Source organism: Micromonospora echinaurantiaca (genome assembly GCF_900090235.1).
GTDB classification, from domain to species: domain Bacteria; phylum Actinomycetota; class Actinomycetes; order Mycobacteriales; family Micromonosporaceae; genus Micromonospora; species Micromonospora echinaurantiaca.
The window spans coordinates 1-56,748 of record NZ_LT607750.1; the positions used below are offsets into that span (position 1 = coordinate 1).

General features: G+C 73.2%; 50 protein-coding genes, 10 pseudogenes and 1 riboswitch (1 of these 61 only partly in view). Of the genes and pseudogenes, 47 read left to right on the forward strand and 13 right to left on the reverse strand.

Annotation, left to right across the window (positions count from 1 at the left end; all coding sequences use genetic code 11):
* Window positions 1-59 precede the first annotated feature (59 nt).
* From rpmC to truA, 26 genes and pseudogenes are all read left to right on the forward strand, one after another.
* Complete coding sequence (rpmC, locus tag GA0070609_RS00005) at window positions 60-296, forward strand: 50S ribosomal protein L29 (RefSeq protein ID WP_088991888.1); 237 nt, start codon at window positions 60-62, stop codon at window positions 294-296.
* On the forward strand, window positions 293-568 hold the full coding sequence (gene rpsQ, locus GA0070609_RS00010) for a 30S ribosomal protein S17 (protein WP_088991889.1): 276 nt from the start codon (window positions 293-295) through the stop codon (window positions 566-568). Before rpmC ends, rpsQ begins: the two co-directional genes overlap by 4 nt.
* Window positions 569-666: 98 nt before the next feature.
* Complete coding sequence (gene rplN / locus GA0070609_RS00015; protein ID WP_007073026.1) at window positions 667-1,035, forward strand: 50S ribosomal protein L14; 369 nt, start codon at window positions 667-669, stop codon at window positions 1,033-1,035.
* A complete protein-coding gene (rplX, locus tag GA0070609_RS00020) occupies window positions 1,032-1,352 on the forward strand; it encodes a 50S ribosomal protein L24 (RefSeq protein ID WP_172896341.1) in 321 nt (106 codons plus the stop codon). Before rplN ends, rplX begins: the two co-directional genes overlap by 4 nt.
* Window positions 1,352-1,921, forward strand: a pseudogene (gene rplE, locus GA0070609_RS00025) (50S ribosomal protein L5). The gene rplX and the pseudogene rplE overlap by 1 nt, the downstream one beginning before the upstream one ends.
* Window position 1,922: 1 nt before the next feature.
* A pseudogene (locus GA0070609_RS00030) lies at window positions 1,923-2,110 on the forward strand (type Z 30S ribosomal protein S14).
* A 95-nt stretch (window positions 2,111-2,205) separates the two neighbouring features.
* Window positions 2,206-2,614: pseudogene (rpsH, locus tag GA0070609_RS00035) on the forward strand (30S ribosomal protein S8).
* A 16-nt stretch (window positions 2,615-2,630) separates the two neighbouring features.
* Entirely contained in the window at window positions 2,631-3,173 is a 543-nt protein-coding gene (gene rplF / locus GA0070609_RS00040) for a 50S ribosomal protein L6 (RefSeq protein WP_088991890.1), read from the forward strand.
* Complete coding sequence (rplR, locus tag GA0070609_RS00045) at window positions 3,170-3,559, forward strand: 50S ribosomal protein L18 (RefSeq protein ID WP_073834923.1); 390 nt, start codon at window positions 3,170-3,172, stop codon at window positions 3,557-3,559. The genes rplF and rplR overlap by 4 nt, the downstream gene beginning before the upstream one ends.
* 33 nt (window positions 3,560-3,592) lie before the next feature.
* Window positions 3,593-4,192: pseudogene (gene rpsE, locus GA0070609_RS00050) on the forward strand (30S ribosomal protein S5); the annotation flags it as partial.
* A gap of 13 nt (window positions 4,193-4,205) precedes the next feature.
* Complete coding sequence (rpmD, locus tag GA0070609_RS00055; protein ID WP_012015110.1) at window positions 4,206-4,388, forward strand: 50S ribosomal protein L30; 183 nt, start codon at window positions 4,206-4,208, stop codon at window positions 4,386-4,388.
* A complete protein-coding gene (gene rplO, locus GA0070609_RS00060; RefSeq protein ID WP_088991891.1) occupies window positions 4,388-4,831 on the forward strand; it encodes a 50S ribosomal protein L15 in 444 nt (147 codons plus the stop codon). Before rpmD ends, rplO begins: the two co-directional genes overlap by 1 nt.
* A gap of 236 nt (window positions 4,832-5,067) precedes the next feature.
* Window positions 5,068-5,622: pseudogene (locus GA0070609_RS35115) on the forward strand (preprotein translocase subunit SecY); the annotation flags it as partial.
* A gap of 54 nt (window positions 5,623-5,676) precedes the next feature.
* Window positions 5,677-6,226: pseudogene (locus GA0070609_RS35120) on the forward strand (preprotein translocase subunit SecY); the annotation flags it as partial.
* A pseudogene (locus tag GA0070609_RS00070) lies at window positions 6,227-6,876 on the forward strand (adenylate kinase).
* A gap of 83 nt (window positions 6,877-6,959) precedes the next feature.
* Window positions 6,960-7,803 (forward strand): annotated as a pseudogene (map, locus tag GA0070609_RS00075) (type I methionyl aminopeptidase).
* Between the two features lie 525 nt (window positions 7,804-8,328).
* A pseudogene (locus GA0070609_RS35125) lies at window positions 8,329-8,427 on the forward strand (DUF1707 domain-containing protein); the annotation flags it as partial.
* 10 nt (window positions 8,428-8,437) lie between these two features.
* Entirely contained in the window at window positions 8,438-8,836 is a 399-nt protein-coding gene (locus GA0070609_RS00080; RefSeq protein WP_231928948.1) for a hypothetical protein, read from the forward strand.
* Between the two features lie 366 nt (window positions 8,837-9,202).
* Window positions 9,203-9,424, forward strand: coding sequence for a translation initiation factor IF-1 (gene infA / locus GA0070609_RS00085; RefSeq protein ID WP_007073013.1), 222 nt, complete (start codon window positions 9,203-9,205; stop codon window positions 9,422-9,424).
* Window positions 9,425-9,512: 88 nt separating this feature from the next.
* Window positions 9,513-9,626 (forward strand): 50S ribosomal protein L36, encoded by a 114-nt coding sequence (gene rpmJ / locus GA0070609_RS00090; protein ID WP_012184307.1) that lies wholly within the window; start codon window positions 9,513-9,515, stop codon window positions 9,624-9,626.
* A 263-nt stretch (window positions 9,627-9,889) separates the two neighbouring features.
* Window positions 9,890-10,271 (forward strand): annotated as a pseudogene (gene rpsM / locus GA0070609_RS00095) (30S ribosomal protein S13).
* Window positions 10,272-10,289: 18 nt separating this feature from the next.
* On the forward strand, window positions 10,290-10,697 hold the full coding sequence (rpsK, locus tag GA0070609_RS00100; protein ID WP_007073011.1) for a 30S ribosomal protein S11: 408 nt from the start codon (window positions 10,290-10,292) through the stop codon (window positions 10,695-10,697).
* Between the two features lie 13 nt (window positions 10,698-10,710).
* A complete protein-coding gene (gene rpsD / locus GA0070609_RS00105) occupies window positions 10,711-11,337 on the forward strand; it encodes a 30S ribosomal protein S4 (RefSeq protein ID WP_088991892.1) in 627 nt (208 codons plus the stop codon).
* Window positions 11,338-11,435: 98 nt separating this feature from the next.
* On the forward strand, window positions 11,436-12,458 hold the full coding sequence (locus GA0070609_RS00110; protein ID WP_088991893.1) for a DNA-directed RNA polymerase subunit alpha: 1,023 nt from the start codon (window positions 11,436-11,438) through the stop codon (window positions 12,456-12,458).
* 34 nt (window positions 12,459-12,492) lie between these two features.
* Window positions 12,493-13,050, forward strand: a complete 558-nt coding sequence (gene rplQ / locus GA0070609_RS00115; RefSeq protein WP_088991894.1) for a 50S ribosomal protein L17 — start codon at window positions 12,493-12,495, stop codon at window positions 13,048-13,050.
* Between the two features lie 68 nt (window positions 13,051-13,118).
* The gene (gene truA, locus GA0070609_RS00120; RefSeq protein ID WP_088991895.1) at window positions 13,119-13,949 is read left to right on the forward strand and encodes a tRNA pseudouridine(38-40) synthase TruA; all 831 of its coding nucleotides are present in this window, start codon (window positions 13,119-13,121) and stop codon (window positions 13,947-13,949) included.
* Between the two features lie 79 nt (window positions 13,950-14,028).
* On the opposite strand, the gene GA0070609_RS33770 is transcribed toward truA, so the two are convergent.
* Window positions 14,029-15,306 carry a hypothetical protein gene (locus tag GA0070609_RS33770; protein WP_197700203.1) on the reverse strand — a complete coding sequence of 426 codons (1,278 nt, stop codon included), beginning with the start codon at window positions 15,304-15,306 and terminating at the stop codon, window positions 14,029-14,031.
* A 139-nt stretch (window positions 15,307-15,445) separates the two neighbouring features.
* Here GA0070609_RS33770 and GA0070609_RS00130 point away from each other — a divergent pair, with 139 nt between their 5' ends.
* From GA0070609_RS00130 to GA0070609_RS00140, 3 genes are read left to right on the forward strand one after another with little or no spacing between them, the layout of a single operon-like run.
* Window positions 15,446-16,051 (forward strand): class I SAM-dependent methyltransferase, encoded by a 606-nt coding sequence (locus GA0070609_RS00130; protein ID WP_088991896.1) that lies wholly within the window; start codon window positions 15,446-15,448, stop codon window positions 16,049-16,051.
* 41 nt (window positions 16,052-16,092) lie between these two features.
* Window positions 16,093-17,772, forward strand: a complete 1,680-nt coding sequence (locus GA0070609_RS00135; RefSeq protein ID WP_088991897.1) for an ATP-binding cassette domain-containing protein — start codon at window positions 16,093-16,095, stop codon at window positions 17,770-17,772.
* A 56-nt stretch (window positions 17,773-17,828) separates the two neighbouring features.
* Window positions 17,829-18,773: an aldo/keto reductase gene (locus GA0070609_RS00140; protein ID WP_088991898.1), complete on the forward strand. Its 945-nt coding sequence runs from the start codon at window positions 17,829-17,831 to the stop codon at window positions 18,771-18,773.
* Between the two features lie 145 nt (window positions 18,774-18,918).
* Here the strand turns inward: GA0070609_RS00140 and GA0070609_RS00145 are convergent, their stop codons facing one another.
* Both GA0070609_RS00145 and GA0070609_RS00150 read right to left on the reverse strand, forming a co-directional pair.
* Complete coding sequence (locus GA0070609_RS00145) at window positions 18,919-19,449, reverse strand: hypothetical protein (RefSeq protein ID WP_088991899.1); 531 nt, start codon at window positions 19,447-19,449, stop codon at window positions 18,919-18,921.
* 70 nt (window positions 19,450-19,519) lie between these two features.
* Window positions 19,520-25,375 (reverse strand): ThuA domain-containing protein, encoded by a 5,856-nt coding sequence (locus GA0070609_RS00150; protein WP_088991900.1) that lies wholly within the window; start codon window positions 25,373-25,375, stop codon window positions 19,520-19,522.
* Window positions 25,376-25,696: 321 nt separating this feature from the next.
* Window positions 25,697-25,806, forward strand: a riboswitch (TPP riboswitch).
* Here GA0070609_RS00150 and thiE point away from each other — a divergent pair.
* The 7 genes from thiE to thiC all read left to right on the forward strand — a co-directional run bounded on the left by thiE (window position 25,801) and on the right by thiC (window position 31,716).
* Window positions 25,801-26,427 (forward strand): thiamine phosphate synthase, encoded by a 627-nt coding sequence (gene thiE / locus GA0070609_RS00155; RefSeq protein WP_088991901.1) that lies wholly within the window; start codon window positions 25,801-25,803, stop codon window positions 26,425-26,427. (Overlaps the previous riboswitch by 6 nt.)
* Complete coding sequence (thiO, locus tag GA0070609_RS00160; protein WP_172899260.1) at window positions 26,421-27,611, forward strand: glycine oxidase ThiO; 1,191 nt, start codon at window positions 26,421-26,423, stop codon at window positions 27,609-27,611. The genes thiE and thiO overlap by 7 nt, the downstream gene beginning before the upstream one ends.
* Window positions 27,602-27,802, forward strand: coding sequence for a sulfur carrier protein ThiS (gene thiS, locus GA0070609_RS00165; RefSeq protein ID WP_088991902.1), 201 nt, complete (start codon window positions 27,602-27,604; stop codon window positions 27,800-27,802). Before thiO ends, thiS begins: the two co-directional genes overlap by 10 nt.
* Entirely contained in the window at window positions 27,799-28,578 is a 780-nt protein-coding gene (locus tag GA0070609_RS00170; protein WP_088991903.1) for a thiazole synthase, read from the forward strand. The genes thiS and GA0070609_RS00170 overlap by 4 nt, the downstream gene beginning before the upstream one ends.
* 71 nt (window positions 28,579-28,649) lie before the next feature.
* A complete protein-coding gene (locus GA0070609_RS00175) occupies window positions 28,650-29,321 on the forward strand; it encodes a thiamine phosphate synthase (RefSeq protein ID WP_088997387.1) in 672 nt (223 codons plus the stop codon).
* Window positions 29,318-30,106, forward strand: coding sequence for a bifunctional hydroxymethylpyrimidine kinase/phosphomethylpyrimidine kinase (gene thiD, locus GA0070609_RS00180; RefSeq protein ID WP_088991904.1), 789 nt, complete (start codon window positions 29,318-29,320; stop codon window positions 30,104-30,106). The genes GA0070609_RS00175 and thiD overlap by 4 nt, the downstream gene beginning before the upstream one ends.
* A gap of 17 nt (window positions 30,107-30,123) precedes the next feature.
* On the forward strand, window positions 30,124-31,716 hold the full coding sequence (gene thiC / locus GA0070609_RS00185; protein WP_088991905.1) for a phosphomethylpyrimidine synthase ThiC: 1,593 nt from the start codon (window positions 30,124-30,126) through the stop codon (window positions 31,714-31,716).
* Window positions 31,717-31,837: 121 nt separating this feature from the next.
* On the opposite strand, the gene GA0070609_RS00190 is transcribed toward thiC, so the two are convergent.
* The 4 genes from GA0070609_RS00190 to GA0070609_RS00205 form a co-directional block, all read right to left on the reverse strand.
* Window positions 31,838-34,750, reverse strand: a complete 2,913-nt coding sequence (locus GA0070609_RS00190) for a hypothetical protein (protein WP_088997388.1) — start codon at window positions 34,748-34,750, stop codon at window positions 31,838-31,840.
* Window positions 34,751-34,827: 77 nt separating this feature from the next.
* On the reverse strand, window positions 34,828-35,136 hold the full coding sequence (locus tag GA0070609_RS00195) for a cupin domain-containing protein (protein ID WP_088991906.1): 309 nt from the start codon (window positions 35,134-35,136) through the stop codon (window positions 34,828-34,830).
* Window positions 35,133-36,083 carry an LLM class F420-dependent oxidoreductase gene (locus tag GA0070609_RS00200; protein WP_088991907.1) on the reverse strand — a complete coding sequence of 317 codons (951 nt, stop codon included), beginning with the start codon at window positions 36,081-36,083 and terminating at the stop codon, window positions 35,133-35,135. The genes GA0070609_RS00195 and GA0070609_RS00200 overlap by 4 nt, the downstream gene beginning before the upstream one ends.
* An 82-nt stretch (window positions 36,084-36,165) precedes the next feature.
* A complete protein-coding gene (locus GA0070609_RS00205) occupies window positions 36,166-36,951 on the reverse strand; it encodes an ABC transporter ATP-binding protein (protein ID WP_088991908.1) in 786 nt (261 codons plus the stop codon).
* 266 nt (window positions 36,952-37,217) lie between these two features.
* Here GA0070609_RS00205 and GA0070609_RS00210 point away from each other — a divergent pair, with 266 nt between their 5' ends.
* The gene (locus tag GA0070609_RS00210) at window positions 37,218-38,249 is read left to right on the forward strand and encodes an ABC transporter substrate-binding protein (RefSeq protein ID WP_088991909.1); all 1,032 of its coding nucleotides are present in this window, start codon (window positions 37,218-37,220) and stop codon (window positions 38,247-38,249) included.
* 98 nt (window positions 38,250-38,347) lie between these two features.
* Window positions 38,348-39,235 carry an ABC transporter permease gene (locus GA0070609_RS00215; RefSeq protein ID WP_088991910.1) on the forward strand — a complete coding sequence of 296 codons (888 nt, stop codon included), beginning with the start codon at window positions 38,348-38,350 and terminating at the stop codon, window positions 39,233-39,235.
* Between the two features lie 217 nt (window positions 39,236-39,452).
* On the opposite strand, the gene GA0070609_RS00220 is transcribed toward GA0070609_RS00215, so the two are convergent.
* The gene (locus GA0070609_RS00220; RefSeq protein ID WP_088991911.1) at window positions 39,453-40,634 is read right to left on the reverse strand and encodes an ABC transporter substrate-binding protein; all 1,182 of its coding nucleotides are present in this window, start codon (window positions 40,632-40,634) and stop codon (window positions 39,453-39,455) included.
* Window positions 40,635-41,085: 451 nt separating this feature from the next.
* On the opposite strand from GA0070609_RS00220, the gene GA0070609_RS00225 reads away from it, so the two are divergent.
* From GA0070609_RS00225 to GA0070609_RS00240, 4 genes are all read left to right on the forward strand, one after another.
* Entirely contained in the window at window positions 41,086-44,310 is a 3,225-nt protein-coding gene (locus GA0070609_RS00225) for a nitrate- and nitrite sensing domain-containing protein (protein WP_088991912.1), read from the forward strand.
* Complete coding sequence (locus tag GA0070609_RS00230; RefSeq protein ID WP_030329975.1) at window positions 44,307-44,714, forward strand: roadblock/LC7 domain-containing protein; 408 nt, start codon at window positions 44,307-44,309, stop codon at window positions 44,712-44,714. The genes GA0070609_RS00225 and GA0070609_RS00230 overlap by 4 nt, the downstream gene beginning before the upstream one ends.
* A gap of 86 nt (window positions 44,715-44,800) precedes the next feature.
* A complete protein-coding gene (locus GA0070609_RS00235) occupies window positions 44,801-45,166 on the forward strand; it encodes a DUF742 domain-containing protein (protein ID WP_088991913.1) in 366 nt (121 codons plus the stop codon).
* Window positions 45,147-45,770, forward strand: coding sequence for a GTP-binding protein (locus tag GA0070609_RS00240; protein WP_088991914.1), 624 nt, complete (start codon window positions 45,147-45,149; stop codon window positions 45,768-45,770). The genes GA0070609_RS00235 and GA0070609_RS00240 overlap by 20 nt, the downstream gene beginning before the upstream one ends.
* 12 nt (window positions 45,771-45,782) lie before the next feature.
* On the opposite strand, the gene GA0070609_RS00245 is transcribed toward GA0070609_RS00240, so the two are convergent.
* From GA0070609_RS00245 to GA0070609_RS00265, 5 genes are all read right to left on the reverse strand, one after another.
* Complete coding sequence (locus GA0070609_RS00245; protein WP_088991915.1) at window positions 45,783-46,871, reverse strand: uroporphyrinogen-III synthase; 1,089 nt, start codon at window positions 46,869-46,871, stop codon at window positions 45,783-45,785.
* Window positions 46,871-47,245 carry a nitrite reductase small subunit NirD gene (nirD, locus tag GA0070609_RS00250; RefSeq protein WP_231928820.1) on the reverse strand — a complete coding sequence of 125 codons (375 nt, stop codon included), beginning with the start codon at window positions 47,243-47,245 and terminating at the stop codon, window positions 46,871-46,873. Before nirD ends, GA0070609_RS00245 begins: the two co-directional genes overlap by 1 nt.
* 43 nt (window positions 47,246-47,288) lie before the next feature.
* Complete coding sequence (gene nirB, locus GA0070609_RS00255) at window positions 47,289-49,808, reverse strand: nitrite reductase large subunit NirB (RefSeq protein ID WP_088997389.1); 2,520 nt, start codon at window positions 49,806-49,808, stop codon at window positions 47,289-47,291.
* A 46-nt stretch (window positions 49,809-49,854) separates the two neighbouring features.
* Entirely contained in the window at window positions 49,855-51,291 is a 1,437-nt protein-coding gene (locus GA0070609_RS00260; protein WP_088991916.1) for an FAD-dependent oxidoreductase, read from the reverse strand.
* Window positions 51,292-51,367: 76 nt separating this feature from the next.
* Complete coding sequence (locus tag GA0070609_RS00265) at window positions 51,368-53,512, reverse strand: molybdopterin oxidoreductase family protein (RefSeq protein ID WP_088991917.1); 2,145 nt, start codon at window positions 53,510-53,512, stop codon at window positions 51,368-51,370.
* A 146-nt stretch (window positions 53,513-53,658) separates the two neighbouring features.
* Between GA0070609_RS00265 and GA0070609_RS00270 the strand changes: the two genes are divergently transcribed.
* From GA0070609_RS00270 to rplM, 5 genes are all read left to right on the forward strand, one after another.
* On the forward strand, window positions 53,659-54,363 hold the full coding sequence (locus GA0070609_RS00270) for a methyltransferase domain-containing protein (protein WP_088991918.1): 705 nt from the start codon (window positions 53,659-53,661) through the stop codon (window positions 54,361-54,363).
* A gap of 42 nt (window positions 54,364-54,405) precedes the next feature.
* Window positions 54,406-54,663, forward strand: a complete 258-nt coding sequence (locus tag GA0070609_RS00275; RefSeq protein WP_088991919.1) for a DUF6364 family protein — start codon at window positions 54,406-54,408, stop codon at window positions 54,661-54,663.
* Entirely contained in the window at window positions 54,653-54,946 is a 294-nt protein-coding gene (locus tag GA0070609_RS00280) for a type II toxin-antitoxin system PemK/MazF family toxin (RefSeq protein ID WP_088991920.1), read from the forward strand. The genes GA0070609_RS00275 and GA0070609_RS00280 overlap by 11 nt, the downstream gene beginning before the upstream one ends.
* Before the next feature lie 123 nt (window positions 54,947-55,069).
* On the forward strand, window positions 55,070-56,455 hold the full coding sequence (locus GA0070609_RS00285; RefSeq protein WP_088991921.1) for an MFS transporter: 1,386 nt from the start codon (window positions 55,070-55,072) through the stop codon (window positions 56,453-56,455).
* Between the two features lie 191 nt (window positions 56,456-56,646).
* Window positions 56,647-56,748, forward strand: partial view of a 50S ribosomal protein L13 gene (gene rplM / locus GA0070609_RS00290; protein ID WP_018720634.1) — the 5' end (the start) only. It continues 342 nt past the right edge of the window; only the first 102 of its 444 coding nucleotides appear in the window; the start codon lies at window positions 56,647-56,649; the stop codon falls past the right edge of the window.

Genomic DNA, 56,748 nt, shown 5'->3' on the forward strand with positions numbered 1-56,748 from the left:
GCGATCCACAAGCTCCCGATGAAGTGCCGCATTGTGACGCGCGAAGTGGGTGAATCCTGATGGCAGCGGGCGTTAAGGCCGCCGAGCTGCGTGAGCTCTCCGAGGAGGAGCTGGTCACGCGGCTGCGCGAGGCCAAGGCGGAGCTGTTCAACCTCCGCGTGCAGGCCGCAACCGGGCAGCTGGACAACAACCGGCGGCTGCAGGTCATCCGTCGGGAGATCGCCCGGATCTACACGATCATGCGTGAGCGCGAGCTGGGGCTCTCGGCCGCGCCGACTGAGGTGACTGCATCATGAGCGAGAACACCACCGCCACCGCGCGGGCCCGCCGCAAGGTGCGTGAGGGCCTCGTGGTCAGCGACAAGATGGAAAAGACCGTCGTGGTCGAGGTCGAGGACCGGGTCAAGCACGCGCTGTACGGCAAGATCATGCGCCGGACCAGCAAGCTGAAGGTGCACGACGAGCAGAACTCGGCCGGCATCGGCGACCGGGTCCTGATCATGGAGACCCGGCCGCTCTCCGCGACCAAGCGGTGGCGGCTCGTGGAGATCCTCGAGAAGGCCAAGTAGCGAAGGCTCGAGCTCGGCCGGTCTCGGTCGGGCGCAGGTTCCGCCAGGCTCCGGCCGCCGCGGTGCGGCCGGAGAACCGGCAGACATAGGAGATAGACGTGATTCAGCAGGAGTCGCGACTGCGCGTCGCCGACAACACGGGTGCCCGGGAGATCCTGTGCATCCGGGTTCTCGGTGGCTCCGGTCGGCGCTACGCGAGCATCGGCGACGTCATCGTGGCCACCGTCAAGGACGCGATCCCGGGTGCCGGTGTGAAGAAGGGCGACGTCGTCAAGGCGGTCGTCGTTCGCACCGCCAAGGAGAAGCGGCGCCCGGACGGCTCGTACATCCGCTTCGACGAGAACGCCGCCGTCATCATCAAGGACGGCGGGGACCCGCGCGGCACCCGTATCTTCGGCCCGGTGGGCCGGGAGCTGCGGGACAAGCGGTTCATGAAGATCATTTCTCTCGCGCCGGAGGTGTTGTGACCGTGAAGGTCAAGAAGGGCGACACGGTCGTCGTCATCGCCGGCAAGGACAAGGGTGCCAAGGGCAAGGTCATCGCGGCCTACCCGCGGCAGGACAAGGTCCTGGTCGAGGGCGTGAACCGGGTCAAGAAGCACACCCGCATCAGCACCACTCAGCGTGGCGCCAAGACCGGTGGCATCGTCACCCAGGAGGCCCCGATCCACGTCTCGAACGTGCAGGTCCTGGACTCCGACGGGAAGCCGACCCGCGTCGGCTACCGGATCGACGAGAACGGCCAGAAGGTCCGCATCGCGCGTAGCACCGGTAAGGACCTGTGATGAGCACGGCTACCGAAACCAAGACCATGCCGCGTCTCAAGGAGCGGTACCGCAACGAGATCGTGGCCCAGCTGCGCGAGCAGTACAACTACGGCAACCCGATGCAGGTGCCGCGGCTGGTCAAGATCGTCGTCAACATGGGTGTCGGCGAGGCCGCCCGGGACGCCAAGCTGATCGACGGCGCCGTCCGACCTGGCCACGATCACCGGTCAGAAGCCGCAGGTGCGGCGGGCGACCAAGTCCATCGCGCAGTTCAAGCTGCGGGAGGGCATGCCGATCGGCGCGAAGGTGACCCTGCGCGGCGACCGGATGTGGGAGTTCCTGGACCGGCTGCTGTCCATCGCGCTGCCGCGTATCCGTGACTTCCGCGCGTCTGGACGGGCGCAAGCTCGACGGGCACGGCAACTACACGTTCGGTCTGACCGAGCAGTCGGTGTTCCACGAGATCGACCAGGACAAGATCGATCGACAGCGGGGCATGGACATCACGGTGGTCACCACCGCCACGACCGACGACGAGGGGCCGGGCGCTGCTCAAGCTCCTGGGCTTCCCGTTCAAGGAGAACTGAGATGGCCAAGAAGGCGCTGATCCTCAAGGCGGCCGCGAAGCCGAAGTTCTCGGTTCGCGCGTACACCCGCTGCCAGCGGTGCGGGGCGTCCGAAGGCGGTCTACCGCAAGTTTCGGTCTCTGCCGGGTGTGCATCCGGGAGATGGCCCACCGCGGTGAGCTGCCCGGCGTGTCCAAGGCTTCCTGGTAATAGCCCGGCGCGCTTCGCGCGTCAGCTGAACTGTCTCTTCGCCGTAGGCCCCGGGCCGTGCCCGGGAACCCCGGCGAGAAAGGTTGACGAATTTCATGACGATGACCGACCCGATCGCAGACATGCTCACGCGTCTGCGTAACGCCAACCAGGCGTACCACGACCGGGTGACGATGCCGTACTCCAAGATCAAGGCGAACATCGCCGAGGTCCTGAAGTCCGAGGGCTACATCTCCACCTGGTCGGTCGAGGAGCCCGAGGAGGGCGCCGTCGGCAAGCGACTGGTCGTCGAGCTGAAGTACGGCCAGAACCGGGAGCGGAGCCTGGCCGGCATCAAGCGTGTGTCCAAGCCCGGTCTCCGGGTGTACGCCAAGTCGGACGGGCTCCCGCGGGTGCTCGGCGGGCTGGGCGTGGCGATCATTTCGACGTCCCAGGGGCTGCTCACCGACCGGCAGGCCCGCAAGCGGAGCGTTGGCGGGGAAAGTCCTCGCCTTCGTCTGGTAACGGGAGACAGGTAGAAATGTCGCGTATTGGACGTAAGTCGATCCCGGTACCGTCCGGTGTCGATATCACCATCGACGGCCAGACCGTCAAGGTCAAGGGCCCGAAGGGCGAGCTGTCGCACACCCTGGCCGAGCCGATCACCATCGAGCGGGCCGAGGACGGGCAGCTGAACGTCAACCGCCCGAACGACGAGCGCAAGGCCAAGGAACTGCACGGCCTGAGCCGGACCCTGGTCGCCAACATGATCGTCGGCGTCACCGAGGGCTACCGTAAGAGCCTGGAGATCGCCGGCACCGGTTACCGGGTCACGGCCAAGGGCAAGGACCTCGAGTTCGCGCTCGGGTTCTCGCACCCGGTCACCGTGCAGGCGCCGGACGGCATCACCTTCACGGTGGAGAAGCCGACCCTGTTCCACGTGGCCGGCATCGACAAGCAGCTGGTCGGCGAGGTCGCCGCCAACATCCGGAAGATCCGTCCGCCGGAGCCCTACAAGGGCAAGGGTGTCAAGTACCAGGGCGAGGTCATCCGCCGCAAGGCTGGAAAGGCAGGTAAGAAGTGAGCGCCACGCTGCTCAAGCGCCGCCGCGGCGTTGCCGCCAAGCGCGCCGTCGGGCGTGCGCGTCGGCACTTCCGGGTCCGCAAGAACATCAGCGGCACCGCCGAGCGTCCCCGCCTCGTGGTCACCCGTTCGCTGCGGCACATCGTCGCCCAGATCGTCGACGACACCAAGGGTCACACCCTGGCGTCGGCCTCGACCCTGGACGCGTCGCTGCGCGGTGCGGAGGGCGACAAGAGCGCCCTGGCCGGCAAGGTCGGTGCCCTGCTCGCCGAGCGGGCCAAGGCCGCCGGTATCTCCAAGGTCGTCTTCGACCGCGGTGGCAACCGGTACGCGGGGCGGGTCGCCGCGCTGGCCGATGCCGCCCGCGAAGCCGGGCTCGAGTTCTAACAACCCCGTCACGAGAGAGAAGGAAGGCTGCTGATGCCAGGTCAACAGCGCCGTGGCGGCGGGTCCGGTGGCAACGAGGGTGGTCGCCGCGACAACCGCCGTGAGGGCGGCCGCGGAAACGCGCCCGTCGAGAAGACCCCGCACCTCGAGCGGGTCGTCGCGATCAACCGCGTCGCCAAGGTCGTGAAGGGTGGTCGTCGCTTCAGCTTCACCGCCCTGGTGATCGTGGGCGACGGCGACGGCACCGTCGGCGTGGGCTACGGAAAGGCCAAGGAGGTGCCCGCGGCGATCGCCAAGGGTGTCGAGGAGGCCAAGAAGCACTTCTTCAAGGTGCCGCGGATCGGTCAGTCGATCCCGCACCCGGTCCAGGGCGAGGACGCCGCCGGCGTCGTGCTGCTCAAGCCGGCCTCCGCCGGTACCGGTGTCATCGCCGGTGGTCCGGTGCGTGCCGTGCTGGAGTGCGCGGGCATCCACGACGTGCTCTCCAAGAGCCTCGGGTCGTCCAACCCGATCAACATCGTGCACGCCACCGTGGCGGCGCTGAAGGGGCTGGAATCCCCCGAGGCGGTCGCGCAGCGTCGTGGCCTGCCGGTGGAGGACGTCGCGCCGGCCGCCATGCTGGCGTCGCGGGCGGGGTGGCTTCCTGATGGCACGTCTCAAGGTCACCCAGGTCCGGTCCGAGATCGGGACCAAGCAGAACCAGCGTGACTCGCTGCGTTCGCTCGGTCTCAAGCGGATCAACGACGTGGTGGTCAAGGAGGACCGGCCCGAGATCCGCGGCATGATCTTCACTGTGAACCACCTCGTGAAGGTCGAGGAGGTCGAGTAATGACGATCAAGGTCCACCACCTGCGTCCGGCGCCGGGGGCCAAGACCGCGAAGACCCGCGTGGGTCGCGGTGAGGGCTCCAAGGGCAAGACCGCCGGTCGCGGTACCAAGGGTTCGAAGGCCCGCAAGAACATCTCGGCGGCGTTCGAGGGTGGGCAGATGCCCATCCACATGCGCCTGCCGAAGATGAAGGGCTTCAAGAACAAGTTCAAGGTGGTCTTCCAGGTGGTCAACCTGGACCGGCTCGCCGAGCTGTTCCCGAACGGTGGCCAGGTCGGCCCGCTGGAGCTGGTCGAGGCCGGCGCGGTCCGCAAGGGCCAGCCGGTCAAGGTGCTCGGAACGGGCGACCTCGGTGGCGTGGCTCTCCAGGTGTCGGCGCACGCGTTCAGCGCGTCGGCCAAGGAGAAGATCACCGCTGCCGGCGGCTCGGTCACCGAGCTGTAAGGACTGCACGACCCGTGGCGTCCGTCCAGTTGCCCGTAACTGGCGGGCGCCACGGTCTACCTGGGCCGTGTGCGCCGGGTAACATCAAACTCGGTTTATGTAGCCGGGCACATCTGCCCGGACCGGGATCGGGCTGTTAGAGTCCCTTCCCAGCTATGGATATCGGGCACTCGCCCGGCACCCACCCCGACCCGCCAGGGATCACCGGCGGCCCGCCTCGCGCAGGGAGGAAGAAGTTGCTGTCCGCCTTTCTCAGTGCGTTCCGTACGCCTGACCTGCGCAAAGCTGCTTTCACAGTAGGCATCATCGCGATCTACCGGCTCGGCGCCACGCTGCCCAGCCCGGGCGTGTCCTACGGCAACGTGCAGAAGTGCCTCGACACCATCCAGGGCGACTCCACGAGCGTCCTGAACCTGCTGAACCTCTTCTCCGGCGGCGCGCTGCTGCAGCTCTCGGTCTTCGCGCTGGGCATCATGCCCTATCACCGCGTCGATCATCCTGCAGCTGCTGACCGTCGTGATCCCGCGGCTGGAGCAGCTCCGCAAGGAGGGCCAGGCCAGGCGAAGATCACCAGTACACCCGTTACCTGACCCTGGCCTCGGTGTCCTGCAGGCCGGGCGTTCGTCGCGCTGGCCTCCCGGGCAGCTGTTCAACAACCAGTGCGACCAGTTCCCGATCATCCCAGGGCACCGGCATCCCGGACTGGCTGACGCTGTCCATCCTGGTGATGACGATGACCGCCGGCACCCGGCCATGTGGCTCGGTGAGCTGATCACCCTTCGGGGCACGGCAGCATGTGTGGGTGGTCCCCCGCTGGTCCCGGCTGGTGGTCATCACCGCGCACAGGCGAGCAGGCGCAGCGCCGGATCCCAGTACGGCGGATCATCGGCAAACCCGCCGGGGGTGGCATCTTCGGCTCGTCGCTGCTCTACCTGCCGCAGCTGGCGCTCCAGTTCTTCGACCAGACCAACCCGGGCAAGACCCAGGCGTGGATCCAGAACAACCTGGTCGACCACCAGCCCGATCTACATCGCGGTCTACTTCCTGCTGATCATCTTCTTCACGTACTTCTACGTCTCGATCACGTTCAACCCGACCGAGGTCGCGGACAACATGAAGAAGTACGGCGGCTTCGTGCCGGGCATCCGCCCCGGCAAGCCGACCGCCGACTACCTGGACTTCATCCTCAGCCGCATCACCCTGCCGGGCTCGCTCTACCTGGGCATCATCTCGATCCTGCCGAACTTCTTCTTCATCTGGCTGGACAAGCAGCAGTACATGAACTTCCCGTTCGGCGGTGTCGCTGTGCTGATCATGGTTGGCGTCGGTCTGGAGACCGCCAAGCAGATCGAGAGCCAACTGATGCAGCGGAACTACGAAGGGTTCCTGCGGTAGATGAGACTCGTTCTGGTGGCCCGCCGGGCGCGGGCAAGGGCACGCAGGCCGAGTTCATCGCCGCGCACCTCTCGGTGCCGAAGATCTCGACCGGGACATCTTCCGGGCCAACGTGTCCCAGGGGACCGAACTCGGCGTCGAGGCGAAGCGCTACATGGACGCCGGCAAGCTGGTGCCGGACGAGGTGACCATCAACATGGTCCGGGACCGGCTCGCCGAGCCGGACGCCAGCGAGGGCTTCCTGCTCGACGGCTTCCCCCGGACGACGCCGCAGGCCGCCGCGCTCGACAAGCTCCTCGCCGACCTGGGCACGCGCTCGACCTGGTGCTGGAACTGGTCGTCGACGACGACGAGGTGATCCGCCGGCTCTCCGGCCGGCGGACCTGCCGGGGCTGCGGCAAGATCTGGCACGTCGAGTTCGACCCGACCACCCGGGACGGCATCTGCGACCGTTGCGGCGCCGAGCTGTTCCAGCGGGACGACGACAAGCCGGAGACCATCGCCGCCGGCTGCGGGAGTACGCGGAGAAGACCGCGCCGCTGGTCGACTACTACGGCGCCCAGGGCAAGCTGGTGGGCATCGACGCCACCGGCCCGGTGGAGGACGTCACCGTCCGGGCCATCGACGCCCTGCGCTCGTACGGCGGCTGACGTCCCGGCCACGGCGGATAGAGTGCGAACAGCGGGGTACGCCCGGCGTGCCCCGCTGTTCGGCAACGAAAGGTAACGGCTCCATGCGTCGTCCCCAGCTGGACATCCAGCTGAAGACCCCCGACCAGATCGAGAAGATGCGCGCCGCCGGTCTGGTGGTCGCCGAGGCGCTGCGCCGGATGCGCGAGGCGGTCGCCCCCGGGGTCAGCACCGCCGACCTGGACGCCGTCGCCGAGTCGACCATCCGCGAGGCCGGCGCCGTCCCTCGTTCAAGGGCTACCACGGCTTCCCCGCCTCGATCTGCTCCTCGGTCAACGAGCAGGTGGTGCACGCGATCCCGGCGTCCGAGCAGGTGCTCCGTGAGGGTGACCTGATTTCGATCGACTGCGGCGCGGTGCTGAACGGCTGGCACGGCGACGCCGCCATCACCGTCGGCGTGGGCGAGGTCGACCCGGCCCTGCTGAAGATGGCCACGGTGGCCGAGGACGCCATGTGGGCCGGTATCGCCGCGGCGGCGCGGGGAGCGGCCAGCGGCAAGGGCCGACTCACCGACATCTCGCACGCGGTGGAGGACGCGGTCCGCCGGGGTGGCCGGTACGGCATCGTCGACGGCTACGGCGGGCACGGCATCGGCACCGAGATGCACCAGGACCCGCACGTGCTCAACCACGGCCGGCCGGGCAAGGGCCCCCGCCTGTGCCCGGCATGGCGCTGGCGATCGAGCCGATGATCACGATGGGTTCGCCGCGCACCGTCGAACTGGCGGACGGCTGGACGGTGGTGACCCGGGACGGGTCGATCGCAGCGCACGTCGAGCACACCATGGCGCTGCTGCCCGACGGGGTCTGGGTGCTGACCGCCGAGGACGGCGGCCGCGCCCGCCTCGGCGAGCTGGTCACCGCCCGCCAACCCGCCCCGACCCCCTGACCCAGCCCTCAACCCACCCAGCGGGCAGCCCTCCCAGCGGGCGGCCCCCACGCAGCCCTGGCCCACCCGGCCCCGGTTCTCCCGGCCCCGGTCCTCCCAGCCCCGGTCCTCCCGGCGGGCGGCTCACCCGGCCGGCAGCCCTATCCGGCAGGCGGTCCCCCCGGCGTCGTCCGGCCCCGGCGGCGGCACTCTTGATCAAGAGCCGTTCGTCATCCAGGGGCCGTATCGTGACGCGAACCACTTGATCACCAGCTCCGGCCGCACCGGTTCCTCTGGCCCCGCGCCCGGGCAGTCGCCCAAGGGTTCGCCTCGCCCAGTGCCCGCCCCCGGGACACCAACCCCATGATCACCTGGCCCCCGGCCGGCGCCGGCGCCTGGAGCCGGGGCGTGATCAAGGGGTTTGCGTCATGAGGGGCGGTGGTCGCTGACGTTAATCCCTTATCACGCAGGAGGGGTGGGTGGTTCGGGGGAGTCGTCGGGGTGGTGGGGTGGTGGCATGCTTGCGGGCATGGAGGGCGGGACGGGATGCGGGCCGCCGATGCCGACCGCGCGGCGGTGGCCGACCGGCTGCGGGCGGCGCTCGACGAGGGCCGGCTGAACCTGTACGAGTACGACGAGCGGTTGCAGCAGGCCTATGCCGCCCGCACGTACGCCGAGCTGGACGCGCTGGTGCGGGATCTGCCCGGCGGTGGCGCCCCCGCCCGCGGCCGCGCTCGCGGAGCCGGTGGAGACCACCCCGGCCCGGCCGGCGACCGCCCGCTGGCTGGCCGAGGTGTGGATGCCGTACCTCCAGGTGGTGCCGATCGTCGTGGCGATCTGGGCGATTTCCTCCCTGTTCGCGCGCGATCTGCTCTATTTCTGGCCGGGCTGGGTGGCCGGGCCGTGGGGCGCGGTGCTGCTGGTGCGTACCGTCACCGGCCTGGCCGGGGGTGAGCCACGGCGGTGGGAGGCCGAGCGGGAGCGCCGCCGGCGGCGGAAGCTGGCGAAGCGGGCCCGCCGGCGGGCGCTGGAAGCCGGCGGCCCGGACGACTAGCGGCCCCTGGCCCCCGTGACCGGGGCGGTTCGGTCACCAGCCGGCGACCGGGCCGAGCGCCGCGTGCGGCGCGGCCGGTGAGCGGAGCGGGCGGCGCCTGGCGGAGCGGGCGCCCGGCGTGCGGGTCGGGGCTGGCCTGATGCCGGATTTGCCCGGTACGGTGAATCCGCTGGTGGCCGGTTTGGCGACGGCGCGCAGGCGCGCGTACACTGACTGATCGGCGCACAGCGTCCACTCCGGCATGCCCACCAAGCGCTTCGGTGGGACTCGGAGCCGCGGCTGGCGCGGGCTTTCTGATCATGGTCAGTCACCCGTGTAAGACGTTGTGGGCCGTCCGGAGCAACCGACGTCAGGACAGCGGAGGACATGCCGAAAAAAGACGGAGCCATCGAGATCGAGGGTCGGGTGATCGAGCCCCTGCCGAACGCCATGTTCCGGGTGGAGCTCGCGAACGGCCACAAGGTGCTGGCTCACATCAGCGGCAAGATGCGGCAGCACTACATCCGCATCCTGCCGGAGGACCGGGTCGTCGTCGAACTCTCGCCGTACGACCTGACCCGCGGGCGCATCGTCTACCGCTACAAGTAAGCCTGACGACGGCCGGGCCGTCCCGTGTCCGTCTTCGACGTCCGGGTCGCACCTCGCGACTCCGGGCCAGATGGGAAGTAAGGCAACCGTGAAGGTCAAGCCGAGCGTCAAGAGGATCTGCAACAAGTGCCGGGTGATCCGCCGGCACGGCCGGGTCATGGTCATCTGCACCGACCCGCGCCACAAGCAGCGCCAGGGCTGAGCCAGTCCCACCGGTCGTGACACGGCCGGTCGGATCGGTCCGGGCCGCAGATCCAGACAACACATCATCGAGCTCGTCCCAGCCGCGAGCGGTACGCAGCGCGTACTCCCTCGTGGTTGACCCCCGGTCGGAGGCCGGGGCCCGCTCGGGCAGCGGCCGATCCCGGTCGCCGGCGCGGAAGGCGCCGGAAGGACGGGACGGTCGGTAGCGGGGTGGGACGGGTCCACACCTCCGCCAGAACACCACGAGGAGTACGCCCGCACATGGCACGTCTAGTCGGCGTCGACCTCCCCCGCGAGAAGCGGATGGAGATCGCGCTCACCTACATCTTCGGCGTGGGTCGCACCCGCGCCCTGGAGACGCTCGCCGCCACCGGCATCTCGCCGGACAAGCGCGCCCGGGACCTCACGGACGAGGAGCTGGTCCAGCTCCGCGACCACATCGAGGCCAACTACAAGGTTGAAGGCGACCTGCGCCGCGAGGTCGCCGCTGACATCCGCCGCAAGGTCGAGATCGGCTGCTACGCCCGGCATCCGGCACCGCCGGGGCCTGCCCGTGCGTGGTCAGCGGACGCGTACCAACGCCCGCACCCGCAAGGGCCCGAAGCGGACCGTCGCCGGCAAGAAGAAGCCCGGCAAGAAGTAACTAGGAGCGCACAGACTTATGCCACCGAAGGCTCGTGCCGGAGCCGCTGTCAAGAAGGTCCGGCGCAAGGAACGCAAGAACGTCGCCCACGGGCAGGCGCACATCAAGAGCACCTTCAACAACACCATCGTGTCCATCACGGACCCGACCGGTGCGGTCATCTCCTGGGCCTCCGCGGGCCAGGTTGGCTTCAAGGGCTCGCGCAAGTCGACCCCGTTCGCCGCGCAGCTGGCCGCCGAGGCCGCCGCGCGCCGGGCGATGGAGCACGGCATGCGCAAGGTCGACGTGTTCGTCAAGGGCCCCGGCTCCGGCCGGGAGACCGCCATCCGTTCGCTGCAGGCCGTGGGCCTGGAGGTCGGTCAGATCTCCGACGTGACCCCGCAGCCGCACAACGGGTGCCGTCCGCCGAAGCGTCGCCGGGTCTGAGAGGTAGAGAGAGATGGCTCGTTACACCGGTGCTGACTGCCGCCGTTGCCGGCGGGAGAAGATGAAGCTGTTCCTCAAGGGCAGCAAGTGCGATGGCCCGAAGTGCCCGTTCGAGTCCCGGCCGTTCCCGCCCGGGCAGCACGGCCGCGGCCGCACCAAGGAGACGGAGTACCTGCTCCAGCTCCGCGAGAAGCAGAAGGCCCGCCGGGTCTACGGCGTGCTGGAGAAGCAGTTCCGCGGTTACTACGAGGAGGCCGTGGCCAAGCAGGCCAAGACCGGTGAGGTCCTCCTGCAGATCCTCGAGTCGCGGCTGGACAACGTGGTCTACCGGGCCGGCTACGCCAAGTCCCGGGACATGGCCCGTCAGCTGGTCAAGCACGGTCACTTCACGGTGAACGGCAAGAAGGTCGACATCCCGTCGTACCGCGTCAAGGAGCACGACATCATCGAGGTGCGGGGCAAGAGCAAGGAGCTCACCCCGTTCCTGGTCGCGCAGGCCGAGGCCGGTTCGCGGAGTGTTCCGGCCTGGCTGGAGGCGATCCCCAGCCAGATGAAGATCCTCGTGCACTCGCTCCCGGCCCGGCAGGTCATCGACACCCAGGTCCAGGAGCAGCTGATCGTCGAGCTCTACTCCAAGTAAGAGCTCGTTGCGGTGGCCCGCCCCAGCCGGGGCGGGCCGCCGGAACGGTTTGTGTCGTGGGCGTCATATGGCGGGCGCCCCGGAAGAGAAGAGAAGACATGCTCATCAGCCAGCGACCGACTCTCTCCGAGGAGTCGATCAACGAGACCCGGTCCCGGTTCACCATCGAGCCGCTGGAGCCGGGCTTCGGCTACACCCTGGGCAACTCGCTGCGGCGCACGCTGCTGTCGTCGATCCCGGGTGCGGCGGTGACCTCGATCAAGATCGACGGTGTGCTGCACGAGTTCACCACGATCCCCGGGGTCAAGGAGGACGTGGTCGAGCTCGTCATGAACATCAAGGAGCTCAACGTCAGCTCCGAGCACGACGAGCCGGTCAGCATGTACCTGCGCAAGCAGGGCCCGGGCGACGTGACCGCTGGTGACATCCAGCCGCCGGCCGGCGTCTCGGTGCACAACCCGGACCTGAAGCTCGCCACCCTGAACGGCAAGGGCCGGCTCGACATGGAGCTGACCGTCGAGCGGGGCCGGGGCTACGTCACGGCGGCGCAGAACAAGCAGGCCGGCGCCGAGATCGGCCGGATCCCGGTCGACTCGATCTACTCGCCGGTGCTCAAGGTCACCTACCGGGTCGAGGCGACCCGGGTCGAGCAGCGGACCGACTTCGACCGGCTGATCATCGACGTCGAGACCAAGCCGTCGATGGGTCCGCGCACCGCGCTGGCCTCCGCCGGTTCGACGCTGGTGGAGCTCTTCGGGCTGGCCCGGGAGCTGGACGAGACCGCCGAGGGCATCGACATCGGGCCGTCCCCGCAGGACGCCCAGCTGGCGGCGGACCTGGCCCTGCCGATCGAGGAGCTGGACCTGACCGTCCGCTCCTACAACTGCCTCAAGCGCGAGGGCATCAACACCGTTGGTGAGCTCATCGGGCGTACCGAGGCCGACCTCCTCGACATCCGCAACTTCGGCCAGAAGTCGATCGACGAGGTCAAGATGAAGCTCGCCGGGATGGGGCTGGGGCTGAAGGACTCGGCTCCGAACTTCGATCCGGCGCACGTCGTGGACGCCTTCGGCGAGGCCGACTACGACACCGACGACTACCGCGAGACCGAGCAGCTCTAGTCCGCGCTGCCGCCACACCTGAGGAGCACCAAGCATGCCCACGCCCACCAAGGGCCCCCGCCTCGGCGGCAGCCCCGCGCACGAGCGGCTGATGCTGGCCAACCTGGCCACCGCGCTGTTCCAGCACGGCAAGATCCAGACCACCGAGACGAAGGCCCGGCGGCTGCGTCCGCTGGCCGAGCAGCTCATCACCAAGGCCAAGCGCGGCGACCTGGCGTCCCGCCGGCGGGTGCTGGGTGTCGTCAAGGACAAGGACGTGGTCTACGCCCTGTTCGACCAGATCGCGCCCCGGTACGCCAACCGCAACGGTGGCTACACCCGGATCGTGAAGACCGGTCCGCGCAAGGGTGACGCCGCGCCGATGGCGATCATCGAGCTGGTCGAGGAGCTGCAGGTCGCCGAGCCGAAGGCGAACAAGAAGACCGCCGCCCGCAAGGCGGCCCAGCAGGACAAGGTCGAGGCGCTCGCCCCGGCGGAGGAGACCCCGAAGTCGAACTCGGGTGACCAGGACGCCGAGCCTCCGGTCTCGGCCAGTGGCGACACCCCCCAGGCGCGCGAGGACGACGACGAGGCCAACGAGAACAAGGCCTGAGCCAGGCCACCATCGGGCCCGGCATCCCTCACGGGGTGCCGGGCCCGACCCATGAGGCGGAGGTACGAGTGGACGAGCGGACCCGGCTGCGGTTGGACGTCGCGTACGACGGCACCGACTTCTCCGGCTGGGCCGCCCAGCCGACCCGGCGCACGGTGGCCGGGGTGCTCGTGCAGACCCTCGACCTGGTGCTCGGCGCGGGCGTCGCGACCGGGCTGACCGTGGCCGGCCGGACCGACGCCGGGGTGCACGCCACCGGCCAGGTCTGCCACCTCGACCTGCCCACCGCGGTCTGGCGGGAGCGGGCGGGGAGGCTGCTGCGCCGGCTGGCCCGGCTGCTCCCCACCGACGTGCGGGTACGGGCGATGACCGAGGTGCCGGCCGACTTCGACGCCCGGTTCTCGGCCACCTTCCGCCGCTACGAGTACCGGGTCACCGACGCCCCGTACGGCGCGGAGCCGCTGCGCCGGCACGAGATCCTGGCCTGGCCGAAGCCGCTCGACCTGGCCGCGCTGAACGCCGCGGCGGCCGGACTGGTCGGCGAGCACGACTTCGCCGCGTACTGCCGGCGGAAGGAGAACGCCACCACGCTGCGCGAGGTGACCCGGCTGGACTGGCGGCGCGACCCGGACGGGGTGCTGGTCGCCACCGTGCAGGCGGACGCGTTCTGCCAGGCGATGGTGCGCAGCCTGGTCGGCGCGATGCTGGTGGCCGGGGACGGCCGCCGGCCGGTGGACTGGCCGGCGGGCCTGCTGACCCGGCGGGCGCGGTCCAGCGAGGTGACCGTCGCGCCGGCGCACGGGCTCACCCTGGTGGCGGTCGGCTACCCCGCCGACCCGGCCGAGTACGCCCACCGCGCCGAACTCACCCGCCGGCTCCGGGTGCCGACCGAATCCTGACCGCTGGCCGCCGCACCATCCCGCACAGGCGACGGGTGCGCGGCCGGTGTGGCCGCGCACCCGTTGCTCGTCGGAGCGGTCAGTTGCCCGAGCCTTCGTCATCCTCCGGGCGGCCGTTGTCGGCGCCGGTGCCGTCGTCGGTCCGGCCCGCCGTCGGCTGGCCGGCCACGCCGCCGTCGGCCCGCCGTTCCAGCACCCCCTGGTTCAGGTGCAGCTCGATCATGTCGAAGAGGATCTCGCGGACTGCGGTGTCACCGGACCTGATGGTCTCGCCGTCGGCCCGGGCGACCACCGCGTAGGCGAGGTAGTGGCCGCGTACCTGCCAGCCCACCCGGGCGGGGGCGGTGGCCATCGCCTCCGTACCGGCGTCGGCGGCCATGCCCCGGAACCGGCCCTGCCGCTCGTCGAGCAGTTGCCGGATCCGGTCCCGGGCCCGCTCGGCGCTGGCCCGGTCGGTCAGGTTGAACAGGCCGGCGGTGACCAGGTGGTCGCGGTCCGGGGTGCGCAGGGTGGCCCGTACCACCTGGCTGCAGCCGAGCCGGACCAGCAGGTCGGCGACCTCGTCGGTGGCCGCCACCGCGCAGCTGGCGCTGGACTGGGTCTTCAGCACCTGGTAGGCGGGCTGCCCGTCGGTGACCGTCAGCTGCTTGCCGGGGAAGACCTCCTTGCCGGTGAGCGGCGCCTGGTCGGTGTCCCGGGAGTCGAGGTAGTCGGCCTCGGGGGCGGCGGACTGGGCGACGCCCGGCTGGGTGGTGGGCTCGGACGTCGTCGGGTTGCCGGTGCGGTCCATCAGCAGGGCGGCGGCGCCGAGACCGCAGAGGGCGAGCAGCACGAGGACGGCTGCGCCGCCGATGAGCACCTGCCACATGCGACCGCCGCCGCGGCGGGGCGGCAGCGGCTCGGCCGGCCCGGCGGTGGCGTAGCCGCCCGGCGACTCGGTCGGCGGTGGGGCGTACCGCTCGGCCCGGGGCGACTCGGCCGGCGGGGCGGCGGAGGTCGTCGCGGGGGACAGCTCCACCGGTGGCGGCGGGGAGTAGGGCTCCGCGATGGACTCCACCGGCGGAGGTGCGGCGTAGGCCGCGGCGCGGGGCGGTTCGCCCGGCGGCACCAGGTCCCGCGGCGGCACCGGGTCCCGTGGCGGCACCGGGTCCCGTGGCGGCGCCGGGTCCCGTGGCGGCGCCGGTTCGTCGGCGGGCGGCAGCGCCACCCGGGTGGCCCGGGGCAACGACGGGGTCGGGAAGCGAGACGGGGAGGGCCCGGCCGGTGGTGGCGGACCGGCGCCGAGCACCGACCGGTCGGACCCGGACCCCGGGTACTCCACGTATGCGTCCTCATCGGACTCGTACCGATACACCATGTCGCCCAGAGTAGGAGTGATTGTCCCTTTAGGGGGTAATAATGGGAAATTGTCGTGCGCGGCGTTTCGTGTCGTGCTGCACCCGCGGCCAGGACGGCCCCGGCCGGCCCCGCCCACCGGCGGTGCGAGAATTGCCGGCGTGACCGGCGACCACTACTTCACCGCTGAACCCGCGACCGCAGCCGCGCCGCGCGAGGTCGAGTTCTCCGTCGCCGGCCGCGACTACACGCTGACCTCCGCCGGCGGCGTCTTCTCCGCCGACCGGCTCGACCCCGGCACCGCCGTGCTGCTGCGCAAGGCCGACCTGCCGGCCCCCGGCACCACCGGTGACCTGCTCGACCTCGGCTGTGGCTTCGGGCCGATCACCTGCGTGCTGGCCGACACGGCGCCGGCGGCGACGGTCTGGGCGGTCGACGTCAACGAGCGGGCCCGGGCGCTCACCGCCGCCAACGCGGCGCGCACCGGCGCCGCCGACCGGGTACGCGTCACCGCTCCGGACGACGTACCCGACTCGGTGACCTTCGCCCAGCTCTGGTCCAACCCGCCGATCCGGATCGGCAAGGACGAGCTGCACCGGCTGCTGCTGCGCTGGCTGCCCCGGCTCGCCCCGGATGGGGTCGCCTGGCTGGTGGTCGCCCGGCACCTGGGCGGCGACTCGCTGCACCGCTGGCTGGTCGAGCAGGGCTGGCAGGTCGAGCGGCGGGCCAGCCAGAAGGGCTACCGGGTGCTGCGCGTCACCCGGTAATTGGTTGGGCCGCCCGGCGGGTGCTCGGGCAGGATGCCGGCGTGGGATACGTGGACGTGGCAGCGGTCGGGCACACCCTCCCCGACGGCCGGGAACTCTTCGCCGACGTGTCGTTCCGGGTCGGCGAGGGCGCCAAGGTCGCGCTGGTCGGGCCGAACGGCGCCGGCAAGACCACCCTGCTGCGGATGGTCGCCGGTGACCTGCCGGTGAAGACCGGCGCGATCGCGCGTACCGGGGGGCTGGGCGTGATGCGCCAGTTCATCGGGATGATCGGCGACGAGTCGACGCTGGCTGACCTGGCGCTCTCGCTCGCCCCGCCGGCGTTGCGCGACGCCGGGCACCGGCTCGCCGCGACCGAGGCGGCCATGCGGGCGGCCGAGGTGCGCGGCAAGTACAGCACCGCCGCCGGCAAGGCCCAGCTGGCGTATGCGGACGCGCTCGCCGCCTGGGGCGAGGCCGGCGGGTACGACGCCGAGGTGCTCTTCGACACCGTCGCCACCATCGTGCTCGACCTGCCCTGGGACGCCGCCCGGGAGCGTCCGGTGCGCACCCTCTCCGGCGGCCAGCAGAAGCGCTTCGCGCTGGAACTGCTGCTGCGCGGCCCGGACGAGGTGCTGCTGCTGGACGAGCCGGACAACTTCCTCGACGTGCCCGGCAAACGCTGGCTGGAGGGGCGGCTGCGCGAGTCCGGCAAGTCGGTGCTCTACGTCTCGCACGACCGGGAACTGCTGGCGCACACCGCCGACCGGGTGGTCGCGGTGGAGGGCGGCAGCGCCTGGGTGCACCCGGGCGGCTTCGCCAGCTGGCACGAGGCTCGAGTGGCGCGGCACGCCCGGCTCGACGAGCTGCGCCGGCGCTGGGACGAGGAGCACCAGAAGCTCAAGGACCTGGTGCTGATGTACAAGCAGAAGGCCGCGTACAACGACGGGATGGCCTCGCGCTACCAGGCCGCGCAGACCCGGCTGCGCAAGTTCGAGGAGGCCGGGCCGCCGCCCGTACCGCCGAAGGACCAGGACATCCGGATGCGGCTGACCGGCGGGCGGACCGGCAAGCGCTCGGTGATCTGCGACAAGCTGGAGCTGGACGGCCTGACCTACCCGTTCGACCTGGAGATCTGGTACGGCGACCGGGTGGCGGTGCTCGGCGCCAACGGCACCGGCAAGTCGCACTTCCTGCGGCTGCTGGCCCGCGGCGGCACCGACCCGGACCCGGCCAACGGCCCGGTCGACGGCGCTGCGGCGCTCGCCCCGGTGGCGCACGACGGGGTGGCCCGCCTCGGCGCCCGGGTGCGGCCCGGCCACTTCTCGCAGACCCACGACCGGCCGGAGCTGATGGCGAAGACCCTCGTGGAGATTCTCTGGCGGGGCGACGACCACCGGGCCGGGATGGACCGGCACGCGGCGATGGCGGCGCTGTCCCGCTACGAGCTGGCCGGGCAGGGCGACCAGCGGTTCGGCACCCTCTCCGGCGGCCAGCAGGCGCGCTTCCTGGTGCTGCTGCTGGAGCTCTCCGGGGCGACCCTGCTGCTGCTCGACGAGCCCACCGACAACCTGGATCTGGCCAGCGCGGAGGCCCTCGAAGCCGGGCTGGCCGCGTTCGAGGGCACGGTGGTCGCGGTGACCCACGACCGGTGGTTCACCCGCTCGTTCGACCGGTTCGTGCTCTTCCGGGGCGACGGCGAGGTGGTGGAGACGCCCGAACCGGTCTGGGACGTCGGCTGAGCCGTCCGCCGGGTGGCGGAACGCCCGGCCGGCATAGGGTTGATCTCGTGACTGAGATGACCTACCGCCGGCTGGGCGACTCCGGGCTCGTGGTGTCCGTGGTCGGCATCGGCTGCAACAACTTCGGCCGGAAGCTCGACCTCGACGGCACCCGGGCGGTGGTCGACGCCGCGCTGGACGCCGGGATCAACTTCTTCGACACCGCCGACATCTACGGCGAGCCGCAGGGCGGCTCGGAGGAACTGCTGGGCCAGGCGCTCAAGGGCCGCCGGGACGACGTGGTGGTGGCCACCAAGTTCGGCATGGACATGCACGGCATGAACGGGCCGGACTTCGGCGCCCGGGGCGCCCGCCGCTACATCGCGCGGGCGGTGGAGGCGTCGCTGCGCCGGCTCGGCACCGACCACATCGACCTGTACCAGATGCACGAGCCGGACCCGGGCACCCCGATCGACGAGACGCTCGCCGCCCTGGACGACCTGGTCCGCGCCGGCAAGGTGCGCTACCTGGGCAACTCCAACTTCGCCGGCTGGCAGATCGCGGACGCCGACTGGGTGGCCTCGTCCGCCGGCCGGACCCGGTTCATCAGCGCGCAGAACCACTACAGCCTGCTGGAGCGCTCCGTCGAGGCCGAGGTCATCCCCGCCTGCGAGCGGTTCGGGCTCGGCATGCTGCCGTTCTTTCCGCTGGCCAACGGGCTGCTCACCGGCAAGTACAAGCGGAACCAGACCCCGCCGCCCGGCAGCCGGCTCTCCGCCGGCGGCCGGTACGCGCAGCGCCTCGCCGCCGCCGACTGGGACACCATCGAGGCGATCGAGGCGTACGCGGGCGAGCGAGGGCTGCCGATGCTCCAGGTGGCCATCGGCGGGCTGGCCGCCCAGCCCGCGGTGACCTCGGTGATCGCCGGCGCCACCACGCCGGAGCAGGTGTTCGCCAACGCCGCCGCCGGCGCCTGGCAGCCCACCGACGAGGACCTCGACGCCCTGCGCGCCATCCTCTGACCGACCGGTGTGGCGGCATCCCCAGCAGCGGGACGCCGCCACATCCGGCGCGGCGGCGAGCCCACCGGCGGCGCCCGGGTGCCGCCGCGGGCGCGGGCTCGACCGGCGTTCCGCCGCCACGTCGACGCGACCCGGGAGCGTGGCGTCAGGCGCGGCGGCGCCGGACGAGCGGCACCGCCACCGCCGCCAGGACGGCGAGCCCGAGACCGGCCAGCGCGAGCGGCCACCAGCCGACACCCCCGTCGCCGGCGGGGTCGCGGGTGCCGGCGGCCGGGGCGACCGGGGCGGGGGCCGGCGGGGGCGACTGGGCATTCCGCGCCTCCACCTCGGCGCTGGCCTCGCCCCGGTGCGGCGCGGGGGCGCTCACCGTGACCTGCCACCGGCCGGGGGAGAGGATCGGGCCGCTGGCGTAGAAGCCCTGCCCCTCGGCGGCCGGTTCCAGTTGCACCGGGCCGACCCGCCGGCCGTCCGGCCCGGTGGCGGTGAGGGTCAGCCGGACCACCTTGTCGAGGCGGTGCCCGTCGGCGTACACGGCCTGCACGGTCACCCCGTCGGCGCCGTCGCCGGCCACGGTGAGTTTCAGTTTCCCGGTGTGTGCGGCGGCCGGGGCGGTGGACAGGAACGCCAGGGCTAGTCCGACGAGCGCGGCGGCGACCGCCTGCCAGGTACGCGTCACGGGCGTCTCCTCAGTGGAATCGCGGGAGGGTCCCTTCCCGCCGCCGGGGCGGCGGGAAGGGACCCGCGGATCAGAGCCGGCGACCGGGGGCGATCCGGGTGGGATCGCCGCCGAGCCGGCCGGCACCGTCGACCGATTCGCCGTCGTTCGCCCGGACGCCGGCCCGGCTGGCCGTGCCGCCGAGCCGGACGATCATGGCGTCGGCGTCCCGGACCAGGGTGTCGCGGATCTCGGCCTCCGGCACCAGGGTGGCGTCGGCCGCGAGCGTCCGGAAGGCGGTCAGCGCCTTGATCGCCTTCTGGTCGTTGCCGGCCGCCTCGGCCTGCCGGGCGTCGCTGAGCTTCGCCGACAGCTGCTTGTGCGCCTTGGCCGACAGTCGGCTCGTCGCCTTGAACCGGTCCAGCAGGTTCTGCATGTCCCGGAACGAGGTGGTGACGAAGAACCGGACCTCAGAGGTGGTGACGTTGCCCGCCTTGTCGGTCGCGGTGACGGTCAGCTCGTGCAGGCCGAGCGGCAGCTCGTACATGGCCTGCAGGGTGCCGCTGGCGTACGGCCGGCCGTCCAGGTCGCCGACCACGGACGCGATGCCCGAGGTCGGGTCGACCGCCTGCCAGGACACCCGGACGTCCTGGCTGTCGCCGTAGAGCTGGCCGTCGGCGATCCCGGAGACCAGCAGCGTCGGCTTGGTGCCGTCGATCCGCAGCACCGCCGACTTGAGCGTCTCGGCGTTGCCCGCGTTGTCGGCGGCCCGGAACAGCAGCTCGTGCTGCCCGTCGCCGGTCACCTCGACCGGCGCCGAGTACGGCGTCCACGCGCCGCCGTCCAGCGACCACTCCACCGTCTTCACCCCGGACCCGGCGTCGGTCGAGGTCAGCACGACCGGGACCGTCCCGTCGTGCCAGCCCTCGTCGTTGGCCGGCGCGAACGTCGCCGAGGTGACCGGCGCGGTGGTGTCGATCCGGACCGGCGCGGTCTTCGTCGACTCCACGTTGCCCGCCCGGTCGGTCGAGCGGAACCGCAGCTCGTGCTCGCCGTCGCCGCTGACCGGCACCGGACCGGTGTACGCGGTCCAGGTGGTCGCCCCGTCCAGCTGGTACTCGGTGCCGGCCAGGCCGCTGCCGCCGTCCTCGTCGGCGGCGCTCAGCGCGACGGTGACCGGGCCGGTGTGCCAGCCCTCGGTCGGCGTGCCGGAGACCGTGGCCGTGGTCACCGGGGCGGTCCGGTCGGCCGCCTCGGTGGTGAGCCGGAAGTAGTCAAACGCGGCGGTCTTCGACGCGGTCTGGTTGGCGCCGAGGGTGAACAGGCCCACCTTCGGCGTCGCCCCGACGGCGCTGCTGGTGAGCGCCGTCAGCGCGGTCCAGGCCGTCCCGTCGGCCGAGTACGACGCGGTGAAGGTGTCACCCGTGCGGGCCAGCCGCAGGTACCACACCGAGGCGGTCAGGTTGCCCGCCTCCGGCTGCGGGTTCTGCACCGCGCCGCCGATTTCGCTGCGGAACTCGATCCGCCGCGTCACCGGCTGCCCGGGCTGGTTGTCCACGATGAAGTCGAACTTCAGGTAGTTGTCGTCGTCGGCGTGCACGATCAGGCCGGCCTGCTGGTACTGCTCGTTCAGCAGGCTGCCGTCGACCTTCGTCTCCAGGGTCCAGTCGCCGGTCGGGGCGTTCTGGAGGATGAAGTTCGCCGGCCCGGAGTTGCCGGAGCCGTAGATGTCGCCGTTCGGCACGTCGATCCGCAGCGCGCCGCCGGTGACCCGGTAGCCCGTCGGGTTCTCCCGCAGGATCGCGTCCCAGCGGCACTTGTCCAGCGTGTCGCCGGTGAACTCGTCCGACGGGTCCACCGGTCCGGCCGGGGCGTCCGGCGAGACCTGGAACCAGTCGAAGGCCGCCTCCACCACCGGCGCGTCGGTGCCGCCGTTGAGCGCGAACAGCCCGATCCGCGGGTTGGTGATGCCGGCCAGCGCGGCGGACCGGCCGACCGGGGTGAAGGTCTGCCCGTCGGCCGAGACGGCCGCGGTCAGGTTCGTCCCGTCGCTGGTGAGCCGCAGGTGCAGGGTGTCACCGGCCGGTGCGGCGGTGCTGTCGGCGGCCTCGTTGCGCGGCGCGCCGGCGGTCTCCCGGATGAACTCCACCCGCCGGCCGCCCGAGTAGAGCAGGTCCAGCTTGGCGTAGTTCTCGTCGTCGCCGTACACCAGCAGGCCGGCCTGCTGGTAGTTGGCGGTCACCGGCAGGGTCAGCCGGGTGGTCGCCTGCCAGGCCCCGGCCGGCGCCGGCTGGAGCACCAGGTTGGTGGCGTCGTTGCGGCCGCCGTAGAGGTCGCCCACCGCGGTGGGCAGCCGGAGCGCCCCGTCGGAGACCGCGTAGAGCTGGTTCTCCCGGACCACGCCCCAGCGGGCCTTGTCGAGGCCGGTGCCGGTGAAGTCGTCCGAGCGCGCCCCGAAGCAGGACGTGTTCGGCGCGTCCACCCGCACCGGGACGGTGGTGTACGACCTCGCGCCCTTGCTGTCGGTCACCGTCAGCGTGGCGGTGAAGGTGCCCGGGCTGGTGTAGGTGTGCGTGGTGTCCAGGGTGGACGCCGTGCCGCCGTCACCGAAGTCCCAGGCGTACGTCAGCGGGGTGTCGCCCTCGGCGTCGGTGGCCGTGCCGTCGAAGGCGACGGTGACCGGCGCGGTGCCGGTGGCCGGGCTGGCGGTGGCGGTGACCACCGGCGGCGCGTTCTCGGTGACGCCCCGGCCGAGGAAGTCCATCCAGTTGACGTTGAACAGCGCGCCCGCGCCGCCGGCCGGGTCCCGGGCGACGAAGTACAACGTGCCGCCCGCCGGGCCGGTCACCGGAGCGGTCACGTCGGCGTACGTTTGCCAGGCGCCGGTGCCCGGCACGGTGGCCGAGGCGACCAGCGGCCCGTCGGGCGCGCCGGCGCGGACCTCGATTCGGCCGCCGCTGCTGGCCGAGGCGGCCCGGAACCGGATCGACGTGATGTTGGTCAGGTCCGCCGGGGCGAGCGACCACCAGTCGCCGTCCTCGATGAACCCGATGTTCTGGCCGCCGCCGGCGGCGTCGCCGGTGGTCTCGCGCTGCACGCCCGGGTCCCCGCCGCCGGTCGCGCCCGGCACCCGGCCGGTGGCGGTGAAGTACTCGGCCTGCTTCCGCTTGGGCTGGAGCTGCTCGATCGCCCGGCCGGTGAGCGGCCCGGCGCCCTCGGCGCCGCCCAGGTCGGTGTAGGTGGCCTCGAAGACGGCGAAGACGTTCGCCTCGGCGCCGTGCCCGGAGGCCAGCGACGTCTGGACCGTGCCGGTGCAGCCGGTGTGCTGCTCCAGCGGGTGGGCGTGCTCGTCGTGGCCGAGCAGCACCTGGAGCCGGACCCGGTCGCAGTCGATCTCCGCGTCCTCGGGGTCGGTGACCGTGACCGTGTAGCGGACCTGGTCGCCCCAGTCGAAGAAGCCGCCGTCCGGTGGGAACTCGATGGTCACCGTCGGCGCGGTGTTGCCGACCGTGACCGGAACGTTGGCCACCGCGGTCCGGCCCTTCGGGTTGGTGACCGTGAGCTGCGCGTTGTACGTCCCGGCGCTGGTGTAGGTGTGCGTCGGGTTCGGCTCGGTGGCGGACTGCCCGTCGCCGAACGTCCAGGCGTAGCTGAGCGTGCCGCCGTCCGGGTCGCGGGAGCCCGCGCTGGAGAAGGCGACGGTCAGCGGCGCCGGGCCGGAGGTCGGCTCGGCGCTGGCCTCCGCGATCGGGGCCCGGTCGCCGGCGATGTAGTCGATCCGGTAGACGCCGGAGTTGTCGTTGTTGCCGCCGAAGCCACTGCCCCACTCGATGAGATAGAGCGCGCCATCCGGACCGAACTCGAAGTCCATCGGCCGGAGCATGGTCATGCCGGTGAGGAGCTGGTTGATGTCGACGAGGCTCTTGCCGTCACCGGTGAGCTGCATCGTGTACATCTTCGACTGGTTCCACTCGCCGAGGAGCGCCTTGCCGTCGTAGTACGCCGGCCACTTGCGGTCCGATTCCAGCTCGGCGTCGTACCGGTAGACCGGGCCGCCCATCGGCGCACCGCCGCCGCCGATCTCGGGGAACCGCGGGTTGCCGCTGTAGTCGTAGTCGACGGTGGCTGGGATCGCCGGCGGCAGGTTGGTGAGGCCGGTGTTGTTGGGCGAGTCGTTCACCGGCGCGGCGCAGTCGAACTTCGGCCCGCTGGGGCCGGACGGGAACGTGTAGTCGTTGTAGGCGTAGTTCGCCCCGGTGCAGTACGGCCAGCCGTAGTTGCCCGGCGTGCCGACGATGTTCCACTCGACGGTGCCCTCGGGACCGCGGTCGGGGTTGGCGGCGCTGGCGTCCGGCCCGTAGTCGGCGACGTAGAGGGTGTCGGTGGCCGGGTCGGTGCCGATCCGGAACGGGTTGCGGAAGCCCATCGCGTAGATCTCGGGCCGGGTCTTCGCGGTCCCCGGCGGGAACAGGTTGCCGCTCGGGACGGTGTACGTCCCGTCGTCCTCCGGGTGGATCCGGAGCACCTTGCCGCGCAGATCGTTGGTGTTGCCGGAGGTGCGCTGCGCGTCGTAGTCCTGCCGTCCCGGCCGCTCGTCGATCGGGGTGAACGCGTTGGACTCGAACGGGTTGGTGTTGTCGCCGGTGGCCAGGTAGAGGTTGCCGGCGCTGTCGAAGGTCATGCTGCCGCCGGCGTGGCAGCAGGTGTTGCGCTGGGTGTCCACCCGCAGCACCTGCTTCTCGCTGGCCGGGTCGATGCTGTCGCCGGTCACCGTGAACCGGGAGAGCAGGTTGCGGGCGATCCCGTCGTTCGGGGCGTAGTAGAGGTAGACCCAGTTGTTGGTGGCGAAGTCCGGGTCGAGCCGGATGCCGATCAGGCCGTCCTCGTTGCCGGTGGACACGTCCAGGTCGAGCGCGGTGACCGTGTTGCCGGTGTCCGGCTTGACGATCTGCACCCGGCCGTCGCGCTCGACGTAGAAGACCCGCCCGTCCGGGGCGACGTCCAGCTCCATCGGGTTGCTGGTGTTGCTGTCCAGGGTCACCTTCTCGAAGCTGGCGGTCAGCGACGCGCCGCAGTCGGCGTCCGCCGCCCCGGCCGCGGAGCGGATGCCGCCGAGCAGGTGGGCGAGGAACTGCGGTTCCGCGTACGACTCCCGGGTGTGCCCGCCGCCGGTGTACCAGGCGCGGCCGCCCTGGAAGTCGTGGCACCAGGCGATCGGGTGGTCGGCGCCCATCGCCCCCGCGCCGGGGGAGTAGCTGGTCTCGTCCAGGCTGGCCAGCACGTGCACGTCGGGGCGCGGGTTGGACTGGTAGTTGTACCACTCGTCGAACCGGGACCAGCGCTCCGGCAGCCCGGCGGTGGCCGGGTGGGCGTGGTCCTCCACCTTGACCGTGGCCTGCTGGTTCGCCGGGTGGCTGGCGAAGTACGCGCCGACCAGGTCGCCGTACCAGGCCCAGCTGTACTCGGTGTCCGAGGCGGCGTGGATGCCGACGTAGCCGCCGCCGGCGCGGATGTAGCGCTCGAAGGCGGCCTGCTGCTCGCCGTCGAGGACGTCGCCGGTGGTGGAGAGCCAGATCACCGCGCGGTACCGGGCGAGGTTGTCGTCGCTGAACGCGGCGCCGTCCTCGGTCGTGTCGACGGTGAACCCGTGCTCGGCGCCGAGCTGCTGGATGGCGGCGATGCCGGTCGGGATGGAATCGTGCCGGAAGCCGGCGGTCTTCGAGAACACCAGCACCGAGAACGGCTCGTCGGCCGCCGGCGCGGCGGGTCCCGTCCGCGGCTGGGTCTGCGGGGCGGGCGCCGTCAGCGGCGCGGCCTGTGCGGCGGGTGCGGTCTGCGCGGGGGGTGCGGCCTGCGCGGCGGGGACGCCGAACAGGGTGGTTGCGGTGAGCGCGAGGGGTAGCAGGGTGGTAAGGACGGGTAAACGGGCACGACGAGATCGGGACACGCCGCCTCCTATGTCGCTGTGGACAGGGATCGCGGGGGCCGGCTCGCCGAAGACCGTCCCGGATGGACCGGAGCGGACACCGTGCCAGGATGTCCGCGCCGGCATTTTGTCGAATCGCTGAACAAATTAATCCCGCTGGATCCGTTGCGGGCAAGATGCCGGCTGATAACGGTTTCGCAACGGCGAGCGACATTCCGAACAGCACCGTACGAAGTGCTCCGTCGCGGGCGGTATCGAGGGCCGTCCACCGCGTCGGCCGGGCGTCATGCGATTGCCGGACCCCGCCTTGGCAGGCCGGCGGATCTGTCGTACGGTGACACGGACGTAACCCACGGGAGCCCGGTGGACCGGGCTGAGAGGGGGGCTTGGAGCCCCCGACCGTCGAACCTGATCCGGGTAATGCCGGCGCAGGGAGGAGTGTTGCCGTGCCGTCCCTTGGGCGACTGCATCTGGTCACCGACACCCGACCCGGGCGGGATCCGCTCACCGTCGTCCGGGCCGCCCTCGCGGTGGCCCGCGCCGAGCTGGTGGTGCAGGTCCGGGTGGCGGACTCCGCGACCGACCGGGAGGCGTACGACCTGGCCCGCCGGGTGGTCGCGCTCTGCGCCGGGTACGACGCGACCTGCCTGGTCAACGACCGGCTGCACGTGGCGCTGGCGGTGGGCGCCGGCGGCGGCCACGTCGGCGCGGACGACCTGCCGGTCGGCGCGGCCCGCCGGGTGCTCGGCTCCGCCGCCGTGCTCGGCGCCACCGCGCGTGACCCGGGCACCGCCACCGAGGCGGTCGCCGCCGGCGCCAGCTACCTCGGCGTCGGCCCCTGCCACCCGACCGGCACCAAGACCGGCCTGCCGGACCCGATCGGCCCCGCCGGGGTGGGCGCGGTGGCCGCCGCGGTGGACGTGCCGGTGATCGCCATCGGCGGGGTCACCGCCGCTACCGTGCCGGCGCTGCGGGCCGCCGGGGCGTACGGGGTGGCGGTGGTCGGCGCGCTCTCCGCCGCCGCCGACCCGGGCCGGGCCACCGCCGAGCTGCTCCGGGCGTTGACGTGCTGACCAGCGGCCGGCCGGACGTGGCGGTGGTCGGCGCGGGGCCGATCGGGTTGGCCGTCGCCTGGCGCTGCGCGGCCCGCGGCCTGCGGGTGGTCGTGCACGACCCGGACCCGGGGTCGGGGGCGTCGGCGGTGGCCGCCGGGATGCTCTCCCCGGTCGCCGAGGCGTACTTCGGCGAACGGGAGCTGACCGGGCTGCTCTGCGCGTCCGCGGCCCGCTGGCCGGCGTTCGCCGCCGGGCTGACCGAGGCCACCGGGCTGCCGCTCGGCTACCGCACCGAGGGCACCCTGATGGTCGGGCTCACCGCCGACGACCTGGCCGAGGCGGGCCGGCTCTGGGCGTACCAGCAGGGGCTGGGGCTGCCGGTGACGCCGCTGCGCCCGACGCAGCTGCGCGACCGCGAGCCGGCGCTGGCGCCCCGGGTGCGCGGGGGCGCGCTGGCCCCCACCGACCACCAGGTCGACCCGCGGCTGCTGGTGCCGGCGCTGCGGGCGGCCGCGACCGCGGCCGGCGCGGTGCTGGTGCCGCAGGCGGTGCGCGAACTGTCCGAGCTGGACGCCCGGGTCACCGTGGTGGCGGCCGGCTGCGGCGCGGCCGCGCTGACCGGGCTGCCGGTCCGGCCGGTGAAGGGGCAGGTGCTCCGGCTGCGCGCGCCCGGCGGCGCGGCGCCGGGCTTCCGGCACGTGATCCGGGGGTACGCCGACGGCGAGCACGTCTACCTGGTGCCCCGCGCGGGCGGCGAGGTGGTGGTCGGGGCGACGGTCGAGGAGCGCACCGACCGGACGGTCACCGCCGGCGCGGTGCTGCGCCTGCTCCGCGCCGCCGTCGACCTGCTTCCCGAGCTGGCCGAGTACGACCTGGTGGAGACGGTGGCCGGGCTGCGTCCCGGCACGCCGGACAACGCCCCGATCCTCGGTCCGCTGCCCGGCCGGCCGGACGTGCTGGCCGCCACCGGCCACCACCGGCACGGCATCGTGCTCACCCCGGTCACCGCCGATCTGATCGCCGACCTGGCCGCCGGCGGCGACCCGGACCCGCTGCTCGCCCCGTTCGCGCCGGACCGCTTCGGGCCGGCCCACCCACCCCGGCAGGCGTCGGTCGGCCCGCCCGAGCAGGCGTTGCCGGGCGAGCCGACCGGGCCGGTCGACGGCGACCGGCAGACGACGGAGGAGGACAGGTGGAACTGACGGTGAACGGCGCCGGGCGGACCGTGCCCGGCGGTGCCACGGTGGCCGACCTGGTCCACGAGGTCACCCCGCAGCGGCGCGGCGTGGCGGTGGCGGTCAACGGCGAGGTGGTGCCGCGCAGCGGCTGGCCGGCGACGGTGCTGCGCGACGGCGACCGGGTCGAGGTGCTCAGCGCCGCCCAGGGCGGGTGAGCGCGGTGACCTTCGAACTGGGCGGCGTCCCCTTCACCTCCCGGTTGATCCTGGGCACCGGCGGCGCGGCCAACCTGCACGTGCTGGAGCAGGCGATCCGGGCGTCCGGCACCGAACTGGTCACCGTGGCGCTGCGCCGGGTGGACACCACCCCCGCCGGGTCGGGCGGGCTGCTGGCGCTGCTCGACCGGTGCGGGGTGCGGCTGCTGCCGAACACCGCCGGCTGCTACACCGCCGGCGAGGCGGTCAAGGTGGCGCACCTGGCCCGGGACGCGTTCGAGACCGACTGGGTCAAGCTGGAGGTGATCGGCGACGAGCGCATCCTGCTGCCGGACGGCGTCGAACTGCTGCGCGCCGCCGAGCAACTGGTCGCCGACGGGTTCACCGTGCTGCCGTACACCAGCGACGACCCGGTGCTGGCGCGGCGGCTGGCCGACGTCGGCTGCGCGGCGGTGATGCCCGCCGGCGCGCCGATCGGCTCCGGGCTGGGGGTGTCCAACCCGCACCACATCCGGCTGATCCGGCAGAGCGTGGACGTGCCGGTGATCCTGGACGCCGGCATCGGCACCGCCTCGGACGCCGCGCTGGCCATGGAACTCGGCTGCGACGCGGTGCTGCTGGCCAGCGCGGTGACCCGGGCCGCCGACCCGGTGGCGATGGCCACCGCGATGCGGTTCGCCGTCGAGGCCGGCCGGTTGGCGTACGGCGCGGGCCGGATCGCCCGCCGCTTCCACGCCCTCGCCTCCACTCCGGACGAGGGAAGGCCCGACCTGTGACCGCGTCCGTACGTCCGGCCGCGCCGGATCTTGGTGCGAACGGCCCCCTGGCGGGGCCGTCTCCCACCAGGATCTCCCGGCGGCCCGCCGGGGTCGTGGTGCTGACTGATCGGTGGCAGGCGCGGGGGACGCTGGTCGACGTGGTCGCGGGGGCGGTGGCCGGGGGAGTGCGTTGGGTGGTGCTGCGGGAGAAGGACCTGCCCCGCGCCGAGCGCGCCGCCCTCGCCACCGACCTGCGGGCCGTCCTCGACGAGGCCGGCGGCACCCTGGTCGTCGCCGGCCCCGACCCGCTCGACGGCGACGCCGTGCACCTGCCGTCCGCCGGCCCGTACCCGCCACCCCGGCTGGGCCTGGTCGGCCGCTCCTGCCACCACCGGGCCGAGCTGGCCAGACTCAGCACAGAGGACTACGCGACCCTCTCGCCGGTCTTCCCCACCAGCAGCAAACCCGGCTACGGCCCGCCCCTGCACCCGGCCGGACTGGCCGAGCTGATCACCGCCAGCCCGGTACCCGTCCTGGCCCTCGGCGGCATCGCCACCCCGGACCACGTCCACGCCTGCATCCGGGCCGGCGCGGCAGGAGTCGCCGTGCTCGGCGCCGTCATGCGCGCCGACGACCCCACCGAAGCCGCCGCCACCCTGACCCGAGCTTTCGAAGAGGCGATCAGCCGGGTGCCGCCAACCAGGCACGTCCCGATGGTCGCCCCCCAGCCCTCATGCGCAACCCCGGAAGAGGAACGATGACCCCCACGGCCGTCCTCACGATCGCCGGCTCCGACTCCGGCGCCGGCGCCGGCATCCAGGCAGACCTCAAGGTCTTCGCCGCCCTCGGCGCGTACGGGACCAGCGTGCTCACCGCGGTCACCGCGCAGAACACCCGGGGCGTCGACGCCGTCCTGCCGCTGCCGCCGCGCACGGTCACCGACCAGTTGGAGAGCGTGCTGGTCGACTTCGACGTACGGGCGGTCAAGACCGGGATGCTCGGCAGCCCGGCGGTCGCCGACGCGGTCGCGGAAGCGGCCCGGGACGGCCGGCTGCCGCACCTGGTCGTCGACCCGGTGCTGGTCGCCACCAGTGGACACGCGCTCGGTGTGGTCGCCGCCGTCGAGCGGCTGCTGCCGTACGCCGAGGTGGCGACGCCGAACTGCGCGGAGGCCGCGGCCATCACCGGACGCCCGGTGACCACGGTCGAGGAGATGGTGGCCGCCGCCGAGGCGCTCGCCGCGGGCGGGCCGGCGCACGTGGTGGTGACCGGCGGCGACGTGGACACCGACGGCGAGGCGGTCGACGTGCTGCACGGCGGCGGGGTGACCACCCTGCTGCGGGCGCCGCGGGTGGCCACCCGGCACAACCACGGCACCGGGTGCTCGTTCTCGGCGGCCATCGCGGTCCGGCTGGCGCTCGGCGACCCCGTGCCGGCGGCGGTGCGGGCGGCGAAGGAGTACGTGACCCGCGGGCTGGCCGGCGCGCGGGACTGGACGTTGGGCGCGGGACGCGGACCGCTGGACCACTTCGGCTGGTCCGCTTGATCACCAGGGAGGCTGTCATGCAGGCACGTCGCAAGGTGTACGTCGAGGGATCCCGGCCGGATGTGCGGGTGCCGTTCGCGGAGGTGGACCTGACCGGGGACAACCCGCCGGTGCGGCTCTACGACACCTCGGGGCCGGGCGCGGACCCGGAGGTGGGGCTGCCGCCGTTGCGCGGCCCGTGGATCGCCGAGCGCGGGGACGTCGCCCCGGTGCGGGGTGCCGGCACCCCGCTGGCCGGGGTGGGCGGGAAGCGGCCGACGCAGCTCGCGTACGCCCGGGCCGGGATCGTCACGCCGGAGATGGAGTTCGTGGCGATCCGGGAGGGGATGACGCCGGACTTCGTCCGGGACGAGATCGCCGCCGGGCGGGCGGTGCTGCCGCTCAACGTCAACCACCCGGAGTGCGAGCCGGCCATCATCGGCAAGGCGTTCCTGGTGAAGGTGAACGCGAACATCGGCACCTCGGCGGTCACCTCGTCGGTAGCCGAGGAGGTGGAGAAGCTGACCTGGGCGACCCGGTGGGGCGCGGACACGGTGATGGACCTGTCGACCGGCAAGCGGATCCACGAGACCCGCGAGGCGATCGTGCGGAACTCGCCGGTGCCGATCGGCACCGTGCCGATCTACCAGGCGCTGGAGAAGGTCGGCGGCGACCCGGTGAAGCTGAGCTGGGAGGTGTTCCGGGACACCGTCGTCGAGCAGGCCGAGCAGGGCGTGGACTACATGACCGTGCACGCCGGGGTGCTGCTGCCGTACGTGCCGATGGCGGTGGACCGGGTGACCGGGATCGTCTCCCGGGGCGGCTCGATCATGGCGGCCTGGTGCCTGGCGCACCACGAGGAGAACTTCCTCTACACCAACTTCCGGGAGCTGTGCGAGATCCTGGCCCGCTACGACGTGACGTTCTCGCTGGGTGACGGGCTCCGCCCCGGGTCCATCGCGGACGCCAACGACGAGGCGCAGTTCGCCGAGCTGAGGACGCTCGGCGAGCTGACCCGGATCGCCTGGGAGTACGACGTGCAGGTGATGATCGAGGGGCCCGGGCACGTGCCGATGCACAAGATCAAGGAGAACGTGGATCTCCAGCAGGAGTGGTGCCACGAGGCGCCGTTCTACACGCTCGGTCCGCTGACCACCGACATCGCGCCCGCGTACGACCACATCACCTCCGCGATCGGCGCGGCGATGATCGGCATGTTCGGCACCGCCATGCTCTGCTACGTGACGCCGAAGGAGCACCTCGGGCTGCCGGACCGGGACGACGTGAAGGCGGGCGTGATCGCGTACAAGATCGCGGCGCACGCGGCCGACCTGGCCAAGGGCCACCCCGGGGCACAGGCCTGGGACGACGCGCTGTCCAAGGCGCGGTTCGAGTTCCGCTGGGAGGACCAGTTCAACCTCTCGCTGGACCCGGAGACCGCACGGTCGTACCACGACGCGACGCTGCCGGCGGAGCCGGCGAAGACCGCGCACTTCTGCTCGATGTGTGGCCCGAAGTTCTGCTCCATGAAGATCACCCAGGAGCTGAAGGAGTACGCGGCCCGCGGCATGAAGGACAAGTCGGCGGAGTTCGTCTCCTCGGGCGGCCGGGTCTACCTGCCGCTGGCCTGATCCCGCGCCGGGCGGGGGCCGGCCGTGGTGGCGCGGGCGGCTCGGAGACCGACGGTGGGTGTGACCGGTCCTGTGGGTGCAGTTGTTGTCGTTCCAGCGACAACAACTGCACCCGGAGACGTCAGTCGCGGTGGTGGCGGCCGGTGGAGCGCAGCGAGCGGCGGCCGCTCTCCTGCTCGGGCTCGTTGTCCGCCAGCGGTCGGCCCAGCCCGGCCACCCAGTCGACGTACTCCTCGTCCTGCTCCGCCAGCGGCTCCGCCTCGGCCTCGCCGGAGCCGCCCTCGTCGGTGGTCCGGGCGCGATTGCGCCGGAACAGCCCGAGCCGGCCGCGGAGCCGCCCGCCGTTCTGCTCGGTCGCGCCGGCCGCCGCGCCATCGGGCGTCCCGTCTTCGCCGTCGGCCGGTCCCTCCGACGCGGCCTCCACGGGCGCCGTCGGGCCGGCGCGCCGGGCGGTGGCAAGGGCCTCCCAGCTCGCGGCCCGCTCCAGGTCGGGCAGGGGAGCGCGGTGCCGGGGCCGGTGTCCGCTGGTTTCCTCGGGTACGGCCGGTCCGGTCGCCTCGTCCCGCGCGGCGGGGGTGGGCCGGGCCGGCGCCGACCACGCCGGTGCGACCGGCCAGGTGGACCGTGGCGCGGCCGGTCGGTCGGCCGTCGGCGTGACGGGAGCCGGCACCGGCTTGAGGACCGGTCGGGCCGGCTCCCGCGTCCCCTCGCGCCGCTTGCCGGCGGCCGGTGCGTCACCGGCGGCCGGGGGCGTGGACGCGGCGGCGGGGTCCGCGGTGCCGGTCGCGGGCTCGGTGGCGCTCGCCCACGCGGCGGTCGGTGCCGGCTCGATGCCGGTGACCCGGGTCCGGCCCGCGTCACTGCCGGACGTGGCGGGGTCGGCCGTGCCCGCGGCCTCGGCAGCCGGCACCGATCCGGCCGACGCGGCGCCGGTCGAAGCGCGGCCGGGTGCAGATCCGGCCGACGTGCTGCCGGGTGTCGATCCGGTCGTCGTGCCGCTGGACGACGGGTCGGTCGAAGCGCTGTCACGTGCCGACGTCGGGGCGGACGGGTCGCCGGTCGTCGCCGGGTCGGCGGTCGGGTCGGTCGGGTCGGCGCGCTTGGTGGTGGCCTTCGACTTGCGGGTCCGGCGGGGCCGGGGGGCGGGCTCGGCGGGCGTCGCGGCGCCGGCGTCTCCGTCGGTCGACTCGGCGGCCGGCGGCTCCTCGGCTTTGGTCGCGCGGCGGGACGACCGGCCGGTGGCCGACGCCGCCGTGGAGCGGGACGACCGTCCCTTCCTCGATCGCCCGGTGCCGCCCGGCTGCTCGGCCGCGTCGTCGGTCGGGACCGGCTCCGGCGGGGCGCCCGCCCCAGCGCTCCGCACCGCTGCGGTGCCGCTCGCGGCGTCTCCCGATGCCGTCGTCGCCGCGTCGCGCGCGGCCGCGGCGTCGGGACCTGTCGAGGTGCTCGACAGGCCGCCCGGTGCCGCGTCCCGGGCGGGCGCGGCGTCGGCCCCTGTCGAGGTGCTCGACAGGTTGCCCGGTGCCGCGTCGGCGGCGGGTGGGGCGCTGGCTGCGGTGCCGCGCGAAGCGCCGCCCGGGGTCGTCGTGGCCGGGTCCGCAGGGCGCGCCGGGTCGGCAGCGTGCACTGGGTCGGCAGCGCGCGTCGGGTGCGACCGCACCGCTCCTCGGTTCGGACCGGCCGGTGCCCCTGGCGCCGCGCCGGGGTCTGCCGGCTCGACGGGCGGCGCGGGGAACGCGTTCGGCGCCGTGGCGGCGGTCGGTTCGACGGCTGGTCGCTCGTGCGTACCGGCCCTCGCCGGCTTGACCGGGTGCGCGGGCCGTGGAGCGGGGGCCGGAGCGCCGGCACCCGCCCGGTCCGCCGTCAGGCCGGCGGTGGTGTCTGGACCGTCGCCGGGAGAGCGGGGCGGGAAGCCGGTCGCGCCGGCCGCCGGCCAGTCCCAGTGCGCCGGAGTGGCCCGGCCCGCGGCTGCGGCGGCGGACACGGTGCCCACCGTGCCCGGGCCGGCAGAGGCGGCCAGGTCGGCACCGGCCACCTCGGCGTCGCCCGGTTCGGCGGCCCGGTCGGTCGGGTCGGTCCGGTCGGCTCCGGACTCGGCCGGCCGCGCGCCGGGCAGGGGCGGCCCGGCCGGCAGCGGCCGCAGGATGTCGGTCGGCTCGATGGCCTGGGGCGCGGCAACCGACCCGCCGGACGGCCGGCGCGCCAGCGCGGCGGCGGCCGAGCCGAGCGCGCCGGCGGCGACCGCGAGCAGGGCGCCGTAGTAGGGCGCGAGCTGGTAGCGGTCGACGGCGTCACCGGGTCCGGCCGTCAGGTAGGCGAACGCCACCAGCACCGGTCCGGCCACTCCGGTCGCCCCGGCCACCAGCGGCGGGTGCCCGCGCCAGCGGGCCAGCGCCCCGCTCACCGCGCCGGCGAGCAGGGCCGTGGTCGGCAGCACCAGCATCGCCAGGCGCTGCGCAGCGTCGGCGTCGAGCCAGGCCGGCTCGAAGACCCCGAGCCGGACCAGCGGCAGCGCCCCGGTGGCCGAGAACGACGGTACGGCCGACAGCAGCGCGAGCAGCCAGAGCGCCCCGGCGACCGCCGCCATGTTCCAGCCGACCGGCGGCTTGAGCAGGACGGCCAGCGCGGCGCCCGCACCCACCACCGCGCCGAGGACGGCGCAGATGCCGACCGCCCAGACCGGGTCGACGGAGATGAGCTCGGCGGCCCGGGCGGGCTGCATGCACAGCGGCGCGACGACGGTGGCGCCGAGCGCGGCGGCGGCCGCGACGGCCAGCTGCCGTCCGGTGCCGGTGAGCGCCGCGTCCCGTCGGGCGACGCGTTCGGTGAGGACGGCACCGACCACGGCGGCGTTCGCCGCGCACCAGCCCACCCAGACGAGCTGGGCCGGCCACTGGTTGACGGTGACGCCAGTGAAGGTGCCGGTGAGCCGCAGGAGGCCGAAGCCGTACGCGAGCCCGAGCTGGCCGGCGCCGGCCAGCAGGCTCACCCCGAGCGCCGTGAGCAGCAGCCTGCTCCAGGTCCGAAAGGCCATGTCCGGCACGTTACGGTCCGGTGCGCCCGATCGCCACCGGCGCGCCGTGCGGCGTGCCGGCCCTGCTCGCGGCGGGTCTACTTGAGTTCGACGAGGCGGGCCAGGTAGGTGGTGTCCCCGACGTTGGTGAGCATGTGGACGGCGCCCGGGTCCCGGTAGACCACGCCGCCGGTCGGCTCGTCGGCGTCGATCCGGGTGCCGTCGATCGTCTGCACCACGTTCTTCGCGCCCTGGATCGCCACCACCAGGTACGGGTGGTCGTGCCGGTGCAGCGGCTGCCGCTCGCCGGGTTCGAGGCGGATGTGCCACACCCGTACCCGGTCGTTCTCGTACACGATTTCCTGGCCCACGGGCCCGAGCTCGTGTTCCTCGATCACCTCGGTCATCGGTCTCCGTCCAGGTGGGGGAGCACCTCGGCGGCGATGAGCTCGAGGTGGTCCAGGTCGGCGAAGTCGATCAGTCGCAGGTGCACCCGGGTCGCGCCGGCGGCGGCGAACTCGCCGATCCGGTCGACCAGCTGCGCCGGCGAGCCCACCACCGGGTCCTCCGGTGGCAGGGCGCTCTTGACGTGCAGCGGGACGGCCCGCCGCTGGGCCTCGGCGTCGGTTCGGCCGATCGCCACCACGATCCCGGCGGAGAGCACCAGCGGCGCCCGCCCGGACGCCGCCCGTCCGGTCCGGTCGCAGGCCTCCCGCACCCGCTCGTACGCCTCGGCGGTCTCGGCCACCGACTTGAACGGCATGTTGAACTCGTCCGCGTACCGGGAGGCCAGCTCCGGGGTGCGCTTCGGACCGCGCCCACCGATGATCACCGGCGGCCCGGGGGCCTGCACCGGCTTCGGCAGCGCGGGCGCGTCCACCAGCCGGTAGTGGGCGCCGGTGAAGCTGTACGTCTCGCCGGGCGGGGTCCGCCACAGCCCGGAGATTACCTCGAGCTGTTCGGCGAGCCGGTCGAACCGTTCGCTCACACTGGGGAACGGGATGCCGTACGAGGTGTGTTCCCGCTCGTACCAGCCGGCGCCGATGCCCAGCTCGACCCGGCCGCCGCTCATCTGGTCGACCTGGGCCACCATCACCGCCAGCGGGCCGGGGAGCCGGAAGGTGGCCGAGGTGACCAGGGTTCCGAGCCGGATCCGGGTGGTCTCCCGGGCCAGCGCGGCCAGGGTCAGCCAGGCGTCCGTGGGGCCGGGGAGGCCGGGGTCGTCGCCCATCGACTGGTAGTGGTCGGCCCGGAGGAAGCCCTCGAAGCCGCCCGCCTCGGCCAGCCGGGCGAACCGGAGCTGGTCGTCGTAGCTGGCGCCGCGGTGCGGCTCGGTGAAGACGCAGACCCGCATGCTCATGACGGCACTCGGCAGCGCTGCGTGCCGTCCTGAGGCTCGGCGGCGCTGAGCTGGCTGATTCGCTCGCTGCCCTCGCTCATCGCCGCTCCGCGGCGGCGGGCGCCGGCACGTCGCGCTCCATCAGCAGCTCGTGCAGGTCGGCGCTGACCTGGGCCACGTCGGCCAGGTGCGCGTTGCGGCCCAGGGTGCGCGGCCGCGGAATATTCACCTCCAGGATCCGGCGGATCCGGCCGGGGCGGGGGCTGAGCACCACGACCCGGTCGGCCAGCAGGACCGCCTCGTCGATCGAGTGGGTGACGAAGACGACGGTGGGGCTGCTCTCCATGTGGATCCGCTGGAGCTCGCCGGCGAGTTCCTCGCGGGTGAGCGCGTCGAGCGCGGAGAACGGCTCGTCCATCAGCATCACCCGCGGTTCGCCGATCAGCGACCGGCACAGCGAGACCCGCTGCTGCATGCCGCCGGAGAGCTCGTGGGGCAGGCGCTTCTCGAAACCGGCCAGGCCGGCCAGGTCGAGCAGTTGCCGGGCCCGTTCCCGGTGCTTGGCCCGCTTCCAGCCGAAGATCTCCACCGGCAGCAGGACGTTGTCCAGCACCGTGCGCCAGGGCAGCAGGGCGGGGCGCTGGAAGAGCATCGCGATGTCGCGGCGCGGGCGGGTGATCGGCGTACCGGCCACGGTGATCTCGCCGCTGGTCACCGGGAGCAGGCCGGCGATCAGCCGGAGCAGCGTGGACTTGCCGCAGCCGGAGCGGCCGAGCACGGCCACGAACTCGCCCTCCGCGACGTGCAGGTCGATGCCGCGCAGCGCCTCGACCCGCCCGCTACGGCCGTCGAAGGTGCGGGACACACCGGACAGTCGGATCATCCCCGGCGGCCTTCCCTGAGTGGGCGATCAGTAACGCGGCAAAGGGTATCCGGCTCGTGCCCATGACGCACCGTCCGGGGTGGACGTCACTTTGTTTCCGTTCCGCAACCCGGTACGCCTGGCACCACAAAGGTGTGGTTCTCGTACGCTGTGCCCGCGAAGAGTCCCCTCACGACGGTGGTGTCGGCTTCACCCCCTCCGCCGACGCCGCCAGACAACCCCTCCGGTGGCCAGCGGGCCCCGGTCGGAAAGGACATGGTGCACTGATGAGAAGGCTGACCCGTACGGTCGCCACGGCCGCCCTGGCCACCGCGCTGGCCCTGGTATCGGCGTGCAGCGGTGGTTCCGACTCCGGCGACGACGCCAAGGCCCCCGACGGCGCGGCGCTGGAGAAGGTGACCTACCTCACCTCGTTCGGCAACTTCGGCCGCGACTCCTACGCCTGGGTGGCGAAGGAGAAGGGCTTCTTCAAGGACGCCGGCTTCGACGTGGAGATCAAGCCCGGCCAGGGCACCGGTGCCGTCATCCAGACGATCGTCGGCGGCCAGGCACAGTTCGGCCCGATCGACCTGACCGGTGGCCTGCTCCAGCTCGGCAACGGCCAGGCGAAGGACTTCGTCGCGGTGGCCGCGATCCAGCAGCGCACCATGGCGGCGATCGCCACCGTCGAGGGCAAGAACATCGCGTCGCCGAAGGACCTGGAGGGCAAGAAGCTCGCCGACACCCCCGGCTCCGTGGTCCGCAACCTCTTCCCGACGTACGCCCGGATGGCCGGCGTGGACGCCAGCAAGGTGACCTGGGTCAACGGTGAGGCGCAGACTCTGATGGGCACCCTGGCCAGCGGCCAGGTGGACGGCATCGGCCAGTTCGTCGTCGGGCAGCCGACGATCGAGACGGTGACCAAGAAGAAGGCCGTCCTGCTGCCGTACAGCAACGTGATGCAGGACCTCTACGGCAACGTGCTGATCACCTCGGCGAAGATCGCCAAGGAGAAGCCGGAGATGGTCAAGCGGTTCACCGCCGCCCTGCTCAAGGGCCTGGAGTACAGCCTGGCCAACCCGAAGGAGGCGGCCGAGCTGTTGAAGAAGAACGTGGACGCCACCAACATCGACGCGGCCGCCGCCGAGCTGCAGCTGATGGCCGGTTACGTCCGCTCCAGCAACTCGGGCACCGCGATCGGCACCCTGGACAGCGGCCGGGTCGCCAAGAGCATCGCGATCCTGCAGGGCGCCGGGTCGCTCAAGCAGAACATCACCCCCGACCAGATCATCGACTTCAACCTCGCGCCGAAGGCCTGATCGACGTCGAGCGTGCCACGGGGGTGCGACCCACCGGGATGCCCCGGAGGGCGCACCCCCGTCGCGTGCCGGCCGCGGCCGGCAGGAGAGGAGGACCCGTGACGGAGACGACCGGTACCCGATCCGGCCCCACCGGGGCGGGCCGGGCGACCGGCCCTGACGCACCCCCGGGGGCGACGCCCACCACGGCGCCGGCGGTCCCGGCCGCCCGCCGGTCGGAGGTACGCCCGGGAGCGGTGGGCCTGCCGCTGCTCGGCCTGGTGATCGCGCTGACCGCCTGGTGGCTGGTCACGTCGGTGCTGGAACTGGTGCACCCGGCGTCCCTGCCGCCACCGCAGGCGGTGTGGCGCTCGCTGAGCTCGACCGTCGACGTGCTGCTGCCGGCACTGGGCTGGACCACCCTGATGACGCTGGTCGGCTTCCTGCTCTCGGCGGTCGCCGGGGTGCTGATCGGGATGGCGCTGGCCGCCTCCCGCCGGGTCGAGCGGATGTTCGCGCCGCTGCTGGTGGCGGTCAACGCGGTGCCGAAGATCGCCCTCGGCCCGCTGCTGGTGGTCTCGGTCGGCTGGGGCGAGAAGCCCATCCTGACCATGGTCTTCCTGCTCTGCTTCTTCCCGATCGTGCTCTCCACGGCGACCGGTCTCACCACCACCCCGGCGGACCTGGCCGAACTGGCCCGGTCGCTGAACGCCTCGTGGTGGCAGGCGTTCCGCAAGGTGCGTTTCCCGGCCGCGCTGCCGCAGATCTTCGTCGGGCTCAAGGTGGCGATGCCGCTGGCCGCGATCGGCGCGGTGATCGGCGAGTTCTACTCGGACCTGCCGGGCCTCGGCTACCAGATCCTGCAGTACAACGGCATCGGCGACACCGCGACCGCCTGGGCGGCCATCGTGCTGATCGCGGCCATGAGCATCCTGCTCTACAGCGCTCTCTCCCTGGTCGAGCGCCTGGCCCTCCCCTGGCTCCGCGAAACCACCAGCAGCCGCTAACGGACTCCGTCAACGGATACGTCGACCGATGAATGTGTAGATCTGCCCAAGGTGTGGCCCGCCGTGCCCGGCGGAGGGATCAAGCCTGACCGCCCGGAGCCGGGTACGGCGGGCCACACCGCCCCACCGTGCCCGGCGGAGGGATCAAGCCTGACCGCCCGGAGCCGGGCACGGTAGGCCACACCCCCACCGCGCCCACGACGAACCAGGCGCAAGATCAGCCCGCCAAGCGCCAACGCCCGTTCCGCGCCACCAGCGTGGTGAGCGCCTGCGGCATCAGCCCGGAGTGGTTGTCCGGCGTCATCCGGATCGGCCCGGACAGACCGTCCATCTGGGACGTTTCCAGCACGTCCCGGAGGCCGTCCCGGTTCACCTGCCCGGCCGGCCCGCCGGCGCGCAGTTCGGCGTCCGTGATGAGCTGCACCGCGTCCGCGGCGAACGACGAGGAGCCGTGGTAGCCGCCGAAGCGGGCGGTGTAGTCCTGGAACCACTGCCGGCGGGCGGCCTTCGCCGGGGTGGTGGCGATGACGTCGTCGATCACCATGGTCTGCGTGAAGATCAGCGTGGCCCGTTCGGTGGCCCGCGCCGCGGTGCCGAGGAAGAGGTCGCCGGCGGCCGAGGCGTCGAAGAAGAGCGATCCCTTGAACCCGGCCTGCTGGGCCGAGGTCGCGGCGAGCGTCGCCTGCTCCGGCGGGGTCCACACGACCAGCGCGTCCGGGTCGCGCGCGGTGAGGACGCCGACCTGCTGGGCGACCTCGGTGGCGGTGTTCGGCACCGCCACCTCGCGCTGTGACTTGACGTTCGCCTTGTCGAACTCGCGGAGCAGCGCGGCGAGCCCCTCGCGGCCGTAGTCGTCGTCGCTGTGCAGCACGCCGACCTTGCGGACGCCGGCACGGCGCAGTTCGGCGGTGAGGGCGGCGGCGCTGTCGGCCGCGTTCGGGGCCAGCTTGAACATGTACCGGCGCTGGGCCACCGGCTCGGCCACCGCGCCGGACGCGGCGAGGGCGATGGTGGGGATGCGCTTCTCGTCGATGGTCCGCGCGGCGCCGACGGCGCATTCGTTGCAGCCGCCCATGATGATCGCGCTGACCCGGGCGTCCTCGCTGAATTCGCTGATGTTGCGCAGCGACTCGCTGGCGTCGGACCGGTTGTCCTTCACCTTCAGTTCGATCTTCCGGCCGTTCAGCACACCGGAGGAGTTCAGCTGGTCGACCTTGAGTTCGAGGGCCCGCTGGTACGCCTTGCCGACCGGCGCGGCCGCGCCGGAGAGTTCCAGGTCGGCGGCGATGACGATGGGACTCGTGTCCTGCTCCTCCGCGCCGAACTGGCAGCCGGTGAGTGTGGTGGCCAGCACGGCCGATGCGAGCGCGGCGGCGGTCGCGGAGCGGATGGGGCTCAACTCAGTCCTCCAGGTGCGGCGCGGGCGCTACTGCCCGGTCACCGCCGGGTAATCCGTCCTCAATGGAGTGACGGTATGGTCTCTGCCGTACGGTGTGCGCGAAGCCTGCAAAACCATGCCAACGCCGCGCGCTGCGGTCAAGCGGCAGCGGCCGGAGGCATTTCGAGACACGGATCCCACATGTTGGGGTCACGAGATGTTTGCAAACGCTCACGCTACCGACAGGTATGACCACTCTGAAGTCACATGCCCTGTTCACGGGCTTGGGGAAATGTAGGTATCTGTTGACCGGATCACGGGTTGCGCGTCGTCCGACCGTTTCCTGCCCGCCTGCGGCTTCCCAAAAAACTTCTCGTCTGATGAAATCGCGGCCGTGCCGCGCGTGGCGCTGGCCGCTGCACCAGGCACGGGTCGGTGGGTCAGGCGTGGGAGAAACGACGGAGGCGATGTCGTGAGCACCGGACCGACGACCCTGCCAGAAAGTGGCGACCAGCGCTCGCGTACCCGCCGGCGAATGCCCCGCCTGCGCGACGTCCGGATCCGGTCCAAGCTCGCGCTGATCCTCGTCGTGCCGGTCGCGGCGGTGATCGCGCTCGCCGCCGTCCGGCTGGTCTCCGTCGGTCAAGGGGCGTTCGACGCCACCCGGGCCCGGGCCCTCACCGCGCTCTCGATCGACGTCTCCGCGCTCACCCAGGCCGTGCACGCCGAGCGGATGGCGGCGTCCGCCTTCCTGGCCAGCCCGCAGCAGCAGGCCGACGCGTTCAACCTGCGGGTGCGCCAGACGCAGCAGCGGGTCGACGAGTACCGCGCGGAGCGGGACCGGGTCGGTACGCCGCCGGCGGCGGTCCGGGACCGGCTCGCGGCCATCGACAGCCACCTGGAGACGCTGGACAGCACCCGGCAGGAGGTGCTGGACCGGCAGCAGATGGCGGTCGCCGAGGCGGCGCTGCGCTACGGGGTGGTCCTCGCCGACCTGGTCGCCTACGGCGACGGGCTGGCCCAGCTGCCCGGTGACGAGCAGTTGGCGGACAGCCGGCGGGCGGTCGCGGCCTTCGCCCGCGCCAAGGCGGCGGTCGCCGAGCAGGAGTCCGTCGCGTTCACCGCGCTCAGCGGCGGCGAACTCGACGAGGAGCAGTTCTCCTCGTTCGTGGCCACCCAGACCAGCCAGCAGGAGGCGCTGATCGCCTTCTTCCTGGCCGCCGACCCGACGCAGCGCGCCCTGGTCGACAACACCGTCTCCGGTGACGCGGTCGTGCTGGCCGACCGGCTGGCCGCCGACATCACCCGCTCGGTCGGGCAGCGCTCCCTGGTCAGCGCCCAGGACGCCACCACCGCCATCGGCGCGGTCAACGACCTGATGCGGTGGGCCGAGATCCAGTTGCAGGACCGGCTGCTCGCCCAGGCCGAGGACGCCCGCTCGGCGGTGATCCGGCAGGCCGTCATCGAGTCGGTGCTGGTGCTGCTCACCCTGCTGATCGCGATCACGCTCGCGGTGGTGCTGGCCCGCTCGCTCAACCACTCGCTGCGCCGGTTGCGCGAGGGGGCCCTCTCGGTGGCCAACCACGACCTGCCGGACGCGGTGCAGCGGCTGCAGAACATGGGCAGCGTCTCCGAGGGCGGCGTCGACGAGATCGTCCGCGAGGTACGGGACCCGATCAAGCTGGACAGCCGGGACGAGGTGGGCCAGGTCGCGTTGGCCTTCAACGTGGTCCACCGGGAGGCGGTCCGGATCGCGGCCGAACAGGCCGCGCTGCGGACCAGCGTCTCGGCGATGTTCCTGAACCTGGCCCGCCGTAGTCAGACCCTGGTCGACCGGATGATCGGCGAGCTGGACGCGATCGAGCGCGGCGAGGAGGACCCGAAGCGGCTGGCCCAGCTCTTCGAGCTGGACCACCTGGCCACCCGGATGCGCCGCAACGACGAGAACCTGCTGGTGCTGGCCGGCGCCGACTCCGCCGTGCCGCGCCGCGACGACGCCCTGCTGGTGGACGTGCTGCGAGCCGCGCAGTCCGAGGTGGAGCTCTACAACCGGATCGAGTTCGGCACGGTGGACACCGACGTCTCGGTCGCCGCGCACGCGGTCAACGACGTGGTCCGGCTGGTCGCCGAGCTGCTCGACAACGCCACCCGGTTCTCGCCGCCGAACACCGTGGTGGTGGCGGACGGCCGGCGGATCCGCGACTACGTGCTGATCCAGGTGGAGGACCGCGGCCTCGGCCTCTCCGACGAGCAGCTCGACTCGCTCAACCGGCGGCTGGCCGCCCCGCCGAGCGTCGACGTCGCCGCCTTCCGGCTGATGGGCCTGGCCGTGGTGAGCCGGCTCGCGGCCCGCTACGGCATCCGGGTCGACCTGCGCCGCAACGTCGAGGGTGGCACCGTCGCCCAGGTGACGCTGCCCGCCGCCACGGTGGTGCTGCCGAGCCTGCGCGACCGCGGGCAGGCCATCACCCGGCCGCGCCAACCGCTCGCGGTCGAGCAGAGCCCGCGCGCCGCGGCCGGGTTCGGTGAGCCGCTGGCCGGGCGTACGGCCGCGGCCACCCTGCCCGACCAGTGGCGGACCGAGCCGGCGGCGCCGGCGCCGTGGCCGGCCCGGGAGCAGGTACGGGACACCACCTCGCCGGTGCAGGCCGGCGGCCTGCCGGCCGCCCACCCGACGCTCACCCCGCCGCCGGCGGCCCATCCGGGCTTCAGCGCCGACCAGGCCGGCATGCCGGCCGACGGACGCTCCACCCTGGACCGGCTGCCCCGGCGTACCCCCGGCGCGGCGGCCGACGGCGGGCCGCTCCTGCCGGCCGGCCCGGTCGCCGGCAGCGCCACCGCCGCCAGCACGCCCGGGACGAGCCCGTTCGGGGCGGCCGGCGGCGTCCCGAACGCAACCACCACGCCGGCGACGAACCCGTTCGGCGCGACCGGTCGCGTCCCGAGCACCGCCCCCACGCCGGCGACGAACGCCTTCGGGATGACCGGCGCGCCGAGCGGCGGCTCCGGCCGCGGGCTGGGGGCCGACCTGGCCGCCACCGCACCCCTGGCGCAGCCGGCCGCGCCGATCACCCCGCGCCCCGAGCAGCCGGCCGAGGCGCCGATCTTCCGGGAGATGGAAGCGGTCTGGTTCCGCTCGCACGGCGACGACGTCACGACCATCTTCGCCCGGCCCAACTTCGACCAGGACCCGTCCGCCTCCGCGGCGGCCGGGACGCAGCAACCGGCGGCGGCGTCGCCCGCGCGGCCACCGCTGCCCACCCGGTCCCCCGGTGCGTCGGCCACGCCGCCGCCCACTCAGCCTCCGCCGCCGTCGTACACTCCACCGGCCGCGGACACGTCGGCCACGGCGGCGCCGGCCACGGCGGCGCCGGCCACGGCGGGACCGGACCCGGCGGCGTCGGCCGCCGCGTCGGACCCGGACGCCTGGCGGACGGCCGCCGACGAGGGCTGGTCCCGGGCGAGCCGGGCCGCCGAGCCCACCACCGGCGGAACCACCCGGTCCGGGCTGCCCAAGCGGGTCCCGCAGGCGCAGCTGGTGCCGGGTGGCATCGAACCGCGCGGTGGCCGGGCACGGACCCGGCGCACCCCGGACGACGTACGCGGCCTGTTGTCGGCCTACCACCGCGGCGTACAGCGCGGCCGGTCGGCCGGGACGGACCAGAACAGCACCTCGAACAAGGAGACGAGCCGATGAACAGGCCAGCTGCGATGCAGGACATGGGTTGGCTGCTCACCAACTTCGCCGACAGCGTGGCGGGTATCGCCCACGTGGTGGCGGTGTCCGCCGACGGGCTGCTGCTCGCCTCCTCCCGGGACCTGCCGGCGGACCGGGCGGACCAGCTGGCCGCGATCACCTCCGGTGTGGTCAGCCTGACCGAGGGCGCGGCGCGGATGTTTAGCGCCGGTGGCGTGCTGCAGACGGTCATCGAGATGGACAGCGGCTACCTGTTCCTGATGTCCATCAGCGACGGGTCGTCGATGGCCGTGCTCGCCGCCCGCAGCTGCGACGTCGGCCAGGTGGGCTACGAGATGGCACTGCTGGTCGAGCGGGTCGGCGCCGCGCTGGTGCCGCTGCCCCGGGACGCGGTGCGGTCGTAGGGCGGCGACGCGCCGGCCCGCGCGTCGACCAGGGACAGGTGATCCGGTGCCGTCGGGCTCCGGTCGGGGAGAGGAGGTGACCGCGGATGGACCATCGCCGTGCGGACCCGCGTGGCGAACTCGTGCGCCCGTACGCGGTCACCCGCGGTCGCACCGAACCCCGGCAGCTCATCGCCCTGGAGGCGGTGCTCTCCGCCAGCCCCACGGCGGTGGCCGAGTCCCGGTTCGCCGGCCACGACAAGCACCGCATCGCCACGGTCTGCGAGGGCCGGGCGCAGTCGCTGGCGGAGATCGCCGCGTACACCCGGATGCCGTTGGGGGTCGCCCGGGTGCTGGTCGCCGACATGGTGGCCGAGGGCCTGCTGACGCTACACACCGCCGCTCCGGCCGAGGGCTACGAGGAGCGGATGAACCTGCTTGGAAGGGTGCTAAGTGGACTTCGCGAACTATGACCCCGCCGGGGCGAGCCGCAGCCGGGAGATCATCTCCGCGAAGATCGTGGTCGCGGGCGGCTTCGGCGTGGGCAAGACGACCCTGGTCGGCGCGATCTCCGAGATCACTCCGCTGACCACCGAGGCGGTGATGACCGCGGCCGGCGTCGGCATCGACGACCCGTCGAAGGTGCCCGGCAAGGAGACCACCACGGTCGCCATGGACTTCGGCCGGATCACCATGGCCCAGGACCTGATCCTCTACCTCTTCGGCACGCCGGGCCAGACCCGCTTCTGGTTCATGTGGGACGAGATCATCCGGGGTGCGGTGGGCGCCGCCGTGCTGGTGGACACCCGCCGGATCACCGACGCCTTCGCGCCGCTGGACTACTTCGAGAACCGCAAGCTGCCGTACGTGGTGGCGCTCAACCGGTTCGACGGCGCTCCCGAGTACGAGCTGGGCGAAATCCGCGAGGCGCTGGCGATTCCGGCGGACGTGCCGCTGGTGATGTGCGACGCCCGGCGGCGCGAGTCGGTGAAGCAGGTGCTGGTCACCGTCGTCGAGCACGCCATGCTGCGGCTGCAGGCCGAGCACGGCCGGGGCTTCCCGACCCCGGTCGGCTGACCCGGCGGGAGGTCAGTCGACGCGGAGCCGGTAGCCGCGCTTGACGACGGTCTGCACGACGCGGGGAGCGCGCAGGCCGGCACGGAGCCGGGCGACCGCCATCTCCACGGCGTGCTCGTCCGCGCCGCGGGGCAGCGTCCGCAGCAGCGCGGTACGGGACAGCACCCGGCCGGGGGAGTGGGCCAGCGCCCGCAGCACCGCCATCGGCGCGGGCGCCAGCGGGCGCAGCTCGCCGTCGACCACGGCGGCGTGCCCGCGCAGCGTGAGCAGGTGACCGGCCACCTTCAGGCTGACCGTCCGGCGCGGCAACTCGTCGACGATGGTCCGCACCAGTGCGCCCAGCCGGGCCCGGTTGGGCGCGCTCACCGGCACCCCGCGACGCAGCAGCGGCTCCGCGGTCACCGACCCGACGCAACTGGCCAGCACGTCGCCGCGGAACGCCGCCAGCACCGCGTCGGTGCGGTCGCCGGCGGCGCGCAGCAGCGCCTCCACCGCCGGGGCCGAGGTGAAGGTGACCGCGTCGACCAGCCGCGCGGCGACCAGGTCGATCAGTCGGTGCAGCGGGGCGGGGTCGGTCGGCGGCGCCCACCGGTAGACCGGCACCTCGATCACCGTCGCCCCGGCCGCCTCCAGCGCCAGGGTGCACTCCGGCTGCCGCTCGCCGTGCAGCTGCATGGCGATCACCTGCCCGGCCACGCCGCGCCGGCGCAGGTGGTCGACCACCTCGTCGCAGCTCTCCGAGGCCGGTGACCACTGGTCGTGCAGGCCGGCGGCGCGGATCGCCCCGCGCGCCTTCGGCCCCCGGGCTACCACGTACGCCTCGGCGAGCACCGACCGCAGCGGCTCGGCCAGCCCCCAGCCCTCGGCCGCCTCCAGCCAGCCGCGCATCCCGATGCCGGTGTTCGCCATCACGATGTCCGGCGGCCGGTCCAGGCAGGCCCGGGTGGCCTCGCGCAGTTCGGTGTCGTCGGCTAGCGGCACGATCCGCAGGGCGGGGGCGAGCACCACCCGGGCGCCCCGCCGTTGCAGCAGCGCGGCGAGTTCGTCCCGCCGCCGGTCGGCGGTCACCCCGATGGTGAAGCCGGCCAGTTCGTCGCGCATCACCCCTCCTGTCGCAGCCGCACCTCGACCACTCCGGCGCGGCAGCGCACGTCGTGCCGGGCCACGGACACCCCCGGCAGGTCGAGGCAGGCCCCCGTACGCAGGTCGTACGCCTGCTTGTGCAGCGGCGAGGCGACGGTGGGCACCCCGCCCCGGCTGCCCACGATCCCCCGCGACAGCACGTACGCCCCGCCGACCGGATCGAGGTTGTCGAGGGCGAACAGTTCGCCGGCGGTGCGGAAGAGCGCCACCTGTACGCCGTCGACCAGGGCCGCGACGCCCCGGTCGGGCTCCAGCCGGTCGAGCGGGCAGACCGGGGTCCAGGCGCGGGTCGCGGCGGTCGGCAGCGGGGCGGTGCTGGTCATCGTGGTCATCGTGGTCATCGCGGTACCTCCGGAGGTCCGGGCGTGGTGGGGGTCATCGCCGCACCCGCGGCATCCCGAGCGTGACCGGCTGCCGACCCTCGGCGGCCGGCGCGCCCCCCGCCGGGACCGGCTGGCCCCGTTCGAGCGCGAAGGTGATCGACGGGTCGGGCACCTCGGGGGCGTTCACGAAGGAGGTGAACCGGCGCAGCCGGTCCGGGTCGTCGAGCACGTCGCGCCACTCGTCCGAGTAGGACTCGACGTGCCGGGCCATCGCCGCGTCCAGTTCGGCGCAGAGGCCGAGTGAGTCGTCCACGATCACCGACCGCAGGTGGTCCAGGCCGCCGTCCATCGCCTCGATCCAGGCGGCGGTGCGTTGCAGCCGGTCGGCGGTGCGGATGTAGTACATCAGGAACCGGTCGATCAGCGTGGTCAGCGCCTCGGTGGACAGGTCGGTGGCGAACAGGTCGGCGTGCCGGGGCCGGAAGCCCCCGTTGCCGCCGACGTAGAGGTTCCAGCCGGTCTCGGTGGCGATGATGCCGAAGTCCTTGCTGCGGGCCTCGGCGCACTCCCGGGCGCAGCCGGAGACCGCTGACTTGATCTTGTGTGGGGCGCGCAGTCCGCGGTAGCGCAGCTCCAGCGCGATGGCCAGCCCGACCGAGTCCTGCACCCCGTACCGGCACCAGGTGGAGCCGACGCAGGACTTCACCGTGCGCAGCGCCTTGCCGTACGCGTGGCCGGACTCGAAGCCGGCGTCCACCAACCGCCGCCAGATCCGCGGCAGCTGCTCGACCCGGGCGCCGAACAGGTCGATCCGCTGCCCGCCGGTGATCTTCGTGTAGAGCTGGAAGTCCCGGGCCACCTCGCCGATCACGATGAGCTTCTCCGGGGTGATCTCGCCGCCGGGGATCCGCGGCACCACCGAGTAGCTGCCGTCGCGCTGCAGGTTGGCCAGGAAGTGGTCGTTGGTGTCCTGCAACGACGCCTGCTCGCCGTCGAGCACGTGCCCGCTGCCGAGCGAGGCGAGGATCGAGGCGACCACCGGCTTGCAGATGTCGCAGCCGCGACCCCGGCCGTGCTCGGCGACCAACCGGGAGAAGGTGCGGATGCCCCGCACCCGGACGATGTCGAACAGCTCCTGCCGGCTGGCGTCGAAGTGCTCGCAGAGCGCCGTCGACTGCCGGACCCCGGCCGCGTCCAGCAGTTGCTTGAGCATCGGCACGCAGGAGCCGCAGCTGGTGCCGGCCCGGGTGCACGCCTTCAGCGCCGGCACGTCCGCGCAGCCGCCGGCGATCGCGCCGTCGATGTCGGCGCGGGTCACCGCGTTGCACGAGCAGACCTGGGCGGTGGCGGGCAGCGTGCCGGCCCCCGCGCCCGCCGAACCCTCGGGGGCGAGCAGCGCCAGCGGGGGAGCGGGCAGCGGCCCGCCGACGCTGGCCCGCAGCGTCGGGTAGGCGCTCGCGTCGCCGACCAGCACCCCGCCGAGCAGCGTCTGCGCGTCGTCGGAGAGGACCAGCTTGGCGTAGACCCGGGTGGCCGGGTCGGTGAACGTGACGTCCAGGCAGCCGGGGGTGGCGCCGTGTGCGTCGCCGAACGAGGCCACGTCCACGCCGAGCAGCTTCAGCTTGGTGGCGGTGTCCGCGCCGGGGAAGGTGGCCGCGCCACCGACCAGCCGGTCGGCCACCACCTCGGCCATCGCGTAGCCGGGGGCGACCAGGCCGTGGCAGGTGCCGTCGACGGCGGCGCACTCGCCGACCGCCCAGATTCGCTCGTCGGCCGTCCGGCAGGTGCCGTCGACCAGCACTCCGCCGCGCGGGCCGAGCGGCAGGCCGGCCGCCCGGGCCAGCTCGTCGCGGGGGCGGATGCCGGCCGCCACCACCACCAGGTCGGCGTCGACCGTGCCGCCGTCGGCCAGCTCCAGGCCGGCGGCGGTGCCGTCCGGGCCGGACCGGATCGCGGTGGTGGCGGTACCGAGGTGGGTGGCCACGCCCAGCTCGTCGACGTAGCGGCGGAGCATCGCCCCGCCGGCCGTGTCGACCTGCACCGGCATCAGCCGGGGCGCGAACTCGACCACGCTGGTGGCCAGGCCGAGCAGGCGCAGCGCGTTCGCCGCCTCCAGCCCGAGCAGGCCACCGCCGATCACCGCGCCGGTGTGCCGGCCGCGGGCGTGCTCCCGGATCGCCGCCAGGTCGTCCAGGGTGCGGTAGACGAAGACCCCGGGCAGGGTCGCGCCGTCGACCGGCGGCACGAAGGCGGACGAGCCGGTGGCCAGCACCAGCGCGTCGTACGGGTACTCGCCGGATGCCGTGGTCACCACCCGCCGGTCCCGGTCGATCGCGGTGGCCGGCTCGCCGAGCCGCAGCTCGACCCCGGGATGCGGGGTGTGCAGGTCCAGTTCGTCGGCGCTCACCCCGTCGAAGAACGCCGAGAGCCGCACCCGGTCGTACGCCGGGCGGCGCTCCTCGGCGAGCACCGTCACCCGCCACCGGCCCTGCGGGTCCCGGGCCCGCAGCGCGTCGACGAAGCGCTGCCCGACCATGCCGTTGCCGACGACCACCAGCCTGCCGGCGCTCACCACGGGCCCGCCGTGCCCGGCTCGCTGGTCCGCCCGCTCGGCTCGCTCATCGCGCCACCTCCACTGAATCCACTTCGGAGAGCCAGTCGACGATGCCGGCGACCGCGTCCCGGCAGCCGCCGCAGCCGGTGCCGGCCCGGGTGGCCGCCACCACCGCGTCGACCGTCCGGGCGCCGGAGCGCCAGCAGCCCACCAGCGCGCCCTTGCTGACGTTGTTGCACTGGCACACGGTCGCCGCGTCCGGCATCAGGGCTGGCGACGCGGCCGGCGACGCGGGTGCGCCGAGGGCCCGGCCGAGCAGCAGGGACCGGCGGTCGGCCGGCACCGGCTGACCCCGGTCGAAGAGCTGGATCACGGTGCCGACCGCCGGGTTGTCGCCGAGCAGGATCGCGCCGGTCAGCCGCTCGTCGCGGATCCGCAGCCGGGCGTACGTGCCGCGGACCGGGTCGGCGAAGGTCAGTTCCTCGCCGGCCTCGCCGCCCTCCGGCTCGCCCATCGCGGCCAGGTCGATGCCGGCGGCCTTGAGCCGGGTCACCACCGGCCGGGGCCGGTAGCGGGCCAGCGGGTCCTCCCCGGTGAGCACCTGCGCCACCACCCGGGCCTGCGCCCAGGCCGGCGCGACCAGCCCGGTCAGGGTGCCGTCGTGCTGGGCGCAGTCGCCGATCGCGGAGATCCGCCGGTCGCTGGTACGCAGCCGGTCGTCCACCAGCACGCCCCGCTCCACGGCCAGCCCGGCCGCCGCGGCGAGCGCCGTGTCGGGGCGTACGCCGCAGGAGAGCACCAGCAGGTCGGCGGTGAGCGTCCGGCCGTCGGCCAGCGTCAGGGTGACCCCGTCGGCGTCCGCCGCCAGCCCGGTGGCCGCCACCGCGAGGTGGGTGGTCACGCCGAGGCCGGCGAGCGTGTCGGCGAGCACCGCCGCACCGGCCGGGTCGAGCTGCCGCTCCATCAGGTACGGCACCGGGTGCACCACGCCGACGTCGAGCCCCCGGGCGGCGAGCCCGCGGGCCGCCTCCAGGCCGAGCAGCCCGCCGCCGAGCACCAGGGCGCTCCGCGCACCGCGGGCCACGGCGAGGATCCGCCGGCAGTCGTCCAGGGTGCGGAACGCCGCGACCCGCGGGGGCAGCCGGTCGCCGTCCAGCCCGGGCAGCGGCGGCACGATGGCCCGGCTGCCGGTGGCCAGCACCAGGTGGTCGTAGCCGATCCGGTCGCCGTCGGCGGTGCGTACGGCGCGTGCGTCCCGGTCGATGGCGGTCACCGCCACCCCGGTCCGCAGGTCGACGCCCTGACCGGCGACCTCGGCCAGCTCCACGTCCGGCTCGCCGACCTTCCCGGCGAGCAGGGTGGACAGCATGATCCGGTTGTACGCCCGGTGCGGCTCCGCGCCGAGCACGGTGACCTTGCGGTCCCCGCCCCGGGCGTGCAGCTCGCTGGCGAGCCGTGCGCCGGCCATCCCGTTGCCGACGATCAAGATGTGCTCGCTCATGCCGGCACTCCGCTGCGCTGCGTGCCGTCATGAGACACCCGCGCGCTGAGCCCGATGATTCGCTCGCTGCGCTCGCTCATGGCTCCACCACCCTTTCCACCCGGACGGCGCAGATCTTGAATTCCGGCATCCCGGAGACCGGGTCCACCGCGTCGTTGGTGACCGAGTTGGCCCGCCCGGCGCCGCCCCAGTGGAACGGGGCGAAGACGGTGTCCGGGCGGATGCCCGGGCTGAGCCGGGCCGGCGCCCGCAGCTCGCCCCGGCGGGAGACCACCCGGACCGGCTCGCCGTCGGCCACCCCGAGCCGGTCGGCCAGGTCGGGGTGCAGCTCGACGAAGGCGCTCGGGGCGGCCCGGCGCAGCGCCGCCACCCGCCGGGTCTGGGTGCCGGACTGGTACTGGGCGAGCACCCGGCCGGTGGTGAAGTGCAGCGGGTACTCGGGGCAGACCTCCTCGGCCGCCGGCCGGTGCTCGACCGGGTGGAACCGCGCCCGCCCGTCCGGGGTGGCGAAGCGGTCGGCGAAGAAGCGGGGGGTGTCCGGGCCGTCCTCGTCCGGGCAGGGCCACCAGACCCCGTCGGCGGCGTCGATCCGCTCCCAGCTCACCCCGGCGTAGTCGGCGGGGCCGCCGGCCGAGGCCCGGCGAAGCTCGGCGAAGACGGTCCGCGGGTCGGTCGGGAAGCGGTCCGTCGCCTCGTTCCCGCCGTCGTCGCCGGGGGCGGCGAGCCGGGCCGCGAGCTCGGCCAGCACGGCCAGGTCGGTGCGGACGCCCGGAGGCGGTTCGCGCAGCGCCCGGCGACGCAGCACCCGACCCTCCAGGTTGGTCATGGTGCCGTCCTCCTCGGCCCACTGGGCAGTGGGCAGCACCACGTCGGCGAGGGCGGCCGTCTCGGAGAGCAGGAAGTCGGCGACCACCAGCAGGTCGAGGTCGCGCAGCCGGCTCTCGACCTGGGCGGCGCGGGGCGCGGAGACCACCGGGTTGGAGCCGAAGACCAGCAGCGCCCTCGGTCCGGCCGGGGTGCCCAGCGAGTCCAGCAGTTGGTACGCCGGCACGCCCGGCCCGGGCAGCTCGTCGGGCGGCACCCCCCAGACCCCGGCGACGTGCTCCCGGGCGGCCGGGTCGTCGATCCGCCGGTAGCCGGGGAGCTGGTCGGCCTTCTGCCCATGTTCCCGGCCGCCCTGCCCGTTGCCCTGCCCGGTGAGGCAGCCGTAGCCGGAGCCGGGGCGGCCGGGCAGGCCGAGGGCGAGCGCCAGGTTCACGAAGCCGGTGACCGTGTCCACGCCCTTGGCGTGCTGTTCGGCGCCGCGCGCGGTGAGGATGATCGCCCGCTCGGCGGTGCCGAGCGCCCGGGCGGTCGCCTCCAGGTCGGCCACCGGCACCCCGGAGAGCGCCTCGGCGCGGGCCGGCCACCAGCCCGCCACGCTGCGCCGCACCGCCGGGAAGCCGGTGGTGCGGGTGTCGACGTACGCCCGGTCGACCCAGCCTTCGGTGAGCGCGATGTGCAGCAGCGCGTTGGCCACCGCCAGGTCGGTGCCGGGCAGCGGTTGCAGGTGCAGGTCGGCCAGCCGGGCGGTGGCGGTGACCCGGGGGTCGACCACGATCAGCCGGCCGCCGCGTTCGCGCTGCTCGGTCAGCCAGCGCACCAGCGGGGGCATGGTCTCCGCCGGGTTCGCGCCGACCAGCAGCAGCGTGTCGGCCCGCCCGAGGTCGGCCAGCGGGAACGGCAGACCCCGGTCGACGCCGAAGGCGCGCAGCCCGGCCGCCGCCGCGGAGGACATGCAGAACCGGCCGTTGTAGTCGATGTGCCGGGTACGCAGCGCCACCCGGGCGAACTTGCCCAGCGCGTACGCCTTCTCGTTGGTGAGCCCGCCGCCGCCGAAGACGGCGACCGCGTCCGGACCGTGTCCATGCTGGACGGCGCGGATGCCGGTGACGATCCGGTCCAGCGCGGCGGCCCAGCTGGCCGGGCGCAACTCGCCGGTGGTCGGGTCGCGCAGCAGCGGGGTGGTCAGCCGCTGCGGGTGGTCGAGCAGCTCGGCGGCGGTCCAGCCCTTCTGGCAGAGGCCGCCGCGGTTGGTGGGGAACTGCCGGGGCAGCACGGTCACCCGGCCGGTCTCCTCGCGCAGCGTCATTCCGCACTGGAGGGCGCAGTACGGGCAGTGCGTGGCCACCTCCCGGGGCGCGGACCCCGGCCGAGTCGCCGACCGTGCACCGTCTGTCATGTCGGCAAAGCGTGCCGGGGGGCGGTTTCCGGCCCGGGTCCCGTTTGTTTCGGTCCTGTCAAGAGCGGCTCACACCGCACGGGAGCGACGGGTCGGACCGCAGCGTCTATAATGTGAGACAAGAATCTTATATTTTGGGAGGACCGATGAGTGTCGCGGAGGCCTTCGACGCGGTGGCGGGCAGCTACGACGAGGCCCGCCGGCGGTTGGTGCCCTGCTTCGACGACTTCTACGGCACCGCCGCCGAGGTGGCCGCGCCGCCGCTGCGGGCGGCCCTGGCGGCGGGGCGTACGCCCGAGGTGCTCGACCTGGGCGCCGGCACCGGGCTGCTCTCGCTGCTGCTCACCGCCGCCGTGCCGGGCGTCCGGGTGACCCTGGTCGACGCCGCACCGGCGATGCTCGCCGTCGCCGCCGACCAGTTGCGCGCCCGGGGCGTGCCGCACCGGACGGTGCGCGCCGACCTGACCGACCCGCTGCCCGACGGGCGGTACGACGCGGTGGTCAGCGCGCTGGCCATCCACCACCTCGACGACGCCGGCAAGCGCGACCTCTACGCCCGGGCGGCCCGGGTGCTGGCTCCCGGTGGCGTGCTCGTGAACGCCGAGCAGGTCGCCGGCCCGACGCCGGAACTGGACCGGCGCTACCACGAGGTCTGGCTGGCGCGGGTCGCCGAGCTCGGCTCCGACCGGGCCGAGATCGACGCGGCGCTGGGCCGGATGGCGTACGACCGGCCGGCGCCGGTCGCCGACCAGTGCGGCTGGCTGGCCGAGGCGGGCCTGGTGGACGTGGACTGCTTCTTCAAGCAGTGGCGGTTTGCCGTGTTCGGCGGCCGGCGCGAATCGGTACGCTAACTGGGATGACTGTCGGTCATACCGGTGGGTAGTCTGTCCGGCATGACAGCCAAGGTGACCCTGTCGTTCTCCGACGAGACGATCGAGGAGGCCCGCCGGTTCGCCAAGCGCGAGGGCCTCTCGCTCTCCGCCTGGATGGACCAGGCGGCCCGGGAGAAGGCGCTGCGCGAGGTCTTCACCGCGCACGCCGCCGCCGTTGGCCGGGCCGGGCTGGATCTGGAGTCCGCCGCCCTGGCCGACGCGCGTGAGGTGGGCATGGTCGACGACGTGCTCTTCGGCGGGCCCCCGCGTGCTGCGTAGGGGCGAGGTATGGCGCATCTCCGGCGCCCGCGAGCGGTTCGGCCTGGTGATCAGCTCCGACGTCTACAACTCCACCGACGTGCCCATCGTGATCGTCGCCGAGGTGGTCGAGGAGTCGCTGCTGCGCGACTCGCCCCTGGCGGTGCCGATGGGCGGCTTCGTGGTGATGCCGGACCGGCTCTCCTCGCCGATGAAGAAGTGGTTCACCGAGTGCGTCGACGTCGCCGACACCGAGACCATGCAGCGGGTCGGCCGGGCGTTGCGGATCCTGCAACAGCTCTGACAGCTCACCGGCGGCCCGGGCCGGACGTGCGATCTCCGTTTCCGGCCCGACCCGCGACGGGCACCGCCGGGTAATCCCGGGTTCCTAGCGTTCCTCCAGGTCAATCGACGAGGAGGAATCGCCGTGAGCACCCTGGCACCCACCACATCCCGGGCCGAGGCCACCCCGGCCGCCGCCGGGCGCCGGCACCGGATCGACGACTGGCGCCCCGAGGACCCCGACTTCTGGCGGACGACCGGGACCCGGATCGCCCGGCGGAACCTCTGGGTCTCGATCTTCGCCGAGCACGTCGGCTTCTCGGTGTGGAGCCTCTGGTCGGTGACGGTGCTCTTCCTCGGCCCGGAGTACGGCATCGACCCGGCCGGGAAGTTCCTGCTCACCGCCGTACCGGCGGCGCTCGGCGCGGTGCTGCGGCTGCCGTACACGCTGGCGGTGGCCCGGTTCGGCGGGCGGAACTGGACGATCGTCAGCGCGCTGCTGCTGCTCCTGCCGGCGGTGCCGATGACCGTGCTGCTCGAACCCGGTGTCTCGTACTCCACGCTGATGGTGCTGGCCTGCCTCACCGGCGTCGGCGGTGGCAACTTCGCCTCCTCGATGGCGAACATCAACCAGTTCTTCCCGCAGCACCTCAAGGGCCGGGCGCTCGGGCTCAACGCCGGTGGCGGGAACCTCGGGGTGCCGGCGGTGCAGCTGGTCGGGCTGGCGGTGCTGGCCACCGCGGGCGCCGCGTACCCCCGGCTGGTGCCGGCGGTCTACCTGCCGCTGATCGTGCTGGCCGCGCTCGCGGCGGCGCGCTGGCTGGACAACGTCTCCGGCGCCCGGAACGAGCCCGGCGCGCTGCGCGAGGCGGCCCGTGACCCGCACACCTGGGTCATGTCGCTGCTGTACATCGGCACCTTCGGCTCGTTCATCGGCTTCGGCTTCGCCTTCGGTCAGGTGCTCCAGCTCCAGTTCGCCGACCGCTTCCCGACGGCGGTGGACGCGGCCTGGCTGACCTTCCTCGGCCCGCTGGTCGGCTCGCTGATCCGGCCGCTCGGCGGCCACCTCGCCGACCGGCTCGGCGGGGCCCGGGTGACGTTCTGGAACTTCGTGGCGATGGCCGCCGGCGCCGGCCTGGTGCTGTACGCCTCGCGGGAGCGCTCGTTCGGGCTCTACCTGACCGGTTTCCTGGCCCTGTTCGTCTTCTCCGGGATCGGCAACGGCTCGACCTACAAGATGATCCCGGCGATCTTCCGGGCCCGGGCGGTCGCCGCGGTGGACGCGGGGCGCCGCGACCCGGCCGGGGCGCAGCGCTGGTCGGCCCGGATGACCGCGGCGTTGATCGGGATCGCCGGGGCGGTGGGCGCCTCCGGCGGGCTGCTGGTCAACGTCGCCTTCCGGCAGTCCTTCCTGAGCCAGGGCAGCGCGGACGCCGCGTACCTCGCCTTCATCGCCGCGTACGCGGTCTGCTTCGCCCTGACCTGGCTGGTCTACCTGCGGCCGGGGCCGCGGCGGCTGGCCGGGGTGTGACCTCTACCATGGGTGCGCGAGCGGGCCACGCGGGGGCGGCACCCCGTTTTGACCTGCCGACTGGGCGCCGGGTATCGTTGCCTGCTGTTGTACGACATCCAGCGGCGTGCCCCTGAGGTACGCTTGGTCGTTCGTGCGCGCTGGTCACCTCGGCGCGCGACCCCAGACCGACGACGAGACAAGGTAGACCTGTGCGTACGTACAGCCCGAAGCCGGGTGAGATCGAGCGTCAGTGGCACGTCATCGACGCCTCTGATGTCGTGCTGGGCCGCCTGGCCACCCACGCCGCCACG

Coding starts and splice junctions, on each gene's coding strand:
- GA0070609_RS00195 (WP_088991906.1), bottom strand. CDS start 35,136: ATGACCGAGGTGATCGAGGAACACGAGCTCGGGCCCGTGGGCCAGGAA.
- thiD (WP_088991904.1), top strand. CDS start 29,318: ATGACCCCCACGGCCGTCCTCACGATCGCCGGCTCCGACTCCGGCGCC.
- GA0070609_RS00080 (WP_231928948.1), top strand. CDS start 8,438: ATGCCGCCCGCACGTACGCCGAGCTGGACGCGCTGGTGCGGGATCTGC.
- rpsK (WP_007073011.1), top strand. CDS start 10,290: ATGCCACCGAAGGCTCGTGCCGGAGCCGCTGTCAAGAAGGTCCGGCGC.
- nirD (WP_231928820.1), bottom strand. CDS start 47,245: ATGACCACGATGACCAGCACCGCCCCGCTGCCGACCGCCGCGACCCGC.
- GA0070609_RS00275 (WP_088991919.1), top strand. CDS start 54,406: ATGACAGCCAAGGTGACCCTGTCGTTCTCCGACGAGACGATCGAGGAG.
- rpsQ (WP_088991889.1), top strand. CDS start 293: ATGAGCGAGAACACCACCGCCACCGCGCGGGCCCGCCGCAAGGTGCGT.
- GA0070609_RS33770 (WP_197700203.1), bottom strand. CDS start 15,306: ATGGTGTATCGGTACGAGTCCGATGAGGACGCATACGTGGAGTACCCG.
- rpmC (WP_088991888.1), top strand. CDS start 60: ATGGCAGCGGGCGTTAAGGCCGCCGAGCTGCGTGAGCTCTCCGAGGAG.
- GA0070609_RS00205 (WP_088991908.1), bottom strand. CDS start 36,951: ATGATCCGACTGTCCGGTGTGTCCCGCACCTTCGACGGCCGTAGCGGG.
- GA0070609_RS00140 (WP_088991898.1), top strand. CDS start 17,829: ATGACCTACCGCCGGCTGGGCGACTCCGGGCTCGTGGTGTCCGTGGTC.
- GA0070609_RS00230 (WP_030329975.1), top strand. CDS start 44,307: ATGAACAGGCCAGCTGCGATGCAGGACATGGGTTGGCTGCTCACCAAC.
- GA0070609_RS00235 (WP_088991913.1), top strand. CDS start 44,801: ATGGACCATCGCCGTGCGGACCCGCGTGGCGAACTCGTGCGCCCGTAC.
- GA0070609_RS00270 (WP_088991918.1), top strand. CDS start 53,659: ATGAGTGTCGCGGAGGCCTTCGACGCGGTGGCGGGCAGCTACGACGAG.
- GA0070609_RS00110 (WP_088991893.1), top strand. CDS start 11,436: ATGCTCATCAGCCAGCGACCGACTCTCTCCGAGGAGTCGATCAACGAG.
- rplF (WP_088991890.1), top strand. CDS start 2,631: ATGTCGCGTATTGGACGTAAGTCGATCCCGGTACCGTCCGGTGTCGAT.
- GA0070609_RS00245 (WP_088991915.1), bottom strand. CDS start 46,871: ATGCGCGACGAACTGGCCGGCTTCACCATCGGGGTGACCGCCGACCGG.
- GA0070609_RS00200 (WP_088991907.1), bottom strand. CDS start 36,083: ATGCGGGTCTGCGTCTTCACCGAGCCGCACCGCGGCGCCAGCTACGAC.
- thiC (WP_088991905.1), top strand. CDS start 30,124: ATGCAGGCACGTCGCAAGGTGTACGTCGAGGGATCCCGGCCGGATGTG.
- rpmD (WP_012015110.1), top strand. CDS start 4,206: ATGGCACGTCTCAAGGTCACCCAGGTCCGGTCCGAGATCGGGACCAAG.
- GA0070609_RS00265 (WP_088991917.1), bottom strand. CDS start 53,512: ATGACAGACGGTGCACGGTCGGCGACTCGGCCGGGGTCCGCGCCCCGG.
- GA0070609_RS00260 (WP_088991916.1), bottom strand. CDS start 51,291: ATGAGCGAGCACATCTTGATCGTCGGCAACGGGATGGCCGGCGCACGG.
- GA0070609_RS00190 (WP_088997388.1), bottom strand. CDS start 34,750: ATGGCCTTTCGGACCTGGAGCAGGCTGCTGCTCACGGCGCTCGGGGTG.
- infA (WP_007073013.1), top strand. CDS start 9,203: ATGCCGAAAAAAGACGGAGCCATCGAGATCGAGGGTCGGGTGATCGAG.
- rplQ (WP_088991894.1), top strand. CDS start 12,493: ATGCCCACGCCCACCAAGGGCCCCCGCCTCGGCGGCAGCCCCGCGCAC.
- rpsD (WP_088991892.1), top strand. CDS start 10,711: ATGGCTCGTTACACCGGTGCTGACTGCCGCCGTTGCCGGCGGGAGAAG.
- rplO (WP_088991891.1), top strand. CDS start 4,388: ATGACGATCAAGGTCCACCACCTGCGTCCGGCGCCGGGGGCCAAGACC.
- GA0070609_RS00210 (WP_088991909.1), top strand. CDS start 37,218: ATGAGAAGGCTGACCCGTACGGTCGCCACGGCCGCCCTGGCCACCGCG.